This is a genomic window from Flavobacteriales bacterium (assembly GCA_020635855.1).
GTDB lineage: Bacteria > Bacteroidota > Bacteroidia > JACJYZ01 > JACJYZ01 > JACJYZ01.
In genome coordinates, this window is sequence record JACJYZ010000004.1 from 519,045 (window position 1) to 576,715 (window position 57,671).

A 57,671-nucleotide genomic window follows, 5' to 3' on the forward strand; every position below is an offset into this window, starting at 1 on the left:
GAGGACAAAACCCACGAAAACAGTTTGGAGCAACAGCATACGGTTCAGTGCCGTAGGCTTCCTTGCTCCAAATTGTAACTGGCCTTGCAAGCCGGCTCGTCACTAAAATGACCCACCGGGTCATTTCTCAACGCTCCGCCCTCCCTGTTGCTGTATGCCCACACTGTATGCTCCTCCCCTCACCCCTTCAACACCCCCATCATCTTCTCCACGCTATGTTTCACACCGCGTGACAACGAATCCATGTATTCTTTCGCTGTAAGCAACTCTACTTCGTGTATGAGCTCAGGGTATTGCAGCGCCACCTTGTAGATGAAACGAAAGGCCGTATACCTCACCGCCGGCACTTTGGACGCCGTTTTCCAGAGCTTCACACATACACCCAGCAACCGACCTTCGTGATCCTCGTCCAGGTTCATCCTCACCAATATCTTGAGCAATTCCCGCATGTGGCCGTCGTCTTTCTTTTCCAGCATATCCATGATCTTCCCGACATAAGGCCGCACCCGCTTGTCGTTTTCCTCCACCACATTCGTGAGCAACCACGCCGCCCGCCAGGCATACGGCTGCCGGTCGGATATAGCCAAATCCAGGGCCTCCTTCACACTTTCCGGATGATCGTGAACGAACCGTACCATGTCGTCCTTCATGGTAGAAACCAAGACGTTTTCCAATTCGGTACGGGGTTCGGGATGGGGTGTTTTCATGTAGAGGGGTGTTTAAAATGCCCATCAAGTTATGGACAATTCCAATCTTTTGAAGTAGCTGTATGCTGTTGCTGTATGCTCCTGCTCAATTTCTCTCTATCTTGCGTCAAATCATCCCTCTATGTTTCGCAGCAAGTTGTTCGGACTCCTGGCACTGTCGGTGTTCGTTGTCAACCCCGCACATGCCCGTGCACAAACGGTTTACCATGAAGAACATTTCGATACACCTGTGGAATGGATCGGCATCAAGGAAGATGTCAAATGCAAGAACGGCAAGATGGTGATCACCGCCCGTTTCCAAACACCTTCTTCCTATGAACCCCATGACCCCAAAGCGTCCAGCGAATATCAGGGCTTCAGCGTGAACTCCACCTACTGCTCAGGGGAAGTCACCGCCCAATGGGTGAAGAACACAGAGAAACAATTGATCGACGGCGGGTTCGGAATGAAGTACTTCCCGTACCGGTTTGAGATCAAACAAGACGGCTCGTACCGCATCTTCCGATATGATACCAACACCAAGAAAGACAATGTCGTTTACTCCTCCAACGGAGCACCCGTGCCGGGTATCAACACCGGCACTGCAGAAAACAAGATCAAAGTGGTACGCCTGGGCGAAACCATGCGCCTGTTTGTGAACGACAACCTCATCAAGGAGTTCCCCATCAACTACCAGGCGAAGTATATCTACAGCAGCTTTCCGTTGTTCGCATCCGGCACCAACCAGGTGTTGTTTGATGATTATTATGTGAAGTCGGTGCCGGAGGAAGATGATCCGAAAAAGCAGGCCGCCGCCGCTTGTGACGAGGACGACCGCAACCTCAACGAGGCCCTGTACGACCTGGGCACCATGAAGGATGAAGACATCCAGGCGCTTTCACCCGCCGAACAACTGCTCGACCACTTCGGCATGTACGGCCTCTGCATGAAAATCAACCCGCTATGGATCCGCGATCCGAAACGCATCATCGCCAGCACGATCTCTTTCGGATCGGATGAAATGAAATCCCTCAAGGCCACCTTTCCCGCTTTTGATCCGGCGCCCACGCAATTCTCCATCACCCTGGCCCTCAACCCCGGTGACTTGCAACGAAAGAAGGATGCCTACGACAACATGCTGGGAGACGGACTGGAAGATTACTACAAACTCCTCGGCAAAGAACTGACCGATGAAACCTGGCAGGCCGTGTACGGCAACTATTCCAAAACATACAACTTCACCACCAAGGCCGGCAAAACCGGCGCCATGATCACCTACAACGTACCCGACCTCACCCTGAACGACCCGACCCTGAAGTCGGTGTACCTGAAATCACGCTTCACGGTGGTGTTCATGTACGACCACGGCGACAGTAAGATTGTGCAGTGCACCGTAGATTTCCAGCGCTCCCAGGTCGTTCAGAAACCCCTGCCGGATGACTTCAACAGCCTCGCCATGTTCTCTCCGGCAGATGAAGAGAAGTGCCTGGATTTCCTGGAAAAGATCTTCGGATCAATCCGGGAGGCAAAGTAGCAAAGGGGAGAACGTACGGGTAAAATAGAGCGAACCGCCAGTGTTATTCTTATTAACTTGCGGGGCATGAAAAACATTCCTATCCTATACAAGATACTACTGATTCGTTCCCTCCTGCTTTGCATATTCTTTTTCTCATCCCCACCTTCTGGTCATGCCCAATTTTATAGGTCTCCAAACGCCAATTATACGGAAGACCAGTTGTGGTATCATCCCGCCTATTCAGGAGCCGAGGGTCGCCCGGTGATCCAAACTACGGTTCGGGCCATTGATGCCATCTTATTCCCCAACTGGGAAGCCAACTTCATGGGCATTTCACTTTCTGCAGATTTGCCTTTACCTACACATCCTGCAGCCGGCATCGGCGTTAATTATATCAATTATGTATCCGTCTTTGGCAGTTTAGGGGAACAAAAGCTGAGTTTACCACTTTCCTACAGGATCTATAAGCAAGATTCCCTTACCTGGCTTCGCCTCGGGATACAACCAACATGCTTTTATGAAATGGGCATCTATGACTTCACTCCGGACCCTTTTCACCCACTACCCCCAATTGTAAATCCGGGTAAATCCACCCATCATGCCATTGCACTGGGCTGGGATCTCGGCGCATGGTTTGAATTGAAAGGTGCATGGTTTACCGGCCTTACGTTCCATAACGTAAGGCGCCCCAAACTGAGATACAAATATATAACCGATCATATTGAACAACAGTGGTGCTTTGTCACCGGGGGCAGATTTAAGCTGAACAACAAGTTCACCCTTTCACCTACTTTTCGCTATGACCTCGTCAAAGAAGGGACTCCTTATCGTATAAATTGGGTGGCGGATGCGGACTGGCGGCTGGGATTGTCATTATATGGCACCCGTGGCAATTACTATACGCTCATTTCCGCATTGTCCGGAGATGAAATCATTTTTGCTTCCGGCATCGCCTGCAGCAATCACGTGGTGCTGATGATCAACCTGGATTATTTTGCCGATTCTTTTTACTACATTATTTCAAAAAATGGAAACCTGGACGTCGAAGCAGGCGTGAAGTTGCGTTTGGGCAAGAAATAGCACAACACATATATCTCCAGGGGCATTGCTTCTTTCCGAAAATTTGCCTTAGTTGCAATGTGGAATGAACAGAATGCTTCCGTGTACTGTTCGTGTGTGCATCTTTCAACTTCCATCTTTCCAACCTTTGCGTCATGAGAAGATTTCTTCCATTTCTTGCTTTGCCATTGCTCCCGTTCCTCTGCATCGCCCAATCGCCCGAGCCTGCCCTGGTGGGCTACTGGCAGAACTGGAACGATGCGAACTGTCCATACGTGAGCCTGCCCCAGGTGAACAACAAATACAACGTGATTGAGATCGCGTTTGCCATCCCGAAACAGGGCACCACGTACGACATGGAGTTCACACCCGACGGCACCACCCAGGGTGCGCTGGTGACCGACATCCAGGCCCTGCAGGGCGCAGGCAAAAAGGTGCTGATCTCCATCGGCGGCGCCACGGCTACAGTGGCGCTGAACGACACCAACGAACGCAACACGTTCGTAACCTCCATGGAGAACATCATCCAAACCTATGGCCTCGATGGGTTCGACATCGACCTGGAAGGCAGCTCCGTGTCCATCAGCGGCGGTTCGGTCACGCAGATCGTGGATGCGAAAATCACCCACCTGGTGGAAGGCATCCGCCGCATCATGGCCTGGTACCGGCAAACATACGGGCGCAAACTGTTCCTCTCCTTCGCACCCGAGACGGCGTATGTGCAGGGCGGCATGTCATCGTTCGGCGGCATCTGGGGTGCCTACCTCCCCATCCTGGATGCGTTGCGCGATTCCATTGAGATCCTGCAGGTGCAGCTCTACAACAGCGGCAGCATGTATGGCATCGACCAGGGCATTTACACGCAGGGCACCGCCGACTTCATCGTGTCACAAACCGAAGCGGTGCTGCAGGGCTTCAACACATCCGGCGGGGCGTTCGCCGGCTTCCGGCAAGACCAGGTGGCGATCGGACTTCCCGCCTGCCCCAGCGCAGCCGGTGGCGGTTATGTAACGCCCGCCGTGCTGAAATCGGCCGTGCGTTACCTGCAAGGCGTGGGACCCAAACCGGGCAGCTACACGCGGGTGTCCACCTACCCCAACCTGCGCGGACTCATGACCTGGTCCATCAACTGGGACATGACGGCCAGCTGCGGCACGGCGAATGAATATTCAGACACATGGGACACGCTGTTCGGCGGCATCACAACAGCCGTTGTTGAACAGCCCGTTCAGGCGCAAGACCTCGTCCTCTTCCCCAACCCGGCACGGGCCGGACAAACGCTCCGCATCACCCACTCCGATCACATCCGTGAAGCCCGCCTCTACAGCGTGACCGGAAGGCTGGTGGTTGCATACGATGCAGGTAGTGGGGTTTGGGTGCTGCCTTCGGATTTGTCGTCGGGGATGTATATGGTGGAGGTAAGAGGAAGGGAAGTGCGTAGGATGAAGTTGGTGGTGGAGTAAAATCAGCAACTGCATACAGCAAGAGCATACAGTATACGTGCCATACAAAGCTGCCCGACATAGAAAGCTCTGGCAGGATACCGGTATTTAAGCTACCTTGTATTACTGCTTTTTCCAACCAGTAATACCATTGTAATGAGTAAAACTGCTACTGCCAAGGCTGCTCTGCCAGACGCTGAATCCGACCAAGTTCAAAACCCATTGGAGATTGGATATGGCCAGGTTTTGGATAGATTCCGAAACCATATTGCCCAGAAACACAACCGGCACATTTTTTTCTCTGCGAAATATGGTGTTGGAAAATCCACCTTTCTTGAACAGTTTTTTAAAATCAACAAGGACGAATACTACGCCATCACCCTAAAGCCTGTTAACTATGTGGTAAGTTCCAATGAAAGCATTTTTGAACTCATCAAAGTGGACATTATTAAACACTTGTATAATGATGATCATATTGATTTCGAAGAAAAGCTCAAAGTTGACACGATTTCGGCTGGCATTAGTTATATAAAAAACAGGCCCCTTGAGTTTGTAAAACACTTGCTCAGCATGCTCGCCAAACTGGATCCTATTATGGAAGTTATGGATGGAGGAGCTACCGCTGTTTATAAATTGATTCAAGACTTCTCCCAATTTGAGGAAAGGCTAAACAAGAAGTTAAAAACGGACGGGCAGCAACTGGCAGATAAGGCATATGAGCAGCATTTCACACCAGGTACGTATTACGAGTTTGACCTCATTTCAAGAATTCTGAAAGAAACCATCACTTCCATAAAAGACAAGCAAACGGTATTGGTGATTGATGACCTGGACAGATTGGATCCTGACCACATCTTTCGCATCCTGAATATCTTCTCTGCTCACAACAACCATCGGGAAGAAGAACACAAGTTCGGGTTTAAAAAGGTTATTCTCGTTGGAGATATTGATAACATCAGATGCCTATTTCAACATCGCTATGGCTCAAAGGCAGATTTTGGCGGATATATGGATAAGTTTTACTCCGATGAAATTTTTTCGTTTTCAAACGCCGACATCATTCGTCTGTTTGTGACACAGGAGCTAGAAACCAAACAGCTCAACAAATCTGCACTGGTTGTTCTGAGAGTTATTTTAGAGAACCTGGTCAAAGCCAATCTGATTACAGTAAGGCAAATAATGAAATACAGAAACTTTTCTAAGCCTGATGAATTCTCAGTAAATCGGGTTAGCCTTGATTTTTTAAAGACGAATACGTCGATATTAATTGATTCGTCAGCTGCTCAAACCGCTTGGTTATCTTCTGATGACATGCAGATTCTTTATATCATATCCTTCTTTTCTTCAATGTTTGGAAGCTTAGATGCATTTCAACAAGCGCTCAATACATTTACCCATAGCCAAAAACTATTGGAAGATGAACATAAAGAATGTTTTGTTGAGGTTTTTGCCCTTATGCATCGCATCTCTCAAGAACTTGAAGATAATGGCGATTGTAATATTTATTTTGACTTCAAAAAGGATAGAAATCAGAAGCTAATAGAAATCAATAAATATCCAACTGGCACATGCTTTAAGCTTCCATATAGACTTCAATTAATTTGGAACAAAGGAAATCGCTATACAGGGAATACGAGCTATTTTAAGGATTTTAAAGTAATCCCACTTAACCTTGGTGAAATAACTAAAATCAAAATACCTTTTTCAGATGTTTGCACCTATCTAAAACACTGCATCCAATACATCAATCAACAAGGTTTTGCTACGTCTTTGAACATCTCAAGCTAGCGTCTGGATTATAGTCTACTACCCACACCAACAGCCCAAGCTACTACACTGCCCCTGTATGCTCTTGCTGTATGCTGCATGCTCTACTTAACTCCCCCCGCTGGCGCGGACTTGTAGTCCGTGCTCCCAAACACTTTTCTTCCTCACTTAATCACCGTCACCCTGCCAATTCGCTGAATCAACCTTCCGTCGCAGTCTTCCGCTTTCACCAACCACACATACACATCTTCCTGCACCATGTCGGCGCCTTCGTTTGCGGTGCCGTCCCATCCGGCCAGGGATGTGGTCTCGTAAATGAGGTTGCCCCACCGGTCAAAGATGTACATCTCAAAGGTGCACACACCGTACTGTACGGGCTTGAAGGTTTCGTTGATGCCGTCGCCGTTGGGTGAGAACGCATCAGGCATGTAGAAGGTGAAGATGTCTTTCACGCATACGGTTTGCGACAAGGTATCCACACAGCCGTACTGGTTGATCAGTGCAAGGGTCACGTTGTAGCAGCCTGTGTCTTTGTACACGTGTGTGGGGTTCTGCGATGTGTCGGTGCTGTTGTCGCCGAAGTTCCACGACCATGCCGTGGCGTTGATGCTCTTGTCGAGGAAGCTCACCGTGGGCGACAGGATGGTGGTGTTCCACGGGTCGGCATCAAAGCTGGCGGTCGGAAGCGGATGTGCTGATATATAGCAGCTCTTGCTGAGCGACGCCGAGCATCCCTTGGCGGTGGTCACGGTGAGGGTGATGTCATAACATCCCGCATCTGCGAACATGTGTGAAGGGTTCACCTGGTCGGAAGTGGATCCGTCTCCGAACTCCCAGAAGTACGTGTCCCCTCCCGTGGAGCAGTTGACGAAGCCCACGTTGAGAGGAACACATCCTTCCGTTGAATCGCTGAAGCAAACGACCGGCTTATCCTCCATCACCACCACAACGGAGTCGGTTCGTGTGCAGCCCGCCGCATCGGTGACCGTCACGGTATAGGTGCCTTCACACAAACCTGTGGCGGTGGCGGAAGTCTGGTTTCCTGCGCCTGCATCCCATAGATAACTGAGGGCCGGTGTGCCGCCGGAAGCGGTCACAGTGCCGGTGCCATTGCACTGGGTGCAGGAAGTTTTTGTGGAGGATGCGGAGGATGTAATGACGGTCGGTTCGGTGATATCGGCACACAACGTGGCGGTACAACCGTTGGCATCGGTCACGGTTACGCAGTAGGTGCCGGCTCCAAGGCCGGAAAGATCCTGGGTGGTAGCAGGCAGATCCCAGCTATAGCTGTATGGGTTTACGCCTCCGGTGGATGTCAGGTCGATGCTGCCATCGCTGCCGCCGTTGCAGGATACATCGGTATGCGTTTCGGATATCACCAGGGCTGTGGGCTCAGTGATGGTAACGGTTTTGGATCCGGAACATCCGTTGGCATCGGTTGCTGTAACGCTGTAGGTACCCGGACAAAGACCTGTGGCGGTTTGCGTGGTCTGACCTCCCGGACTCCATAGGTAGGTATGGGGCGTCACACCTCCTGTGGGTGTAACGGTGGCTGTACCGTTGCAGGCGCCGTTGCAGGTCACATCGGTGTTGGTGACATTCGCGGCGAAGCCGCCCGCCTCATTCACGGAAATGGTAATGGAGGTCGTACAACCCTGGCTGTCGGTGACAGTGACGGTATAGACACCCAATGGCAGTCCTGTAGCCGTGGCAGAGGTCTGAGATGAAGGATCATCCCAGAGATAGGTGTATCCGGGCGTTCCGCCGGAAGCGGTTACAGAGGCCGTGCCGTTGGATGCACTGCAGTCGGCCTCCGTGGAATCAGGAGCAAGTGTGATGAGCGTGGGTTCGGCAAGTGTCACGGATGTCGTGGATGTGCACCCGTTCACGTCGGTGACGGTCACCTGGTAGGTTCCGCTGCAAAGTCCGGAAGCGGTGGCGGAAGTTTGGGAAGAAGGATCATCCCATGTGTATGTATACCCGGGCGTACCCCCTGAAGCCGTAACAGTAGCGGTACCGTTGCAAGACCCGTTGCAGGATGGATCAACGCCGGTGGCCGATGAAGTAACCGGCGTAGGTTCGGTTAATGTAACGGAAATGGTATCGGCACAGCCGTTTGGTGTACTGACGGTTACGTGGTAGGTGCCTGCACACAGTCCGGTGATGGTGGCAGAGGTTTGAGAACCCGCATCATCCCACACATAGGTGTAGGGTGTGATTCCACCGGTAGCGGTTACCGTGGCCGTGCCGTCACAATCGCCGTTGCAGGTGATGGGTGTGGATGTAATGGATAACGTGGGCGCAGGGGTGACTGTCACCAGCACGGAAGCTGTATCGGTGTTGCCGTCGTTGTCGGTGACCGTTGCGTGATAGCGGGTGGTGGTGGCCGGACATACGTGGATGGGACCTTCCGTGGTGGATGTAATGCCATTGTCCCACGCATACGTATAGGGTGTTGCGCCTTCGGTGGTGTTGGCCAGCAGGTCGGTGCATTCACCCATGCAAATAGTGTCCGGAGTGGCGGTGATGTTGAGGATGGGACCACACGGAACGTACACGCCTTTCACAATAACGGTATCGATCCATTGCAGCGCATTGGCACACACATCCTGGTTGGCATCTGTAACGGTTACATAATAGGTACCGGGCGTGAGACCGGTGATGGTTTGTGTGGTATCTCCCGTACTCCAGATGTAGTGAAACGGCGGCGTGGCGCTCGGATCGTTCACGGTAACCGTTCCTGTTCCCAGCACGCAGCCCTGGACGGGTGTGCTGGCGGTATCAATGCAAGTGGGGCATGTGATCGGGGCCAGTTTCTGCACAAACCCTTTTCCAGTTACATACAGGGTATCATCGCTCAGGGGATCGAACTTGAGGTCGTATACATCGTTGGTCACGGGGAAAGACACATCGAAAACGAGGTCGGATGTATAGCGTTTCACCACGCCGTTCACACCCACATACACGCGGCAGCAGCTGTCCACATCAAGGCCTCCGTACTTGTCGAAGCCACCCCCCACGGTAATTTGTTTCACGATGTTGCCCGATGCGGGATCGTAGGCGCGCAGGTTGTTGCCGTCATAGGTGTAGATACGGTCGTTGCAAACCACCATGTTGTTCACACCTGTGGACCAGCCCCTGGCAAAGGGTGATGCGCCCGGGTTGATGAACGAGCCCTGGCCGAGTTCCATCATCAGGCTCGGTTCGTTGACGCGCCACACAGCAGTTCCGGGAGTGGCGGTGGAGGATTTGCAGAACTTCGGCGCCGTGGTGGAACTGTTCGGACTGGTATTGGTGGCGTTGGTGATGTACACGAACGAGCTGGTGCGGTCGGTGGTCAGGTAACAGATGTCTTCGGTATTGCCGGCGGTACCCCAGGGGCAATAGATGGTTCCGGTGGTCAGGCTGGTGTCGGTTTTCACAAGATGAGCGCCGTTGTTGCTGCCACCCCCGGCCCACAACACACCGTTGTTTGTAACGGTGTTGTAGAAGAGCCGCCAGCCGAATTCACTCACGTTCGGCACGTTCCGCGTGGTGATGGCGCCATTGGTGGTGGCCAGGATGTAACCGGTGCTGCCAGCGCCGATGCCCATGCCCACAATGGCCTTTCCGCCCTTAAGCACAACCATGTCGCCATAGGCCCCAAGGTTGGTGGAAGCCAGTCCGGTGGCTGTCCACTGCGCCACACCGGAGGAGTTGAACTTCTTCACCTGGTAATTGTAAGAAGGCGTGAAGCCGCCGTTGGATACGCCACCGCCCATCACGTAGACGTTGTGGTGGTAATCCATACGGATGGTATAGCCGCCGTTGGTGCTGGTGAAACCGGGGGTAATGCTCCAGATGGAAGTGAAGGGATCGATCACCAGGGTCTGGGTTTTGTCATAGTCGGGCACCGCAAACGATACCACGTTTTCGTGAAGGATGAACCGCGCCGAGACGCGTCTGCCTTCGTGGCCGATGTAGGAAAGCGACGGTGCATGGTCGGTGATGTTGCCTTCGGGAACCGCAAGCACAACGTTGCCGTCATCATCCTTGGAAACAGCCTGCATGCCACTGTACCGCATCTTCACCTGCGAAATGTCTCCGCCGGGATGCACGATGATGCTGTACTTTACGCCGAGGGTGGAGCCGACGTTTTCCGGGAACATATACTCCACATCAATGTGAGGGTAGATGTTTTTGTAAATGAGTTTTCGGTAGGCTTTGGCGATGATGGACCGGCCTTCCATCGGGGGATTTTTTCCAAGGTATGAGTAGGTATCGTGCACCTGATCTTCGACCACCATCTCCGCATTCGGGTTTGCGCCCAGCCATTGCATGTGAACATACGCCGATTGGTCGTTGAAGAACCGACTCAGGCGCTCATCGGGTTTGCGGCCGTCGCGGTTGTATTCTTCCACTTCCTCCAGAATTCTTTCCCTGCCCTCTTCCCGGTTGTAACGGGATTTTAGCTTCAGGTTGATCATGTGGTAGCTGAGTCCTTCAGGTGTGAAGTACACCTTCATCTCACCGTTGTTGATGCCGTATTTGACATCCTTCAAAGGTTGACCGTCAGGCAGGTCAAACTGACCGTTGTTTTCGATGAAGACTTCGGCTTTGAACGGATTGTCCACCTTCCATCCGTCCGGACCGATGACCTGACAGAACCCTCCAGTAGAGGCGGTTTGGGCGCACAACCGGGTTGTCGCCACAGACAGAACCATTAAAGCCAGGGTGATGCAGGTGGTTCGCAGGAACGCACAACAGCATACCCTCCGGGGGAGATGCTTTAACATACCAAGAAAGATTAAATCGGACAGGCGCCATTGGAAATCTGCGCCAAACACTACACTACGGGAACAAAGGAAGGAAATTAAAACCGAACGTACAAAATAATATCATTCGGTTTTTTGGCTTGAAAAAAGCCAATTGCATGTTAACCATCTTGTTTTAAGTACTTTATTGTTTTGCAAAAGATGAAATTAACCAAATTTATTACCTGTAGGTTATGGACAAATCGTAGCTTATTTGTAGGAATTTGACTTTTGTGCAAGGGCAAGGGGTGTAGGCATCCGTAAACCGAATGAACAGCTAAGCTTACCTCACGCCGACAGTTCCGGCAATTACACTGCAACTGTATGCTGTTGCTGTATGCTTGCCCGCCGTAGCCTTGGCGAAGGAGGGCTCTCTACTCATTCAGGTGTTCCCGGATCGCACGCACCATGGCTTTCACGTGATCCACATTCTCCTGTGTACCGGGGTCCTTGATCTTTCCGGCAAAGGCCGCGATACCGAGCCGACTCATCTCCATGCGAAGTTCCTTCAGTTTGGCAAGCAATGCCTTCGACACATCTTCTTTGGCAAAGTATGGAAGCAGCATGAAGATGTTGTCCAGGTATAGGTTTTGTTGCTGCCAGAGCATGTCGAGACCTCGGGTGCCTTTACGTGATGTTTCAAGGGATAGGTAGAGTCCTTCCACATAGCAACCGATCATCAACATAAGCCCCAGGTCTTCCTGGCCGTTCTGGTGAAAGTACTGTCCGGCATGGCTGTATGTTTCCAGAACAATAGAAAAGATGGAATCCGGATGGTTGGTGTTGTTTTGAAGCCTGTCGACCAGGGAACGGTCGGTGGGCAGGTGAATGTTCATTTGCCCCAGGATGGATTCAATTTGTTTCGCATAGGATATCGCCGACGGATAGTCACCGTACACCGCCGCATAACCCATGTCAATACAAAGCATACCGGTGCCTACTGATCTTTCGAACGGCGACCGGTACACCCTGGGTTTCCCCACAGGGATCAACAAGGCCGGTTCGTAGCTCAGGCCGGCCAATTTCAAGGTAGTAGACACCTGCAAAGGCGCCGGAAAGAGAAGCACCTTGGCTTCGTTATCGCCCAGGTTGAGGCCGGCGATGAGATCACCGGCCGATTCGGAGGGGGCGGGTTCTTCCTGCACCGTGCTTTCACCCGCACATCCATACACACACATCCACAACACAAGCCCCCCTATCAGTTTGCTGACAGGTAGGTGGTTCATTTCGTTATGATTTTCTTGGTATAAGTTTCTTTGGCTGATTTACCGGAAACAATGTATATGCCCGGCTTGAGGTTGTTATGCACATCCACCTGGAACGAAAAAGAGCCATCCGCTTCACGTACCGGCACCCGTGAATACACACGCTGCCCGGAGGCATCCAGCATTTCCACTTCCATTTCGGCGCTTTCTTCTTCACTGCATTCTGAGAGTTGCACCGTACATGTGCCCGGACATGGATTGGGATACACCTTCAACACACAACTGCCGCCCTCGGTGTTCTGGTAATCCACTGCCACGATGTGGAAGTATTCGAAATCACCGTTGAAGTCGGTTTGCTTCAGCCGGTAGTAACTGGTACCGGATATCGGATTCTCGTCCACAAAGGAATAACTGAGTGGTGTGTTGCTGGTACCATGGCCCGGCACGCGACCTACCTCTTCGAATGTGGCCCCGTTGCGACTGCGCTCAAGCGTAAAATATTCATTGTTGATTTCCGTACCGGTCTTCCACTCCAGGGATACCTTCCGGTTGTCGGTCAGGTGTGCATTGAATGAAAGCAGGTGAATGGGAAGCGGAACCGAGTACCCAACGGTCACATCCACAAAATCTACATTGGCGGCTCTGGCCGGGCCTCCTCCTCCTGTGTTCACCGCACGAATGCCAATGCCGAATGTGGGGTCATTCACGTCTGCCGCCGAAAGAGAAAGGCCCCAGCTGTCGTCTTCAGCACCGTAGGTTTCAACAGATCCGGATGATGTCCATCCGGTAATGGAGGCTTTGTCATCTCCCATGGGAACACCGCCGATGAACAGGCGCACTTCCTGGTCTTTAATAAAACCGGCACTTTTTGACTTTTCCACATTGATGCTGATACCATTGACAATAGAACCCTCCGGCAATGCGAAACCCAGGTCCCTGATGACCAGGTAATGGGAAGTTTCTCCGGGCAAAAGGTCAACGGTTGTGTTGCTGCCATCGTCACTGTAGACGGAGGTCAGGTCAGTCCAGGCCTGATCACCGGACGACACATCATCTTCGGCCAGAGAGGGCAACAAAGGGCCTTCAACTTGCCCATGGACCGACAGGGTTGCGAGTTGGAAACCGGTCCTGATAAGCACTGCGATACGGGTATGGTATGTTTTCATAGGCATCCGTATTGGTATTACAGGACTATACGGTCGAACGCACGGATAGGTTATTAGGTAGAAGTCCGCTCACTCTCCTGGTGTACCGCTCCTGCATAGGAACTGTATGCTCTTGCTGTTGTTCTTGCTACTCCCCCGTACTTTCCCTTAATTTCTGAAGAGAACATCCTACATTATTCAAGGCAAAGCCCTACCTTTGGCTGGCATCCCGGCCGTACACTCATACATCATACATGAGATTCACAGAATTTGATTTGAATGAACAGATTTTGGAAGCCATTTCCTACATGGGTTTTGAAGAAGCTACACCCATTCAGCAAAAGGCCATTCCGGAAATCCTGAAAAAGCGGGACCTGATTGCCTGTGCACAAACGGGCACGGGCAAAACAGCTGCATTTGTTCTTCCCGTGTTGCACGACCTGGCGGAAAATCCGACCAGCAACCTCCATACATTGATCATTGTTCCCACCCGTGAACTTGCCATCCAGATTGATCAGCAAATACAAGGCTTATCTTATTTCCTGGGTGTAAACTCTCTTGCCATCTATGGCGGGGGCGACGGCAGCGAATGGGATACACAAAAAAATGCACTCAGTGACGGTACCAATATCGTGGTGGCCACGCCCGGGAAACTGATCTCACATCTGAACCTGGGCAACGGCGACCTGAGCAAGGTTCGTCATTTTGTGCTCGACGAAGCGGACCGGATGCTGGACATGAATTTTTACGACGACATTTGCCGCGTAAAAAAGTTCCTGACCGGACTTGAACACATCTCCATGTTCAGCGCCACCATGTCTCCCAAGATCCGAAAACTTGCACAAGAAATCCTGAAAGATCCGGTGGAGATCAGTCTGGCCGTTTCCAAACCGGCAGAACGCGTGCAACAATCTTGTTACGCCGTTCATGAAAGTCAGAAGGCTCCGCTTGTGCTGGAATTGATCGCACAACGTCCGGACTTCTCCAAAATCCTGATTTTCTCATCCACCAAACGCAAGGTGAATACCATTGTGCAAGCCCTTCAGAAAGGTGGTTTTTCTGTGGAAGGGATTTCGTCTGATCTCGAACAAAAGGAACGCGAAGAGGTACTGCATCGCTTCCGTTCCGAGAAAACCCGTGTATTGGTAGCTACAGACGTATTAAGCCGTGGCATCGATATCAAAGACATCCAGCTCATCATCAACTTTGATGTACCGAATGAAGCGGAAGATTACGTGCACCGCATCGGTCGTACGGCCCGTGCACAAGGCCACGGTGAAGCAATTACATTGGTGACACCGGATGATTACAGGAAACTGCTACGGATCGAACGTATGATTGACGGCGAGGTACCCAAGGGGGAACTTCCCGCAGCGTTGGGTACATCACCCGAATTGAAGGATATGGGACCCGGTGATCGCAGACCGGGGAACGGACACCACCGCAACAACGGCGGTAACCGGAAATCTTTTCAGGGGAACAAAAGACGCAAGGGAAAACCCCGCTCAGATCAGGCTTCCGGCAACAAGAACCGGCCTACATCCTAACGCTGATCCATTGAAATGTAATCGCGGTTTCGCTCGCCCACGTATATCTGGCGCGGACGACCGATGGGTTCCTTGTTGGCAATCATCTCTTTCCATTGTGCAATCCACCCGGGTAAACGCCCGAGTGCGAACATCACCGTGAACATGTCGGTGGGAATGCCCAATGCGCGATAAATGATACCCGAATAGAAATCTACGTTCGGATACAACTTGCGTTCCACGAAGTACTCATCTTTCAATGCCACTTCTTCCAGTCCTTTCGCAATCTCCAGCACAGGATCGTTGATGCCGAGTTTATCGAGCACATCATCTGCAGCTTTTTTAATGATGCGTGCCCGGGGGTCGAAGTTTTTGTACACGCGGTGGCCGAAGCCCATGAGACGGAAGGGATCATTTTTGTCTTTGGCTTTGTCGATCCACTTGGCGGTACCACCTCCGTCTTCCTTGATCTTCTCCAGCATCTCGATAACGGCCTGGTTGGCGCCACCATGGAGCGGCCCCCACAATGCGATCACACCAGCTGAAATGGAAGAATAAAGGTTCGCTTGTGAAGATCCCACGATGCGAACGGTGGATGTGGAACAGTTCTGTTCGTGATCTGCGTGAAGGATCAATAACTTGTCGAGTGCACTTTCAACGATCGGATCTATTTCATAGGCTTCCGATGGCTTCTCAAACATCATGTTGAGGAAGTTGGCGCAGTAACTCAGGCTGTTTTTCGGGTACACCACCGGATGACCGATCGAGTTCTTGTAAGCCCATGCCGCAATGGTAGGAAGCTTGGCAATCAAACGACAGATGGTCAGATCCACCGCTGTAGAATTGCGGTTCGGATCAAGGGAACCCGGATAGAAAGACGATAGTGAACACAGCAGGCTGGCCACCACACCCATCGGATGCGCCTTTGGCGGATATGCCTCATAAAAGCGTTTCATATCCTCGTGGATGAGGGTATGCCGGGTGATGTTGTTGACGAAATTGTGAAGCTGTTCTTTTTTGGGAAGGTCCCCGTATATCAGCAGGTAGGCAACTTCCAGGAAGGTGGATTTTTCAGCAAGTTGCTCGATGGGATAACCGCGGTACCTCAGGATACCCTGTTCGCCATCAAGAAAAGTAATGGCACTTGTAGTTGCTCCTGTATTCTTAAATCCGGAATCTAGTGTGATAAGGCCGGAAGAATCGCGCAGCGCGCGGATATCAACCGCTAATTCGTTCTCGGTTCCTTCAATGACATCCAGATTGTACGATTTATCCTGGTATTGAAGGACCGCGGTATTTTTTTCCATGGAAATTGAAATTAAATTGAATCACAAATCTATTATAACTTCTTTATTTCTCGTCGTCTGAACAGAATGCCCAGTGAAATTTCGTGTGTACCATAATTGAAAACCTGGATGTCAGTCATGGAAATTTCATACGAATACCGGATGTTCATTGAACCTACCATGAAGCTCAGGAAGAAGGCGGCTCTCTCTTCAGGACGATAGGAAGCACCCACCCACAGGCTGTCGTTCCAGGTGATTTTTCCATTGATATCAACCACGGTGTTTTCAGGTGCCTCGGGGTCATCCAGCATGGCAATGACTGACGGCTCAAATGCGAGTTTCCCTCCCAACCGGAATCGGTTTCCGGCCATGGCACAAAATGTTCTTTTCTGGGTATGCGCTTCCACCTGGTTATCGAACCAGGGCAATTTCTTTTCGGTATCCAGCATGTTCAGCACAGATACACCCAGGAAATATTTGTGCAGGTTGTATTTTGTGCTGTAGAGATACAGTCCGGCATTCGCATCCGGAAGGTAGGAGCGACGAAAACCTTTTTGAATCAATTGGTCATTTGGATCATCGAAATCCAGCAACCGATAATCGATGACATACTGAGCCAACATCCCAGAAACCCCGAAGGCAAACATCGAATTGAGTGAATAGGGCACACGGTAACTCCAGGAGTAATTGATGGAGTTAAGGCTGGCAGGGCCCGCACTTTGATTCATCAGGCCAATGCCCATGCCCACACGATACTGAAACAGCAACCCATCGAAGGATACGGTATGCTGCGCAGGTGCATGCTCTATACCCATCCATTGCCTTCTCACCGTTGCACGCATGGGATTATGGTCTTTGCTGCCTGCCGTGGCCGGGTTGTAGAAGTAATCGTTCATCAGCAGGTTCGGGTACTGGATCTCGAATTGAGCCATGGCTGTCTGGCCCGTTAGCAGGAAAAGGAGGGCAAGACCCAATATGTTCTTTCGCGTCATGTATCTACCTGATTATCTCAATATGGTAATCGGACCGGTGATCTTGGATTCATTGTTGTGCAAATCCAGGATGTAGTAATATGTACCCGCAGGCATGTCATTACCTTCTGATCTGCCGTCCCACGGAAGCGGTCGTTCATTCGTATCAAAAACCAACTTCCCTTTCAGGTCGAATATCTGCAATTCCGCACCGGGGAATTTCTCAATGTTACGAACCGTCCATGTATCATTGGTTCCATCGGCATTTGGGGTAAAACCACTGGGTGCGGTTACGCATGTGGCCTCAATCAATTCCAGGTGCAGTGTATCGGTTGCGGCGCATCCGCGTGCATCCGATACGGTGATGAGATAATCTCCGGGAATGACCTCTTCGATTTCTCCCCCGGTAGAACCATCAGACCACAAGAATTTATGCGGGAGTGTACCTCCGGATGCCACGATTTTAACGCTGTACTCGGTGCGATCACATGAAGGCGGATCTGATACGGTGTATACTTTCAGGATGGTAGGCTCGATCACGATGGCTTCATTTGTAGACGGGCAACCATTGGCGTCCAGAGCAATTACCGTATAGCGACCGGCGTCCAAGCCTTTGATGGTATCCGAAGTTTCACCGGTGGTCCACAGATAAGAATAAGGTGGTGTTCCACCATCCCCCTTTACCACACCCATCCCGTCGACCAGTCCGTTGCAACTGATGTTTATGCCTTTGGCCGCAGCATTGAACTTGTCAGGCTGGGAGACAGTGACCGATACCGTGTCCGGACAACCGTTGCCGTCGCTCAGACTCAGTATATATGTTCCTGCAGGCAGATTAGACAGATCTTCTGATGTAGCACCATTGCTCCAGCTATAAGTGTACGGTGTGGTACCGCCTGTAACAGTCACGTCGATCGAGGCTGTGGCCTGGCCATTGCATTTGATTTCCGTATTGGTATAGGTGGGTTCCATTCCTGAAGCGGGTTCAGTCAACGTGGTAGACTCATTCGCCACACATCCCCTCACATCCGAAACAACCACTGCATAAGAACCGGCCGAAAGCCCGGAAATGTCTTGGGTGGTAGAGCCTTGCGTCCATACATAAGTAAAAGGAGGGCTTCCACCTTCAATTTCCACATCAATCGCCCCGGTCTGATTTCCCAGACAACTGATGTTGGTGGTTGTAAAATTAATCCTCAACGTATCGGGGTCATGGATGGTGTCATTCTTTCCGCACGCCAGGTTCCATCCCCCCGTGCCATCCGAGAGGTAAACTTCGGTTTCATAGGCCGCGGCTCCCAGACCGGTGAAGGAATAAGTGCCCTTGGATGTGGCCTCCTGAAGCAGGCTCGCATTTTTTAACAACCGGTACTTCTTATCTGTGGTGTTATCACCGGAATAAATCACCGTGAGAGAAGCATCCTGTTTCCCGGGACAGGAAGGCTTCACAATGGAGGTAATGCACTGCGAGTTGCCTTTCAATGCAGGCAACATCAACAGGATCATATACATGATTTTGTATCGGGAAAACCAGGACAAGGGTGCAAACTTCATTCTAAAATCCATGCCTTTCATACACATCCGGATGTCATCACTACAATAATACCAGAAAAACCAATGCTCGGGGACCAACGGCTGGATGGAGTTGTGCCGCGTGTCCGAAAACCTGCCAACCTTTCTGAAGGAAGGGAAACTAAGATAGGAAAAAACTCCTGAACAGACCAAGCTCCACTGAAAATTTTCTATATTTGATAAGGAGGATTCGTAACCAGAGGTGTGCTTATCCCCGCTCTAGTTTTGTGAAGTGAAGAAAAAACCGGTCATCTTATTGGGTGTGTTCCTGAACGTGTCGCTGCTGGTGATGCTGCTTTCAGGTACGTTTCACTTGTGGGCGCACGACATGCACCCCAACTGTGTCCACGAAGACGGCCCTGCCTTCGTTACACACCACCACCACTGTGAACTCTGCAGTGCCCCCATACCTGCCTTTGCATTGGTGTCTCCTCCAAATGAGATCTCACCTACAACATATTGCGATTTTACACAACCCACCCGAACTGAACTTTCTTTCTTTGCTACTGTTATCTGCCCTCCTCTGAGGGGACCTCCCTCACTGCTTGGATAAACAATGAATTTTCTTGTCCTCATCCTCTCATAGTCGGATGCCAGGACCTTGTTTGACCAATCATTTTATATCATGAAAAAAATATGTCTGGCCATATTGGCCATGGCCGTTTTGCTGCCCGCATTAAATGTGCATGCCCAATCGGCTTTATCAGGAAAAATAACAGAAACCGAAGGCGATTCCCCTGTTTACATGGCTGCCATTTACATTCCCGACCTGCAGAGGGGTTGCCTGTCGGATTCAACCGGACACTATAGCCTGACCAAAATACCCAACGGTACTTATAAGGTTCAATATTCATACCTGGGTTATCAAACAGAAATCAGAAGTATCGTCTTCGATGGCTCCACCCGGGAAATGAACGTTGAAATGCAGCCCAGCGTGGTGGAAACCCACGAGATCGTAGTTACCGCCGGATACGCATCCCACCAGGATGAGAACCCTATTAAAGTAGATCAGTTGTCTTCGAGAGAACTGCAACGCGCCGGTGGGTCTAACCTAGCTGCTTCGCTTACCAAAACACCTGGGATCAGCTCTGTCTCCACAGGTTCCGGGATAGGTAAACCGGTCATCCGCGGACTGAGTGGAAACCGCGTGGTTGTTTTCAGCCAGGGCATTCGCATTGAAAACCAACAATGGGGAGATGAACACGGCCTTGGAATAAGTGACGACGGAGTAGAAAAAGTGGAGATTATCAAGGGACCCGCATCCCTTTTGTATGGCCCCGATGCCATGGGAGGTGTGATCAACATCATGGATGAAAAACCTGCCGAGATCCATACGGTAAAAGGTGATTTTTCCACCAAGCTTTCTTCTGCAACCATGGGACACCAAACCGGCGTCGGGCTGAAAGGAAGCGGTGATGTGTTCCGTTTCAATGTCCGTGGCAGCTATGCGAACCATGCCGACTACCGCATGGGTGACGGCGTGAAAGTAACCGATTCCCGCTTTAACGAACGTGGTGTCAAAGCTTCCGTCGGTATGCACAAGGGCATCATGGCAAGCGACCTGCACTACACCCTGGTGAATACCCACCTCGGACTTCCGGAAGAAATCGGGGATCAATCCAACAGCCGTACCCCCATGCTGCCCTACCAAACCGTTACCACCCACATTCTCTCATCAGTCAACACCTTGTACCTGGAGAAAACCCGCATCAAGTGTAATGTGGGATATCTCGCCAATGACCGGAGGGAATTCGAAGATGGCACCACACCGGGCCTCCACATGAACCTCCATACACTCACATGGGACGGCCGACTCTATATGAATCCCAAACAGGACAAATATGAGCTTATCGTAGGACTGCAAGGCATGTCGCAAACCAACCACAACTCCGGAGAAGAATGGCTTATCCCTGACGCGGCCACAAACGACGTGGGCGTGCTGGGTCTGGGTAAATGGAATTTCGATCATGCCAACATCCAGGCCGGATTGCGTTTCGACAACCGCAACATCCGCACCATGCACATGAGCGACGGAGATCCGCCCGGAGGTCTGGTGAACAACAACTACCGCAGTGCAAACGGATCCATCGGCATTTCCTGGCACCCGGGAGAAGTATGGGTTCTGCGTACCAATCTGGCCACCGGGTTCCGTGCGCCCAACCTGGCGGAACTCACATCCGATGGTGTGCACGAAGGAACCAACCGGTATGAAGTGGGAAACCGCAACCTGATGAGTGAACAAAATCTGCAATGGGACGCCAGCGTGCACCTGCATGGCAAGCACGTTACCTTTGACCTTGCAGGGTTCTACAATCACATCAACCATTACATCTATATCCAACCCACCGCCATGTGGGATACCGCCAATGCAGTGTACATCTTCCAGTATGTACAATCCAACGCCAACTTGTTCGGCGGTGAATTCATGGTTGATATTCACCCACATCCGTTCGACTGGCTGCACATCGAAAATGCCCTCCAACTGGTGTCGGGAGAACGCAGCGACAAGGAGGCATTGCCCCTGATCCCCGCGCCTGAAATCCGGTCATCATTGGTGTGCAACCTGAAGGCCCTCGGAAAACTCAAAGAACCGTATGTGTCTTTCGAAGTGGTGAACACCCTGGAACAATCCCACGTGAATCGGCTGCTTGAAACCACATCTCCGGGGTACAGCCTGTTCAATGTTTCCCTGGGCGCTTCCTTTAAAGCAGGAAAACAAACGCTGGACGTGGACATCGGTGTGGATAACCTGACCGATAAAACCTATATTCCCCATTTGTCAAGGTTAAAATCCGAAGGCATTTTCAATCCGGGAAGAAACTTCCGGGTCGCTGTGAAAATCCCCTTTGCCATCAAGCGTGCCTGAGCCTCAAAAGCAAACAACATGAAAACACCGCATATCATTTCAACCATACCCGTGATGCTGCTTGCAGGCATGTTCCTGTGCGGATGTAAGCGCGACAAAGATGTCGACTGCCCCGAAGGCTACATCCAGGTGGGGGACCATTGCGAGGAAGAACAGGAGATCATCACCAGCGTGATCCTGCACCTTACCCTTGATACCACACACATCTCCTACTCCTATAAGGATGTGGATGGAATTGGCGGGAACCCACCCGTTATAGATACGATCAAACTTCTGCCCGACACCACGTACACGGTTGAACTGGAAATCCTGGACGAATCAAAGAACCCGGTGGATGATATCACCGCTGAAATCAGGAGCAGAAAAGAAGAACACCAATTCTTCTACAACACGGATGGCAGCCTGCAACTCAACGTGACCTACAACGACCAGGATGACAACGGGTATCCGGTCGGGCTCTCTACATCGTTTGTATGCTCAACTGCCAGCAACGGAAACCTGGAGGTGGTGCTGAAACACCAACCTGGCACCAAAGACGGCAACCAAACCACCGGAGCAACGGATGTGGATGCAACATTCCCGGTGGTGATCAAGAAATGGTAATGATGGATGTCATTGTGATTCGGCAGCGACTTTTGTACTTTTATGATGCTTCCCCTTTAAACTCCATGCGATGAAACCGATGAAACGGCTGTGGCTGGCATTTCTTTTTACCATACCATGCGTAATTGTGTCAGCCCAGAACTCCGGAGGCAATCTCCCACCCCACCCCGCCCCCAATGTATCATTCGGGGTAACCGGACTTTGCCTCGGGGATTCAACATACTTCACCAACTTCACCTCCCAAAGCCCTTACGAATACAATTGGTACATCCTGAATTCAGACTCGGATACGATTTTCAAATCGATGGACATCAACCCCGTCTACCTCTTCCCACAGACAGGAACCTATACGGTCGGGTTAATTGCCAACAACGGTCACATCACAAGCCTTAGTTATGAGCTCGAGATCGGGAATACACCCAAAGCCAAGTTCGACGTCCAGTACTGCACCAAAGGAGGCATGCGGTTCGTGAGTCTTTCCAGCTGCGCCGACAGCTACAAATGGATTTTTGAAGATGGCACGACGGAGGATCAACCTTTTATTGAACACAGGTTCGACAGCCTTGGCACCCACCTGGTAACCCTGATCGCATCCAATGGTGCGGTAAGTGATACGGTGACCGACTCCATCACCATTTATTCACTCGGCTTTCCACTCGGTACTTACACCTTCACCCAACAAAAAGACGTGGCGTTTTTCACCCCCGACGACATCGACTGCTCTTTTTATTCATGGGATTTTGGTGACGGCGTGGTTGTAGATACGGTAAGCCCCGTCACCATCAAGCATGTGTTTGATCCGGACGACGATATAGACATCTATAATGTCATCCTGTTCGTGATCAACCCCTGTGGCTACGGGAATTCCGAACAATTGATCGACACGCGGCAAACCACCGGTTTGGATGACGTTGGTCCCATGGCCAACCTTCGCCTCTTTCCGAACCCCGGTCACGAGGCACTCACCCTGACAGGTATTCCCGCCGGATCCGATCACCATTTGAACATCTATTCTTCAGAAGGAAGGCTGATGCTTTCCAAAGATCTGCCACCCGACACCAAAGACATTTCGGTAGGTCTCCGGGTGCCGCCGGGTGTTTACGTGGTGGATGTGGTCGGCCATGAAGGGAGCCGCCACCTCATGTGGGTAGCACAATAGCAACGCATCAGGAAGCCTGCGGGTGCTTTCTTTTTCCCGTCAGCATTTCAAAGGGTAGCTTCAGGCGAATGGCCACGTTGCGACCGACTTCATCCGAGTAATACCGCAAGCGGTTTAGGTATGAACGATACCGCACATCAAATAAATTGGTGACCTCAATACCGGCCGATAGCACCTGCCCTCCCACTTTGTAATCCACACCGGTTTCAATGGATGTGAGCGCATACGGGCCCGGCGCTTCAACCGGTTCGCTGTTTTCAGGAACACGGGTTTGCCTTTCCACGAACATCACTTTCCATTTCAGGTGTGCCGATAGTTTTTCATCTTTCCGTTTCCAATGCATGCCCAGGTGATATCCCCCCTGATCCGGAGGCATCAGTGCCAGGTAGTCGTCGATGCTTTTGTTGAACCCCCTTACCACCGAGTACTGGCCACCTACTTCGAAGTATTTCCAGATATCGAACGTACCCCGGATATCGGCTCCGTGCATGCGAACTTCAGCTTGCTCATAAGCCAGTGTAGGGAAGATACCACGGATGGTAAGGGTTGGTGACCTTTGCGGAGCGAGGAAGATGTAATCATGAAATGATTTGAAGAAGGCACTGCCATACACGTGTGCCCACTTGCGATCGAAAGTAGCTCCGGAGGTCAGGCTGAACATGGTTTCGGATTTCAGCCTGGAATTCCCTTTGATGAAAGATGCTTCTCCGTGGTTGATGCCGTTGCTGAAAAGCTCGGCCACACTGGGAGGTCGGTAGGCTGTACCTGCGTTCAACTTCCATGTCAGGTATTCGTTCAGCAACCTGGAAGCGCCCACGCTGAAAGCGTAGTTGTTATACTCAAGCTGTTCCGGCAGCGTATCATTTTCCATACGTGGCCGGATCTTGTTGCTTTCATAATCCCACCGTAGGCCGGTTTCCAACATCCATACACCTTTCTGATAACGTTCAATCCCGTACACACCGAAAGTCATGTCATCATGCTTGGGAAGATAAAATGCATTGGTGATGGTGTTGCGCAAAAAGCCCAGGTCAATGCCGGCCTCGGTATGCAGCGGTTTGGTGTGTGTCCGCTGCCAGGAAAGGCTGACCAGGTTGGTGGTGATCTTATAACTTAGCTGAGGCGCCAGGCTCTCGTCCAGAATGTCGTAACCATGGTACACGTCGTACTCCTCCCGTCTGTTGAACTGCCGCGACCACGTCAGGCTCCAATTTGTTTTTCCTTCACCCGGGTGGAAAACGGTGTTCACCTTGAACAACTCATGTGCGGCCGCCTGTTTCGGGCGGAACAGGTCGTAACTGAACTTGGCCGTATCCGGGATGTTCCCCTCAAAGGTGTTCACAAGGTCACGCAGGGTATGGATATGTGATCCGCGGTATACGCCTATTTCCGCATTGTATTGGCTATAAAAAACCGACGCCTCCCAGTGTTCCCGTTTGTAGCCCGCTGCATACGAAAAGTTGTTTTCCTTAAACCCGGTGTTCGACAACAGGTAGTCAGGCGCACGTGCCGTACCGGCCCTGACCAATGTTCCCTGCAGGCGCCAGCTGAAATGTTTTAGCTTGGGGAAGTAGCCTCCGATCTGGGCGGAGGCTACACCCTCCTTGTTGTTGGTGAAGCCCACCAGGTTGAGTTCACCTTCGATGCCAGGCATATAGCGCAACGGCGGCGCATCCACCAGGATCACACCCCCCATTGCATCCGACCCGTATTTGACACTGGCAGCACCCTCGATCACGGTGATCTTCGATGCCACAAACGGGTCGATCTCCGGCGCGAAATCCATGCTCCATTGCTGACCTTCCTGGCGTACACCATTGTTCAATATCAACACCCGGTTGCTATGAAGACCATGGATCACTGGTTTGGCAACACCATTCCCTTTTTCAATCATGGTAACGCCGGCTACTTCGCCCAGCGTCTGACCCAGTGACAAGCCCCGTTTGGCAGCCAGTTGTTCTGATTTCACTTCCACCGATTGCTGGCTCACCACATCTGCTTTTTGGGCAACCACAGATACATCTCCCAACTCCACCACACCGGACTTCATGGTAACCACAACCGGCTTACCTCCGGTTTGCACGGTGGTATCCAGCCGTTCATATCCGATGCTTGAAAAAATCAGGTGATACTTTCCTTTGCATAGATGTTCGATGGAGAAGGACCCGTCATCACCGGTGGTACTCCCCAATTGCGTGGAATCGATGACAACCGATACAAATGACAACGGTTTGCCGTCTGAGACTACTTTACCTGCAATCCGTTCCCTGCATGGTTTCTGTTGTGCATGGATCCCGCTTGTCAGACAGCAGGCCACGATGCCAACAATCCAAAACAACCGGGTATGCAAGGGTCTCAATGTTGCACCAGGATTTTTCTTGCCAGCCGGTAGGGGCCCGCTTCAAGCACCAGGATGTAGGAACCGTTCACCAAACCATGCATGTCCAGATAGCCGGTGTTCAATCCTGCAGAACATCCCCCCATCGCCATCTCGAGGCACGACCTTCCGCTCATATCCAGCACATGCCAGTTAACCGTTGCCGGGAGTTTCAGCGAGAAATCATATCCAAGTTCATCCCCGGACACAACCGATGCGCCTCGCCATTTCACGAACCCGTCGGCAGGTGCAAGTTCATATGTACCGGTTCCGAGGTATTCTACCACAGGGTAAAGGGCGAAATGTAGTTTGTATTGTTGGTCCATTTCGGTGTACACATCATTCCAACCGGGCGTTTCTGACGATTGGTGAAAGCGCACCATGTTGCGGCCGTAGTTGGACAGATCGGCAGCATCTCGTGTACCGTCTTCGGAGGTGAGTAACACCAATGTATCGTTTCCAAGTACGGAAGGTGTGTGCAGGTAGTCGGGCACTTCAAATGTGACAAAGAATTTGCCCTTGAATTTGATGGGGGTTGAAAAGGCCACGTAGGTGGGCGTGCCATCCTGGTGGAGCTTATCATGTGTAACGGATTGACCGGTCAACTCGATCAGGGGTTTGGGTTGGGTGCCAACGGGCCGGTACAAATGGTACGAAACTTCCTTGGTTGTGCTGGTGGAGGTACCGTAATGATGGGCAACCACACCGACAATGCGAACGCTGTCGGTGACCTCATAGAACTCGGCCCATCCGAGATCTGCATAGATATTGTGTCCGGAAAAGTATCCCCATTTTTTGATGCCGAAATCTTCGCCGGTGTACCGGTACTTGACCAGCGTCTGACCGGGAAAGATGTGCCGAAGGGTATCGGTTTGCGCCATTGACGTGGCAGGCAAACCAAAGAGCGCACCCGCGAGAACCAGTAATGTAACAGCGTATCTCAATGTAGCAGAGGTGTAAAAGGGAGGCGTCAGTCTCAGGTTCGAAAGTTAGCCTATCTTTGAGAGAAGTTCAAGTGATGCCCCGATTTTCCCAATTCATAGATCTGCTGTCTGAGAGCCTGTCGCAACCGCTTCCGGGTGAAGATGCGCAATATCATATGGCGCCGTTCGAACGGAAGTTGCGTGCATCGCAAATGATGGGGAACGTAGAACCCAGACCCAGTGCGGTTCTTATACTGATGTATCCCAAAAACGAACAGGTACACACGGTGCTCATCCTGCGCCCCGCTTACGAAGGCGTACATAGCGCCCAGGTAGGTTTCCCGGGAGGAAAGCAGGAAGACTCAGACCCCACCCTGCAGGATACGGCACTGAGAGAATCGGTGGAAGAGATCGGTATCATGGAAGATGACGTGGAGGTGCTCGGGCAACTGACGCCCTTGTTCATTGCACCAAGTGGCTTCATGGTGTATCCGTATGTGGGTGTTTGTAACCATCACCCCTCATTTATTCCGGACCCTGTGGAGGTTGCACGCATCCTGGAAGTTCCCCTGACCGACCTGGTCTCCGATCTCACGGTGAAAGAAAAACCGATTCTGCTGAAAAGCATCCAAAGGGAAATAATGGTTCCCTACTTCGACCTCTCAGGTGAAGTGGTGTGGGGTGCCACCGCCATGATGATCAGTGAGCTGAAGGTGATCCTGAAAGGGATGCCGGAAGATGCATGGCAACTATAAACCTTCGATGACCTGCTGCCGGAAATATGGATGTTTCTCATGCCTGAGCAACCATTCCTTTCTCCACACTCCTCCTGCATATCCTGTTAAAGAACCATCGCTGCCAATGACCCGGTGACAGGGAACAAGGATGGCCACAGGATTTTGCCCATTCGCAGCGGCAACAGCACGGATGGCCTTTTCGTCACCCAGTTTGCGTGCTTCTTCCAGGTATGACAGGGATTGTCCGAACGGAATTTCCAACAAACAATTCCATACCCTTAACTGGAATTCGGTACCCTGCATGTCAAGCGGTAAGTTGAAAGTTTGAGAACTTCCTGAGAAGTACGCTGCCAATTGTTTTGCACATGCTTCCAGAATTGGATGCGAAGACGAAATGTGCACAGGTTCATCTGTAAACAGAACCGAAACGACCCCCTTGTCTGAAGCAGTTACCGCCAAGGGGCCAATTGGTGAAGGAAAGATGGAGTGGGCATGTTCCATGGCATCAAAAAAAATCCCGCGCTGGGCGGGATTTTCTAGAGGTCGCGAGCGGATTCGAACCGCTGTACGAGGTTTTGCAGACCTCTGCCTAACCACTCGGCCACACGACCCTGGAATAAGATGCAAAGCTAATAAAAAGATATATGGCTAACAACGGCTTCTCAACTTAGGCCTGCAATACAACCGATACCCGTTCCAATTGTCCGTTCACAGGCGGGTGCATTTTGGTGAGGCTCAGTTCCCAGTTATGGGCTTGCGGGAACGTTGTTACCAGTGCGTCAAGCATGCGTTTCGCCAGGTGTTCCACCAGTTTTGATGGTTGTTGACTTTCTGCCTTGAGGATGTCATACACGACCTTATAGTCTACCGTGTCTGACAATTCATCGGTTTGCTCCGCCACGGACGTATCGGTATCAAAAGCCACGTCTACCAGCAGGTGGTTGCCCACCCGATGCTCTACTTCAAGGTGTCCGATTTTCGCAAAGAGCTTTACGTTCTGCAGGATGATTCGTGCCATCGTTTACTCCTTCCCTGCCATCTTGCCCCATGTATCCTTCAGGGTCACGGTGCGGTTGAACACGGGCCGACCGGGTTGACTGTGCTTTGTATCCACACAGAAATACCCCAGTCGTTCGAACTGGAAACGCGCTCCCGGTTGTGCATCCGCCAGGCTTCTCTCCAGCACAGCATCCTTCAATACCTGTACACTTTCCGGATTCAGGCATTGGATAAAGTCTTCCTGCACATTGGGATTTTCATCTTTGAACAGCCGATCATACAACCGCACTTCACACTTCGCATGATCCTTGGCGCTCACCCAGTGAATGGTGCCTTTTACCTTTCTTCCATCCGGTGAATTACCGCCCTTGCTCGCAGGGTCATACGTACAGCGCAGTTCGATGATCTCTCCCTTGTCATTCTTAATCGCTTCCTGGCAGGTAATGAAGTATGCATAACGCAACCGCACTTCTGTGCCGGGCGAGAGCCGGAAATATTTCTTGGGCGGATCTTCCATGAAGTCGTCCCGTTCGATGTACAACTCTTTTGTGAAAGGCAGCTTACGACTTCCCATGCCAGGATCTTCCGGGTTGTTCACCGCATCCACTTCCTCCACCTGGTCCTCCGGGTAATTGGTGATGACCACTTTCAGCGGGTTCAACACGGCCATTACACGCGGTGCAATTTTGTTGAGATGTTCCCGGATGCTGAATTCCAGTAACGCCACATCAATCACATGTTCTCGTCGGGCCACACCCACACGGTCGCAGAACTCACGGATGGATTCGGGTGTGTAACCGCGCCGGCGCAATCCGCGGATGGTGGGCATGCGCGGGTCATCCCATCCTTCCACATATTTTTCCTTCACCAGGCGCAGCAGCTTGCGTTTGCTCATCACCGTATAATTCAGGTTCAGCCTCGCGAATTCAATTTGTTTCGGGCGGGGGTTGAGTTCAAGGTGGGTCACGAACCAATCATACAGGGGACGATGCACTTCAAACTCGAGTGTACAGATGGAATGTGTGATTTGTTCGATGGCATCGGATTGCCCATGCGCCCAGTCGTACATCGGGTAGATGCACCACTTGTCGCCGGTGCGATGATGCGGTACTTTTCGAATGCGATACAGTGCCGGATCCCGCAGGTGCATGTTGGGTGAGGCCATATCAATGCGTGCGCGGAGCGTTTTGGCGCCATCGGGAAACTCCCCGTTTTTCATTCGCATGAACAGGTCGAGGTTCTCTTCTTTGGTGCGTTTCCTTCCAGGACTTTCCTGTCCGGGAACGGTGGGTGTTCCACGTGTGGCCCCTACCTCTTCCGCACTCATATCACACACGTATGCCAACCCTTTTTCAATCAGTATCACCGCCCAGTCGAACAACCGGTCAAAGTAGTCGGAGGTGAAATACTCGCGGTCTTCCCAATCGAAACCAAGCCATTTGATGTCGTCCTCGATGGACTGCACGTACTCTGTTTCTTCGGTGAGCGGATTGGTATCATCGAACCTCAGGTTGCATTTTCCGCCGTACTTTTTGGCAAGGCCGAAGTTCAGGCAGATGGACTTGGCATGCCCGATGTGGAGGTAGCCATTGGGTTCCGGTGGGAACCGGGTGTGAATATGTGTGTAGCCGTTTTTGGCGAGGTCTTCTTCAATGATCTGCTCCAGAAAATGGAGGGATCGTTTGGTTTCTGTTTCACTCATTGGTGCGATTGTAATTAGGACGATCCGGCAAAGGTAATGTTAGTGTTGCTTTAATAAATTCAGTACCCCTATTGATTCGTTCAACCACTTCTTCCCTTCCCAGTAAGGCCATTGTATGGAATAGCGACGGTCCTCCTCCCTTACCTGTGACAGTCAATCGCAAGCCAATCATACCTGTTCCAAAAGGATAGCCTCCTTCTTCCATAAATGCCTTGAAAGCTTCTTCAAGGGGTTGGGGAGAGAAGTCAGGCAGGTTTTGTAGTACTGACGCAAAACCTTTGAGGATCTGTTCCGTCTCTGGCTTCCATTTTTTTCGAACTGTTTCTTCATCGTACGCATCAGGTGCTAGGAGGAAGAACCGGCTTTCATTGATCAGTTGATCAACCGACGCCACCCGTTCCCGCATCAGTTCTATGACCGCATGCAGCTTGTCTTCGGAAATGGCAGCCCATTCCTCAGATGTTTGCCGAACTTCGGTTGCAAGGATTTGGATGGATTGTGAGCGGAAATGTTGTTCCTGGAACCACTTCACCTTATCCATATCAAAGCGGGCGCCCGACTTTCCGACACGGTCGAGCGAGAACGACTGGATGAGTTCCGGCAATTGGAAGATCTCCTGTTCGGTTCCGGGGTTCCATCCCAGCATGGCCAGCATGTTCACAAAGGCGGACGGCAGGTAACCCTGTTCCTTATATCCGGCAGAAAACTCGCCGGTTTGCGGATCTTTCCAACCCACAGCGAAGACCGGAACGCCGAGCTTGTCGCAATCGCGTTTGCTGAGTTTGCCTTTCCCATCGGGTTTCAGGATAAGGGGCAGGTGAGCGAATGCGGGACGTTTGTCTTCCCAGCCCAGATATTTATAGAGAAAATAATGCAAAGGTGCAGATGGCAGCCATTCTTCCCCGCGGATCACATGGGTGATGCCCATGAGGTAATCATCCACCACATTGGCCAGGTGGTAGGTGGGCATGCCATCCGATTTGAACAATACTTTATCATCCAGGGTGGCCACATCCACTTCCACATCACCGCGGATCAGGTCTTTCATATACAGGCGACCTTCCCCCGGCAATTGAATGCGGATCACATAAGGCGTACCCGCATTGATCAATGAATTAACTTCTGCATTGGGTAAAGTGAGGCTGTTGCGCATTTGCATGCGTGTATTTGCGTCGTACTGGCGGGATGAAGATTTCTCCTGTTCCAGTCGCTTTCGCATCGTTTCCAGTTCTTCCGGAGTATCGAATGCATAGTATGCGTTGCCTTCATTGATCAGCCGCATTGCATGTTCACGGTACTTTTCTTTCCGCTCGGATTGCCGATAGGGGGCGCATGTTCCTCCGTTTCTGGGGCCTTCATCCGGTATGATTCCACACCATTCAAGGGATGCATATATGTGTTCTTCCGCTCCTTCCACCCATCGCCCCTGGTCGGTATCCTCAATGCGAAGGATAAAATCCCCTCCGTTTTTCTTTGCAAGCAAATAGTTATAGAGCGCCGTTCGAACCCCACCCATGTGAAGGGGACCTGTCGGGCTGGGTGCAAACCTCAATCGCATTTTGTTCATGTTTGTAAAATCACGATAGAAAATGAAACCGTAAAGATAACAGATATTCCAGGGCAGGCTTCATGTTAGGAAATGATCCCAGAATCACGCGATTCATTTTTTATCGCCGGGATCCACACCGCATAAACCATAAAGAAAACCGTATTGGACTTGAAAAAATGCCCGTTCAAAATCAGGCAAAATGCTTGACAAAGCAAACAAAATGGGCTAGTTTGCGTTCAGATTTGTGGTGAATTCTGTGGTGTGCCCACCCGATTGGAATTACTCATAGTTTATATCAGTTCGAATTCTTCGGGCAGGTTCTCCGTGGTTCTGCATGTACTGCAATGGGAGCAAACGATTACGACATACTGTTAGGCAAACTGAATGCCTTTGTAAGAAAGTATTATAAAAACCAGGTCATCCGGGGAGGCCTTTATGCGGTCGCCGTTTCACTTGGGTTTTATATACTGTTTACGATATCCGAGTATTTCGGACACTTCAACACAGGCACGCGAACGGCCATTTTCTGGTTGTATGTAGGAGGTATCCTGTTCGTACTCTCCCGATTTATCTTTATTCCGCTTGCACGGATATATCGCATCGGCAAAGTGCTTTCACATGAACAGGCCGCATCGATCATCGGCCGTCATTTCCCTGATGTGAAGGACAAATTATTGAATGCCCTTCAACTTAAAAAAATGGCTTCGGAATCTGCCGGAAACATGGATCTGATCCATGCTTCCATCCTTCAAAAAACCGAAGAACTTCGTCCAATACCATTTGCTCACGCCGTCAATTTTGCCGAGAACAAAAAATACCTGAAATATGCCATTCCTCCGCTGGCTGTCCTGCTGGTCATGCTTTTTGCTGCACCTTCGGTCTTAAGGGATGGAACAAAACGTCTGCTGGAACATCGCACTTATTTTGAGCGACTGGCGCCTTTTCGTTTTCAACTTGAGAATGATAAAATGGAAGCTATTCAGCATGATGACTTTACCTTGAAAGTTGTGATGCAGGGGTCTGAACTGCCGGAACATGTATCCCTTGAAACGGATGGCAATGTTGTAATGCTATCGAAGGATCAGACCAATCGCTTTCACTATGTATTCCGCAACTTGCAGGATGATGTTCATTTCCGGCTATCCGGAAACGGATTCTCATCAGAGGAATATGTGCTGAAAGTCATCCCCAATCCAATCGTACTGAATTTTGAGGTATCTCTGGATTATCCGGCTTATACCGGACGCACCGACGAGACCCTGCGTAACATCGGCGATCTGGACATTCCGGCAGGCACCAATGTGAAATGGAAATTCACCACCCAGAACACCCGTGGCATTACAATGAGGTTTCATGAACAGGCTTTTGAAGGAGCACAGCAAGGTGAAAATATCTTTGCGATGAACCATCGTTTCCTGGAAAGCGATCAGTATACCTTACGCAGCTACAATGACCTGATCCAAAGCCAGGATTCAGTCACATATGCAGTTCAGGTAACACCCGATCAGTATCCGAGTATTGAAGTGGCCCAACGCATGGACTCAACCATGCTTCAAAAATGGTTTTTTGCAGGAATGATACGTGACGATTATGGGTTCAAAAACCTGTACTTCCACTACCAGTTTCTGCATTCAAAAGACCCTGAAAAATCTGGTTTGAAATCAGAAGCGTTGCATGTAGAACCGGGTAGCACCCAATCCAGGTTCTATTATGAGTGGGATGCAAGTCAACTGGACGTGCAACCGGGTGAAGAGATCAGTTACTACTTTGAGGTATGGGACAATGATGGTGTTCATGGCAGTAAATCTTCCCGAACCGAAAAGATGGTTTTCAAAGCCCCTTCCCTTACAGAATTGGAGAAGAAAAATGATGAAGCCAACAAACAGGTAAAAAATGACCTGGAATCTTCCATTAAGGCCGCACGGCAATTGCAACGGGACATGAACAACCTGAACAGGCAAATCCTTGAGAAGAAAGAGTTGGGGTGGGAAGAAACCAAAAAGATGAAAGATCTCATCGAGCAACAAAAGGAGTTGGAAAAGAAAGTAAATGACATCCGTGACCAGAACCTGAAGAACCGTAACGAACAAGAAAAATACAAAAGTCTGGATCCCGAACTTCTTGACAAACAGCGGCAACTGAACGAGCTATTCGACAAGTTGATGACCGACGAAATGAAAGACCTGTTTAAGGAAATGGAAAAGCTCCTGAATGATATGAACAGGGAACAAATGCAGGAAATGCTGGAAAAGATGAAAGTGGGTGAAAAAGACCTGGAGAAGGAATTGGATCGGAGCCTGGAAATCTTCAAACAACTGGAATTTGAGCAAAAACTCAATGAAGTGAAAGAGAATATGGAGAAGCTTGCTGAACAGCAAGACAAACTTGCAGACCAAACCGAAGAAAAAGCAGCCCCGAAGGAAGAACTTTTAAAGAAGCAGGAGGATATAAAGAAGGATTTTGAGGAGGCGGAAAAGAAATTGGATCAATTGGACAAGTTGAACCAGGAATTGGAAAAACCCCATTCCATGGAAAACATGGATGAGGAAAAACAGAATGCAACTGATCAGATGCAGCAGGGTTCGGAACAGCTGGAACAAAGCAAACAGCAGAAAGCAAGTAAAAGCCAGAAGAACGCCAGCCAAAGCATGAAACAAATAGCCAGCAAACTAGGAGACATGCAGGCACAAATGGGTGGGGAGGCCATGACGGAAGACCTTCAGGCTTTGCGTGCACTGCTCGAGAACCTGGTACAGCTTTCTTTTGACCAGGAAAACCTGATGGACCGGCTCGTGAAAGTGGATCGCAACAGTCCTAGTTATGTAGCCATTAACCAAGAACAAAAAAAGCTGAAGGATGATGCAAAAATGATTGAGGATTCACTGTTCGCGCTTAGTAAACGGGTTATGCAAATCGAGCCAATTGTTAACCGGGAAATAAGCGCGGTTAATATGAATATGGAAAAAGCCATGGAATACCTTTCCGAAGCCCACATGGGTAGAAACTACGAAAGCATGGCTGCTGAACGTCAGCAATATGTAATGACTTCCGTGAACAACCTGGCCCTGCTTTTGGATGAGATTGCCCAGCAAATGCAAAGCCAAATGCAGAATCAAAAAGGCACCCCGGGTACAGGCAGTTGCAACAAACCGGGGGGCATGGGACAAAAACCCGGAATGGCCAATATGAAGCAATTGCAGGAGCAACTGAACAAACAAATAGAGCAGTTGAAAAAAGAAGGTCAAAAACCTGGAGGCATGGGAGGAAAAGGGTCGATGAGTGAGCAACTGGCCAAACTAGCCGCACAGCAAGAAGCGATTAGAAACGAACTACAGAAACTCAATCAGGAATTAAATAAGGATGGTAAAAAGTCGTTGGGCGACATGGAAGGCCTGATGAAGCAGATGGAGGAAACAGAAAAAGATCTGGTCAACAAACGCCTGACCCAGGAAATGTTCAATCGCCAACAACAGATCATGACGCGTTTGCTGGAATCTGAGAAAGCCGAAAGGGAACGGGAGTTGGACGAAAAAAGAGAGTCAAAGGAGGGAAAAAATAAGGAAAACAGTAACCCTGAAGATTATTTAAAGTATAAGACCATGAAATTGCGGGATGTGGAGTTGCTTAAGACGGTCCCACCTACGCTGAGCCCCTATTACAAAAGGAAAATTAACGATTACTTTAACCAGTACAATAAAGGGTAATAATGATTTTAGAACAGGAGCACAAAGTGAACAGGAAGATTAATTTTGAATCAAAACCAGAAAACCTGACGCTGGTAGAAAACCTGATTGACGAGATTTGCAAGACGCAGGACGTTACTGAAGACAATTACGGTAACATCCTGATCGCACTTACAGAAGCTGTCAACAACGCCATCCTCCACGGGAACAAATGCAATCCAACCAAACTGGTTAACGTCAATATAGAAACCAGCCAGGGAGCCATGTCCGTTACAGTGGAAGATGAGGGTGAAGGTTTTGACTTCAATAGTGTACCTGATCCAACTGCACCGGAGAATTTGGAGAAACCCACCGGCCGTGGCATATTTCTTATGCGCAATTTGGCTGATGAGGTTGAGTTTTCTGCAGATGGACGTAGGGTGGAACTTACCTTCCGCCTTGCAGGCAACTAATGATCTACCTGTTGATTTGAAGGGGAAGGCATATGGCAGATCCCATTCAATTCTTTTCCGAGATTGATTTCAAGCCAAATCAGATAGCCAGGCGACGTGCATGGTTGCATGGCGTAATAGAGGGTTTCCAGCGACGTGCTGGAAATCTTTGTTTTATATTCCTGGATGATGCAAGCCTGCTGTCCATGAACCAATCCTATCTTCACCACAATACCTATACGGATATCATCACTTTTGATCTTTCCGTAGAACCTCCGGACCTCAGTGGTGATATTTACATAAGCATTGAGCGTGTGAAAGAAAATGCCATTCAATGGAACCAATCCTTTAATGATGAACTAGATCGGGTGCTTGTCCATGGCGTACTCCATCTCGTTGGTTTACAAGATAAGTCGACAGCACAAAAGAAACGGATGAGAGAGCAAGAGGATTATTGGCTAAATTTGCGCTCGCATTGAACCGGAAACCGCGTCCGGTTGTTTTCTCGAACTAAAAGCAGTTAAATGTTTCACGTGGAACTTTCCTGATCATGATAGGTGACTACGATGTGATTGTAGTGGGTGCCGGACATGCTGGTTGTGAAGCTGCCTATGCAGCGGCCAACCTCGGTTCTCGTGTGCTTTTGGTAACCATGAATATGGGTACCATCGCACAGATGTCCTGCAATCCTGCAATGGGTGGCATTGCCAAAGGGCAAATTGTGCGTGAGATTGATGCCATGGGCGGTGGATCCGGCATTGTAACAGATCGCACCATGATCCAGTTTCGAATGCTGAACCGCTCAAAAGGTCCAGCCATGTGGAGTCCACGTGCGCAAAGTGACAGATTGTTATTTGCCCAGGAATGGCGGTGGCTGCTGGAAGCCAACCCCCTTGTTGATTTCTGGCAGGACATGGTCAACGGACTCATTGTTGAAAAGAATCAAGTGATGGGTGTTGAAACCAGCATGGGGCAAAAATTTCGGGCAAAAGCGGTTGTACTGACCAATGGAACCTTCCTGAATGGTCTCATTCATTTGGGCGAAAAACAATACGGAGGCGGCCGAGCCGGAGAAAAAGCAGCAACAGGCATCACGGAGCAATTGGTGAGGATGGGATTTACGCATGGAAGAATGAAAACCGGCACACCACCTCGGGTAGATGGTAGAAGTCTGAATTACGATAAGATGGCCGAGCAACCGGGAGATGAGGAAATAACAGGATTTTCATTCACCCACATTCCCAAACCTGCTTCCCAACGTAGCTGCTACATTACCTATACCAACACAGAAGTTCACGATATCCTAAGAACTGGGTTTGATCAATCTCCCATGTTCTCTGGCAGAATACAAGGATTGGGGCCCAGATACTGTCCTTCTATCGAAGATAAAATTGAGCGATTTTCCGGCAAAGATCAACATCAGATCTTCGTAGAACCCGAAGGTTGGAATACAGTTGAGATTTACGTGAACGGATTCTCAACATCTCTACCAGAGGATGTTCAATACAAGGCACTAAAAAAGATTCCAGGCTTTGAACAGGTGAAAATGTTCAGACCCGGTTATGCCATCGAATACGACTTCTTTCCACCCACCCAACTACACCATACCTTGGAAACCAAACTTATTTCCGGGCTATATTTTGCCGGGCAAATCAATGGAACCACAGGGTACGAAGAAGCGGGGTGTCAAGGACTCATGGCTGGGATAAATGCCCATCAAAAAGTCCGTGGTTTGGATCCGGTGGTATTAAACCGCGATGAAGCATATATTGGTGTTTTAATCGACGACCTCGTAACCAAAGGGACCAATGAACCCTACCGCATGTTTACCTCCAGGGCAGAATATCGACTTATGCTTAGACAAGACAACGCTGATCAGCGGTTAACCCCCTTGGCCCATCGCATTGGTCTTGCCTCTGACGCGCGCATGCAGCATACTCAGAATAAAATCAAAGCAAAACACGAATTGTTGGAGTTTTTAAAAAAGGAGAACATAGAGCCTGCAGATATAAATCCAATCCTCAATGAAATTGACAGTGCCCCAATCAAACAAAAACTTAAACTAATTCAATTGCTGGCTCGACCCAATGTTACCTGCGCAGCATTGGCAAAATGTTCTCCATCCCTAACCAACTTCCTGGGAACCTTGAAAAATTTGAAAGAAGACACCATGCTTCAGTGCGAAATACAGATCAAATACGAGGGATATATGGAAAGGGAAAGGGAACTTGCAGATAAGGTAAACAGACTGGAGGGCATTCACCTTCACGATGAACTGGACTATCACAGATTAACTTCCTTATCCTCGGAAGCCAGAGAAAAATTAACCCAGATTCGACCTAAAACCGTCGGACAAGCAGCACGCATCAGTGGTGTGAGTCCCTCTGATATTTCGGTTCTAATGATCTATTTAGGAAGATGAAGTTCCACGTGGAACATAATGAACAAGTTTTGAGTTGTCCTATTTGCGGTTCATCTCAATTCACAGTTCTAGTCAAGTGTGAAGACCACACCGTGAGTCACATCGACTTTCTTATCCAGCTTTGCAACAATTGTGATCTGGGTATAACAAGCCCAAGACCCCCTATTGCCGATCTTGGAAAATTTTACGAAAGCGAAGCATACATATCTCATTCCAATACGAACAAAGGAATTATTTCGAAACTGTACCACCTGGTTCGCGAGGTGGCCGTTAAACAAAAATGCCGTCTGGTCGAAAAATACAGTCCACACGGTAAACTTTTGGATATAGGCTGTGGAACCGGGCAATTTCTTTCTGCATGTAAAGACCGTGGGTGGCAGGTCATGGGGCTTGAACCTAATGAAAAGGCACGAGCATATGCGAAAGAGGTGCTACGAGTTCCCGTGGAAGATATCTCTGAACTCCCTAAGCTACCTATCGGAGATTTTCAGGCCATTACCATGTGGCACGTATTGGAACACATTCCGGATTTAAACCATCACCTGGATACCATTCATACCCTTCTTGCCGATGATGGAACATTGTTCATTGCCGTACCAAACAAAAATGCAGCCGACGCAAAGTATTATGGCTCTCATTGGGCTGCATATGATGTACCCAGACATCTTTGGCACTTTTCTCCCCATGCCATGAATTTGCTACTTAATAAACATGGCTTTGCCCTCAGTCATATTCTTCCCATGTTGTTTGATTCATATTATGTAAGCCTGTTGAGTGAGAAATACAAGGGCAGTTCTCAGCTCACCCAATTGATCACCGGTTTTTTGAACGGCTGGCGCTCAAACCGACATGGAAAAAAGGATGGGAACTATTCCAGTCTCATTTACATCGCCAAAAAATTAAAACAATAGGCTGCAAACCCTTTACTGGCAAACCTCTCCAGCCATACCTCCGTATATTTAATTTCCGGCACTTTCATTCCCTCGCCTAACATCGGGTACCAAAAACGCATTCCATCGCTTAAATCGCACGCTTACAAGCCACTTCTAGTAAGCTGCCACGACCCCATTTCTGTTAATATGCTATATATCAACAATTTATGTGATTTTCCGCCGAATTTGTATCTTTTTGTTGGTCCTCAGTTATGATCATAAAGCTTGTCCATGAAACACATCATTCTTTTTTTCGCTCTCATGTTATCGGTGATCTCATCCCAGGCACAACCTTTTGCTCATCTTGTCAACGGTAGTTTTAATGATAATGAAATCATGACCTATACACCCAAGAATGCAAAATGGTATCGCGAAAAAAAGATCAAAGGGGTCAATGAGTTTCGCATACGAGCCACCAATGGTCGGATCATTAACAAACGACTTGCCCTCACCCAGATATTTGATTCACGTGGATTAAATACCGGCATTGATATATATTCCGACAAAGGCATTCTTATCAATCATTACGATTATGCTTACAACGATAGCCTACGCCTGACTCTTTCATCCCTTCACAAGAAAGGTTCTCCAAAATGGCGAAGAGAATATGATTACGAGAATCAAACCCGGCTAACCTCCAGCCACAGTCTTGCTGGAAAGAAGAACAAGCTGCAAAATACATGGCAGTACACCTACCTTCCTGATGGTGAAAAAGCGGAGGCAAGCCTATATAATCGTCATGGGAAACTAGTAACTGCCTACTCATTTCTATGCGATACCAAAGGAAAAAAAGAAGATTTAAAAGACACCGTTCAGCTTTGCCGGGAGGAATCCTATACGCCTGATGGCCTGAGGTTGGTGGTGCATATGCAAACCTTCAGTAAAAATAAAAGCATTCGCCAATTGTACTATTACCGCCCTGACCAAGTGCTTGTGAAATATGAATCCTATGGAAATGAAGGCGAACTCATAGCCAGGGCTGACTATACCTATGCCGATGATGACCAACTCATCAAGATTCTTCGTTACACTGCTCGCCACAAAATAACCACTACAACCCTTATTACCACAGCAAGTACAGCAGATGGGAAAGTAACACAACAAGACATTTCAAACGACAGAAATAACAAAACACAGACCTATATCAGCCGGTACAATGCCCAGGGATTGATAGTTGAATCACAGTATCTCGCCAACGGAAAATCACGTAGGCACCGACAATTGGAATATACCTTTTATGAATAGCAAGGCGGTTATCTTAGCGTCGAATTCCGATCGAATGTCCACCACATCCAGATACCATGTCAGCGATGTACGTATCTCCGAGGAGCTTGCGTGGATTGAAGCTGCAAAGAAGGATCCGGCCGCATTCGAACCGCTGTATAACAGGTATCATGAACCTATATTCAGATACATCCTGCAGCGGGTTACGGATAAGGATGCCGCATTCGATGCCACTGCCGATGTATTCCTAAAAGCACTCCTCAATCTTTATCGTTTTGAGTTTCGCGGGGTGCCTTTTTCTTCCTGGCTTTACCGCATAGCTGCAAACGTATTGAACGATCTTTTCAAGTCCCGAAAAGTTAGGCGAGCCATTCACATTGATACCGCAGGTCTTCAACTCATGGCAGAAGAAGCCCGCTGGGAAGACATCGAACACATGGAATTCACCTTGAAAATGTTGGGGGTGGCGCTATCGGAACTTAAGGATGAAGAAGTTCAATTGATTGAAATGAGATTTTTTGAAAAACGCCCCTTCAAGGAAATTGCCGAAATCATGGGCCTTACAGAAAACAACACCAAAGTCAAACTCTACAGGTTGCTGGACAAGATCAAGCAACGTCTTCAGCATAAGCATCCGTAACCATGAAACCAAAAATTATACATGAACAGCCATCCGCAGGAGCTGATGAAATACAGGCCCGGCGCGATTTTCAGTCTGTTCTTAAACGCTATCACGTGCACGCACCCACAGCGAGCCACAAATCCTGGTTAAAGTGGGGAGCAGGATTTGTTGCAACGGCCGGGCTTATAGCCATGTACGCTGTTCTTGGTAATAAGCAACCGGAAACCACAACCACCTTGCCACCTCAAGTGCAGATTGAAAAGGTTGACCAGGAACTTCATCCTATGCTTCAGCCCAGGTTACCGGAGCACTGCCTCCCCTTTGCTACCTATCGCATCAATGCAGCCCGGGGTGGCAAGTTCACCCATAGTACCGGAACACATGTGGAAGTACCTGCCATGTCCCTGGTTGATTCCACCGGAAAATCAGTCACCGGAGATGTGGAGATACGCTACCGGGAGTTTCACAACCCAGCCGAGTTCTTTGCATCCGGTATTCCCATGACATATGATACACTGGGAGAGATCCATCACTTCGAATCTGCAGGCATGGTTGAAATTCGTGCTTTTCAGAATGGACAACAAGTATATCTGGCACCTGATAAGGGCATTCATGTAGAACTAACCAGTGAATATGATGGTACCCAATACAATCTGTATACTTTGAATGAACCGGATAACACCTGGAAGCCCATCGGAAAAGATAAGGTGATTCATGTGGATAATTCCAATACCCCCGGAGCATCAGGTTCATCCGGTGGGGAAGTCTATGCGTCAGTCAGCCTGGTACAGGAAGAAATCCGGCAGACCGAACAATCCCTACAAAGCTGTCAAGCCCGTCTTGCCGATTTGAAAAAAACCAATCCGGTTCAACCCAAAAAGGTAACGCCAGGTGCATTTAAGTTCAACATCGATGTGAACCTATCGTCCTTCCCGGAGATGGAAGCTTTCTCCACTACCGTTTTCCAGGTTTCCCAGGAGAATATACATTTCAACCCGGAAGAAGCCCAGCTGGTATGGCAGTCCGTAGAACTCAAGCCCACCTCCAAGAGCGGATTATACAAAGTGGTCTTTCAACGCCCGGATAAACGCATGGAAGTTTTGGCTGAACCCGTGGTTTCAGAAAAAGATTATCCTTTCGCCATCAAACGCTACGACGAAGCCGTCCGGGTATTTTCAGACAAGCTGGAAGCCAGGTTAAAGGAAGAAGAAGCGTTGAAAAAACAATTGGTTGCCAAATCGGAAGCATTGGCAAAAGCCTTTGAAGCAGAAAGAAAAAAGCGTGAAGAAACCCTCCAACAGGGGATAGCGCTTGGTGGTGAGGTCAAACGGATTTTCACCGTTAATGACTTCGGAATTTACAATTGCGACAACCCCACACATTTACCCAAAGGCAATACCCTGCAAGCTTCCTTTGTGGATGAGAATGGAAATAAAATGCTCCTGGCTGAGGTCTGCCTTGTGGATAAGAAAAGAAACGCCATCTTTCCCTTTTCCGGCAGCCAACAAAATGAATTGTCCTACAATCCATCCTCTAAAAACCTCCTGTGGGCCGTCACCCGCGATGGGAAAATCGCCTATTTTGACTCGGAAGATTTCACCAAGGTCCCGAACAAGAAACAAGCCTACACGTTTAAAATGAAGATCATGGAGGGCTCGGAGATGCATTCCTTGTTGGCCATGCTGGAAGATTGATTACATGCTGAAATACACCCGGCTTACCCTGCTTTCTTTTATGCTTTTAGGCTTGCAGACCTCTGTGGCCCAAGACAACCATACCCTAACGTTTACAGTGCGGGAACCTACGGTTTTGACAGGCTTGTTCCGGGCTACGGACCTATCTGAGGATGGAGGATCTCAAAGGTATCTTCGATTATTTGAGAACGCGGATGTAATCTATTTCACTTCTTTCGAAAACCCCATTGTTCTGGAAGCCGCCATCATCAAAGACTACAAAAGTGCCAACGTTTACAGGGGCATGTATGTGATCGAAGGCGACTCAATGCATTGTACATTGGAAAAATCGCAGTTCGATCTTCCCATCTCATTTCACGGCAAAATAGACGGCGATACCCTTAACATGAGGGAGGTGTATATCAAAGAAGGCAGCCATGTTTACGACCGTTCATATTTTGATATTGTTCAGGATGGGATAAGGGTGAAAAAATCCGTCTTTATCAGGGTATACATGGATGCTGAACTGGATGAAACTGACTCGCGTAAGTGACACCCTTTTCCCTTCTAATCCTCGTAATTTGCAGGTTTATCTTTTCGCTCCACCTGTCGCTGACGAGGCACGGGCTCTGCCGCATATTTGTCCACAATGGGACCGAAGAAAACGGCATTCACAAATAATTTCTGTGTACCGTACCAGAAGCCTCGAAAGTTCGGATCGTCTGCCATACAAATGATTCGCCCTTTTCCAGACACGTGCACGCTGACCGCAGCCGAGCCCTTCACGAGGTCACGCATCTGTTGGGACGCATATCCACTCAATAGAGGTTGTTCGGAATAAATTACCGGTGTGGCATACCTGTTACGAGGAGGCAGATAAAACACGGTATCCCTTCTAAAAACAGGCAGAATCTCTCCCGAAATACCATAACACAGGGGGTGGGTTAGATCTACCTTGGTTTCGAAAATGGCACCTCCGATCGCCTGTGAACCACGATCTCTATCCAGATAAGCATAGTCACGGTTCGGTCCCAATAAGCTGTCACGTTTCAGTTTGTGTTCCTTGACGACCAGGTTGATCAGTTGCCTTTCCCTGCACCACTGAATCGCGCTTCTTGTTGCTATCAAGGTGCCACCGTCTTCTACCCATTCCTGCAGTTTATCAGAGGTTTTCACGGTCAATTCGCTATATATCCCATCCACCATTACCACGGTGTTAAACGACTCCAGTTCCATGGTATTGAACAAACTTTTTTCCACCATCACCACATCCATTCCCACCTGCTTATCCAACAACTGCCATACCTCTCCGGCATCGTACGGATTCACACCATCCCCCACAACCAGCAAGACCTTCGGTCGACGGATGGTAACGAAACCCGGGCTGCCAATATCGATACCTTTGAGGGTTAGGCTTGTGGTGAGACTGAATATATCGATGCCTTCTTTTGCAGCGAGTTCTTTCAACAAGCTGTAAATCTCCTTTTCCCCTAAAGCACCCTGCCGCTGGGCTGGCACCAAAACAGTTCCGTAACCGAAATCCCGGCTACCTGCAGCGGTGAACGATGTGAAAGGTTTGGTTGCTGTTTTAACCACCAGATTTCTTCTCAACAACGCACTTACCAAACGGGGGGCCTGACATGCATCCCACTGAAACACATAACCATAGTCACTCTTCTCTCCGTATACCTTACCTACAGGATGTGATAGAGGTCCTACTTCTGCACCCACCATATCATTTCGGAAGTGCTTTCGATCCAGGGCTACATACCTCACGTTAAATGCCAACGGGAGGGTCCAGCTGGATACATCATAAAAGAGACTGTCCTGAAAAGAACGAGGCGATTCAAACAAAGCCTTAATCAGGCGGTATTGGGGCTGTTGTAAAGGTATTATCAGCGACTTTCCCGCATCAAAAGACTGATCGGTCTCTGCCACGGATTTGTTGAGACTGTACATGCGAATCCGATGATGTTCCAATATTTCCTGCATGTAAAAAAATCGGACAGGGTCTTCCGGGCAGCTTACCACATAAGCCCGAATCGGGTCTTTCTTTGCATCCATCAATGCAGACTGATAAAAGTCTCTCTGGAAGTTCAACAAGGGAAGTCTCAGATCCAATGCGGCATCCATGGTTGAGAGTGAAGTTGTGAACTGGTTGCGGATGGTGAATGCGAAGGTTAGTTCTCCATGAATACTTTGTTGCTTGTGCCCCCGGGAACTTGCCTGTTCAAACAAGATACCCACCCCCCCGTTGATATCAGGATAAGTGGAACCTTTGCCATAATAGTAATCGTCGAACGATTCCTTGGTATAATACAAGGATCCGATTTTATCCAGGGCACGCGCGTGATAATGCCCGATTCTTTCGGTCAGATTAAAGTTTTCCTCTGGTGTCAGGGGGTTGGTACGGGATGGGACACCTGGTTGAAAGAAGAAGGTCGAATTGGTACCCATCTCGTGATGATCAGTCAATACGTTGGGCTTCCACCTATGGTACACCTCAATGCGGTCTTTACTTTCTATTTGCTGCAAGGGGAGCCAATCCCGATTCAGATCAAACCAGTAGTGATTGGTTCTTCCCTTTGGCCATGCTTCATTGAATTCCCTGCTGTTGGGGTTGGTGGCAAGCGTTTGACTCTTGTGTGCATTGACCCATGACGCGAACCGTTGGCTTCCATCGGGATTCATACAGGGGTCGATCAGAATCACTTCATTTTGTAGCACCGAATCTACATGTGCATCCTGTACTGCAGCCAGGTAGTACGCTACCAGCATGGAAGCATTCATGCCGCTGGCTTCATTTCCATGGATACTGTAACCCATGTACACCACCACCGGCATGTGATCTATGTTGCTTTCCTTACTGACCGATGGATCTGCCAACTCAAGGTGATGCTTCCGGATTTCCTCTAAATGTTGAAGATTGGAAGGTGAAGAGATGGTTGCAATCAACAGGGGCCGGTCCTCTTCAGACTTTCCATATGTTTCCAGGTTCATCCTATCGGACATTCCGGAGAGCATTTGCATATATCCCACCAGTTGATCATGGCTCACGTGCCATTTACCTAGGGGCCATCCGAGGTACTGCTCAGGTGAAGGTATGTTCGGGTTAAGATGAACCCCATCAGGCAAGTAATACGAGGTAGGTTCCTGCGCCCTGGCAAACAGGAAAAAGAAGAAGAGTAACGCGAAAGTATTGCGCTTGAGATGCATTGGCCTGATAAATACCCCCTATGAAGATACAAAAAAGACCGATAGGTCACACATCATCTAATAGGTTTGACCCGGATTGATCACCTTTTTCTTGCGCAATTTGCCACTCTCATAATATTCGAGCGTGTAGGGTGTAAGCAGCCATGGGCCATCTTTTTTCCCATTTTTATACAAGCCACTCATCTTGAGACTTCCGTCTGAACGATAGTACCACCATTTCCCAATTTTGTCGCCTTCATCATCGTAATTTCCGATGGCGCTAACAGTGCCGTTATCAAAGCGATCGATGATTTTATAGGATATGCTGTCGATCAGTGTATCCTGCAACGTTTCCGGTCTCCAACCATCATCGCACATTCCTTTACTTGAAACACCAAGCAAAAGGAAAAACATGAATGCATATTTTGCCATAAGCTATGATTTTTCTATTCACCTCTTTTCTTTCAACGGGCAGAACGAAAAAAGGTTAATCTTAAATCATTTCTTACGTAATTCCATGTATGTGGTCAGTCCAGATTGAATCTGATGCCCTGCGCCAAAGGAAGCTCCGTGCTGCAATTGATGGTATTGGTTTGACGGCGCATATATACCTTCCAGGCATCCGATCCCGATTCACGACCACCACCTGTTTCTTTCTCTCCACCAAATGCACCGCCTATTTCCGCACCGGAAGTACCAATATTGACATTGGCAATTCCACAGTCGGATCCTTCGGCAGACAGGAAACGCTCCATCTCCCGCATATTAGTGGTCATTATGGCGGATGATAGACCTTGCGGAACTCCATTCTGTAAAGCGATTGCTTCATTCAGATCGCGATAGGATATCAGATAGAGCAAGGGTGCAAATGTTTCGTGCTGGACAATTTCCATTTCGTTTCTTACCACCGCGATGGAGGGTGAAACGTAGCATCCGGAATGCATCCCATCTCCCTCCAGACGGTTTCCTTTCACGACAAACGACCCACCCTGGCTTTCTACTGATTCGAGTGCAGACAGATAATGCTTCACGGCATCCGCATCTATCAGCGGTCCCACGTGATTTTTTTCATCCAGAGGATTTCCAATACGCAACTGACCATAGGCCCTTCGTAGTTTTTCCTTCACATCATCAAAAATACTTTCATGTATGATCAATCGCCGGGTACTTGTACATCTCTGTCCACAAGTGCCTACAGCGCCAAATACGATGGCAGGCAGGCATGATTTGAGATCTGCCTCAGGTGTTATGATAATGGCATTGTTACCGCCCAATTCCAGCAAAGAACGACCCAGTCTCGCACCTACCGCTTCGCCCACCTTCTTGCCCATTCGGATGGATCCTGTTGCTGATATCAGTGGTATACGGGTATCATGTGACAACCATTCACCTACAGCTGCGCCACCATTCACCATGCACGAGATCCCTTCCGGAACCTTATTCCTTTTCAATACATCTACAATGATATGCTGACAGGCAACTGCACACAATGGTGTTTTTTCAGATGGCTTCCAGATCACTGCATCACCGCAAATGAATGCAAGCATGGCATTCCATGCCCACACCGCCACAGGAAAATTAAACGCAGTAATCACTCCCACAACTCCCAGGGGATGGTACTGTTCATACATTCGATGCTGCGGGCGTTCTGAATGCATGGTTAGGCCATATAATTGTCTTGATAAGCCGACTGCAAAATCACAGATATCAATCATCTCTTGCACTTCTCCCAAGCCCTCCTGATAACTTTTACCCATTTCATAAGATACCAGTTTGCCCAGTTCCGCCTTGTTTACACGCAGTGCTTCACCCATCTGACGAACCACCTCTCCACGAACAGGTGCGGGTACAGTTCGCCATTTCCTGAATGCCGTTTCCGCCAATTCCACCACCTGCTCATACTGCTCCCTTGAAGCGGCATTTACCTGACCTATTTCGCTGCCGTCAACGGGCGAAATGGAAACAATGGGATCACCTTTGCCGTTCTCGTGGTTCACTCCGGTTGAAATACCTGGATTAACTTGTTGCAGGCCGAGAGCGCTCAATGTCGCTGCGATGCCTGAATGATCATGTGTTGCCACATTTGTCATGACCGGTCAAATTTTAATGATACGTAATGGGATATCTACCTTGTAAAGGTAGCAAGATTCGCTAAAGAAAGGTGCTGTACCCGTATTCCTGATCAATCCTGATCTTCCTCATCATCGTGCGGAATACCATTGTCTAGTCCGCCGGTTCGGAGAAAGAAATCCGTCAATGCCTTTCGTTGCTCCGTATTCAAAGCAGCTTCGGCATGCACCCAAACATAGGATGAAAGGGGCATTTCTCCTTCAGACACCAACTCATAACACTCTTCCATTTTGTGGCTGGCCTTTTTGGCATTGTAGTCGCCCCATAGAGAAAAATTCAGGTGTTTCCGGCCTTCATTGATGTGCCTTTTAATCCACCAGGAAACCGGCGCTATGTTCGTATACCAAGGATATGTGGTCAGATCAGAATGACAATCATAGCAGGCAGTTTTCAGGAGAGATGCCACACCCGGAGGAGGGTTGGTCATGGCTATGAAGTCTTTCTCGGGGGCCGCATTGGGATTGGATTTATCTATCCGAAACACCTGGATCAACAACAACAATGCGATCACAACTCCGAACACACGCTTTTTTTTCATGCTTTAATATAGCCTGGATTGTTGTCGTTCCTGTTTCTTCTGAAATTTCATGATCATTTTATTGTGGGCTTCCTTTTTTTCCTCCACTGTCTCATGGGGTTGAGGAATGGTCTTGGCAATGTAATCCGTGATCAACGGGTAGTTGTTTGACGTGATCTCACCCACGTCGTTGGAGTTGGATGGAAACACTGTTACCGCAACATCTCCACGAACAGGTTTGCCTTCCTTGTCAAAAATGGTGAAATGCACCCTTATCTCCCGTTCATATTGTTTCCTCGCAAGATCCAGGCAACTGACATAGTTGGTTTTGATTTCGATTTCGTTGATCACGACAAAGAGATCGGTTTGGTACTTCTGTGCCAGATAAGGCAGGATCTCATCGTTGTTGAAATGCGAAGCCAGGTATTCCTGATCCTTTTCCGGGTACTTGGCGTATGCATCGGAAGCAATCCCATCGGTATTCACTACATCCGGCTGCGTTTCCTCTTTTTTTGTAATCGAAGTGAGTTTGGCCAGCAACGGATGCTGATGTGCTTCCCGGGCCTCCTCATTCAAATAGGAGGGATTGGTCTTTTCCATCTTATAGTCCAGAGAGGCGTAAATCTTTTGTAGATCTTCTTCCTCATCCTCAAAATCCTCGAACATCAGATCTTTCAGCGGGTAGATCTTTTTCAATCCCTGATTCAGGGAAGCATTCAATTCCGTCCGGAAAATGGCATGTACTTTTTTCAGCGGTAATCCCGAGTATTCAACGATATCCACATCGGCATCAGAAAGGTGCATGATGGGGTTGTAAGGTATCAGTAACACCTTATGAAATCGTTGACCGTCATTGGGTGGAATGTACCCTTTGACTTCGTCTTTTGGTGGAGCTTGGGTGGGTTCCAGTACACTTTCGTCCTGTGCCAATACAGGAACCGTGAACAACAAGAACAAACCCATGTTTAGGATGCGTTGCATGGATGAAAAGCGGTTGTTGCGGTTAGGAGGCTTCTCAAAAATACTGCATCCTTAAATCCTCCCGGGCGAGGAAATTAACAAGTTATCAACAGCTATTGTTTGATAGGAAGGCCGCGGTAGACAACTATTTTAGTCGAAAACCAGGCGCCAAACATCATTCCCAATGATCAGCACCATCAGAGTCAGAAGAACAACCGCACCGAAGACCTGGGCTCTTTCAAGGAAACGTTCACTCAACGGCTTGCCCTTGATCATCTCAACCAATGTGAACAGTACGTGTCCACCATCCAATGCAGGAATGGGTAACAGGTTCATAAAGGCCAGCACCAGGGATAACAATCCGGTGATGGTCCAGAAGCGCTCCCATCTCCATACCGTACCGTAAATTTTCATGATACCGATCGGACCTTGTACAGATTTGGAGGCATCCACTTTTCCGGTCAACACCTTTCCGAAACCACGTGCATTGTCTGCTATGGTAGACCATGCCCTCGTCATGCCCTTTCGGAAAGCGCCGAAGAAACTGAATTTCTGTGTGGCCATCTGGAAATCGCTATGGGGAAGGAATCCCAGCGTTCCCTCTTCGGTCACATCCGCTTTCAAACTCATTTCCTTTCCGTCTCTAAGTATCTTCAGGTTCACCGCATGTCCGGCATTGGCCGCCAAAGCTTCCTGGAATTCGTGAAAGTAGGGGACAGTTACATCATTAACCGCTGTTATCCTGTCGTTGGCTTGCAAGCCGGCCTCATCCGCATGGCTGTTTTTCGCAACCTCCTCCACGTAGAAGGTTTGTCTGGGTTCCAGGAACTTGTCTGCACCCACATCAGCGATTTTTCCCATGAAATCATCGGGTATGTATACATCCGTTTCTTTTCCATCGCGAAGAACGGTCACCCGCACATCACCCAACAGCACGTTCGGACTACGTATCTCATCAAAACGAACCAATGGTTCCCCGTTTACCGCAACCAGCTTATCACCCGTCGCAAAGCCAATTTCCTGAGCGATCGGGTACGCAAAGATTCCGTTTTTCACTTCGGAGTTAGGAAGATATGTCTCGCCATAAATGAATGCCAACATCCAAAAGATAAGTACCCCAAGAACTGCATTAACGATAATACCTCCCAGCATCACAATCAATCGTTGCCATGCCGGCTTGGTGCGGAATTCCCATGGCTGAGGCGGTTGCTTCATTTGTTCGGTATCCATTGACTCGTCAATCATACCGGCAATTTTCACATAGCCACCCAGGGGAAGCCAACCCACTCCGTATTCGGTATCACCTTTGCGAAACTTGAACAAACGTTTGTTCCATGCGTCAAAGAACAAATAAAACTTCTCCACTTTGATACCGAAATAGCGTGCGGCAACAAAGTGCCCCAATTCGTGGAGGATAACAAGGATGGAAAGACCCAGAATCAACTGGCCTACCATATTCAAAATCTCTATCATCTTGCTACAAAGTTAGTCATTCACCCTCCTGCCGGTTGTTAAAAAAGGCCAAAACACCTTGGCCATCCCACCGTATGTTCAGAAGGAAGAAGTGAACTGATTGATGAAACGGATGTCATTTTCAAAAAACAATCGGATGTCATTCACCCTGTGTTTGAGGATGGCGATCCGTTCTATGCCCATGCCGAACGCATAACCTGTATACTTCTCACTGTCGATTCCACAATTGTTCAACACGGCAGGGTCAACCATCCCACAACCCAGGATTTCGACCCACCCTGAATGTTTGCAAATGTTGCATCCTTCTCCTCCGCAGATGTTACATGATATGTCCATCTCCGCAGATGGTTCCGTAAAGGGGAAGAATGAAGGGCGCAGGCGTATTTTTGTTTTGGCACCGAACATTTCTGTTGCAAAGAATTCAAGCACCTGCTTAAGATCTGCAAAGCTTGCATGCTCATCTATGCACAATCCTTCCACCTGGTGAAACAGGCAGTGTGCCCGGGCTGAAATGGCTTCATTTCGGTAAACACGACCCGGAGAAATCGTTCGAATGGGGGGGTGTTGATTGTTCATAACCCTGACCTGCACGGATGATGTATGGGTTCTGAGCACCACGTCGGGATCCTTGTGCATGAAAAAGGTGTCCTGCATGTCCCGCGCCGGATGATCCTCAGGCATGTTCAGTGCTGAGAAATTGTTCCAGTCACTTTCGATCTCAGGACCATCCGATACAACAAACCCGATGCGGTTGAAAATATCTATAATCTCATTTCTAACCAATGACAAGGGATGTCTGCTGCCCAGCATGATGCCCTCACCAGGCAACGTGAGGTCCATGGAAAATTCCGAAGCGCCGCCGGATTGCGTGAGACGGCCCGCCGCCTCATCGAATTTTTCCTGGGCCAACTGCTTGAGCTGGTTCAATTCCTGCCCCAGCTGGCGCTTGATATCCGATGGTGCCTCTCTGAATCTGGCAAACAACGACTGTACCTTGCCCTTCCTGCTCAACCATTCCAAGCGGAAAGATTCCAAAGCTTCCGTTGTGGATACCTGGACACTTTCTATCTCTTTGACAAATTTTTTTACTTCTTCCAACATAACTTTGCCTGGCTCTTAGGGACAAAAATTGGGAAAAATGTTTTACTTTGTTAACAACTTAAGTTAACTTTGGTGGTTAAGTGGGTGTTGATGTTGTGGCACCCTGCCATCGCCCAAAATTAGTAAATGTTTTAAGATGAGCCGCCTGTTGAAGATGATGGCCATAGTGGCCTGTATGCCAGTCTTAACACTGGTTTCCTGCTATAAGGAAAAAAATACGGTTGCAGAAGTCGTTGTTCAGGACATACAGGGAAAGCCCGTTGAAGGTGCATCGGTCCGTTTGTTCTGCAAGGTCACCAATTGTACGGTGGATCTTACGCAAACGACCGAATCAAACGGCAGTGCGACATTCAAATTCAAACCCGGAACGGAAGCTTTGCTCTGGATCGAGGCGAAAAAAGGATCATCCACCAATGGCCCTAACGACTATGGTAATTTTGAGCAACGCAAGACAACAACGGTCACAGTAACCATCACACCCTAATCAATCTCCTATGCATCCGAATTCCAGGGGTCAATTCATGCCTTCACAGATCAAGACATTCGCAGGGATCTTTGCTTTGACATTTGTGGTGATCAGCGTGAGTTTGCTGACCGGATGTTACCGTGAAAAACCCACCAAAGCCGAAATTACGGTTCAGGATGCAACAGGCAAGCCGGTTAACGAGGCCACAGTTCGCCTGTACTGCACACAAACCAATTGCATCATTGACGATACCCAAACCACCGGTTCCGATGGACGTTCCGAACACAAATTCAAAGCCGGAACCGAGTATATCCTTTTCATTGAAGCCACCAAGGGAGCCCTAAAGAATGGCCCCAATGACTACATCATCCTGGAACAACGGAAAGTGAATACGGCTACAGTTACGATTCAGTAAGCGGTATCTCAAAAAAACGCAGCACCAGGTTTCGCAACCATTGTTCCTGCGCCTCTACGTCCAAGCTGGGTAATTCCTGTACCTGTATCCACACCGGCCATCCATCAGCATCTCTTCCTTCCTCTTTGTAGTATGATTCCAGGCTCATCAACCTGCACATCGCTATGTGAACCAGTTCCATTTTTTGCGTTTTTGAAAAATTCCGGTATCCGGCCCCAAGCTCATTGACACCGATCAGAAAAAGCACCCCCTCCAACGATAAGGGTTCACCGTCGTTGAAGCGATCACCCAACTTCTTGCAAAGCTCTGCCCATGCCTGCTGGTCTTCGATTGTCATCTTCATTCTTTTTTTGCAAAAGAACCAAAAATCCGCATGTGACCGGAATGAAGTTCTTGTTACGTGATTCGGATCTCCAGGGAATTTCACCGTTCATGGTTGAAAAATCTACATATCCCGGGAATCAAACAAACCTGGTACCCATTAATTTTATTTCATGAACTGGCTCGATCTCGTGTTGATCATACCCCTTCTTTGGGCAGGATATCGTGGTTTTACCAAGGGATTACTGATCTCCTTAGCCACATTTATGGCACTTTTTTTAGGTATCGTAGCCGCGATCCGTCTCTCAGATTTTGTTGCAGGTTATCTCACGGAATGGTGGGACATCAAACCGGATTGGCTGAACCTGATAGCCTTCTCCTGCACTTTCCTGCTGGTGGTGATCGGGGTTCACCTGTTCGCCCGCCTGCTTGAAAAAATGGTGAAATGGACCGGCCTCGGGTGGGCCAATAAACTGACCGGTGCCCTGTTCGGCCTGATGAAAATGGGATTTATTCTGAGCTTATTGCTGATGTGTTTTCAAACCGTCAACTCTGCAACAAAACTGCTGGATGAAGATCTGCAGTCACAATCGTTGTTGTTTAAACCCGTGCGGGCCATCGCACCCATCATCCTCCCCAAAATAGAAGACAACCGGATCAGTGACATGATCCACTGGGACGTGAACGAATCAAAGGGTTGGCTCAAGCAACGCTTTCACACCTGGTAATTCCTTCCCTTCAATGTATTCCAGCAAAGCACCTCCACCGGTGGATACGTAACTCACCTGGTCGGTCATTTGGAATTTGTTGACAGCAGCCACTGAGTCTCCGCCACCTACCAGCGAAAAAGCGCCCTTGCGGGTTGCTTCCACAATGGCATCAGCTATTTTTCGGGTGCCTGTTTCAAAACTAGACATTTCAAAAACGCCCATCGGACCGTTCCACAAAATGGTCTTTGCAGCGAGGATCGCATCCTTATAGAGGGCACAGGTTTCAGGACCTATATCCAATCCCATCCATCCATCCTTTATCTCACCTGCCTTCACCACACTGCTTTCCGCATTGTTGGAAAATGTATCGGCCATTACACAATCAACCGGGATCAGAAATTGCACACCACGCGCTTTGGCATCATCCATTACCTGGCGAGCAAATTCCAACAGGTCATCTTCCACCAGGGAATTTCCGATATGCCCCCCCTGTGCCTTGATGAAAGTAAACGCCATGCCACCACCGATGATCAGGGTATCGATCTTCTCCAACAAACGGGTGATCACCTCCATCTTGCCGGAAACCTTGGCACCACCTATGATGGCAGCTACCGGCCTTTGCGGGTTTCGCAACACTTTTTCTATGTTGCTGACCTCATCCGCCAGCAGGTATCCGAAAAATTTCGCCTGGGGAAAGAACCTGGCAATAACCGCCGTGGAAGCATGCGCCCGGTGCGCCGTACCGAATGCATCATTCACATATACGTCTCCGAGTGACGCCAGTTTTCCGGAGAAGGCCTCGTCACCTTTTTCTTCTTCTTTGTGAAACCTCAGATTCTCAAGCAGCAATACCTCACCACCCTTCAACCCTGCAGCAGCCTGCTCGGCTTTGGGCCCGATACAATCTTCTGCGAAATGAACAGGAACCTTTAGTGAGTCCTTCAGCACAGGCAAAAGATGCTTCAGTGAAAACTTGTCTTCCGGTCCGCTCTTGGGTCTGCCCAGATGGGACATCAGGATCACGCTTCCGCCATCATTCAGGATCTTACGAATGGTAGGTAGCGCCATGCGGATACGGGTATCGTCCGTTACCCTGCACTCAAAATCCAACGGCACGTTGAAATCAACACGCACCAGCGCTTTCTTGTTCGCAAAGTCAAAATCATCAATGGTTTTCATACGGCTCAGTTTTTTTGACGGCGCAAAATTAGAAAAAAACCCGGCGGACAGGACAGGAATGCAACATCCCCGTCTGACAGCCCTATATTTTGGTATCTTTGGATACGGTTGAAGACATGCTTTTCAAAGACATCATCGGACAGGCAAGCATCAAATCCTCCCTCATCAAAACGGTGCAGGAAGGGCGGATCAGTCATGCCCAATTGTTCCTCGGACCGGAAGGATCAGGCAACCTTGCCATGGCCATGGCCTATGCCACTTACATTTCCTGTCCTAACCGCAACGATACGGATGCCTGCGGAACATGTCCTTCCTGCCAGAAGTTTGCCAAGCAGATCCACCCGGACCTGCACATCATCTATCCCATTGCAGCCACCAAAGACACACCTACCAGTACGTCCTATATTGAAACCTGGAGAAAGGAATTCGCTGCCAACCCTTACCTGTCGCTGGCAGCCTGGAACCGCGCCATGGATGTGGAGAACAAGCAAACGCTGATTGCAGTCAAAGAAAGCGAAGAAATTACCCGGAAGGTGAGCATGATGGCTTATGAGGCACCTTTCAATTTCATCATCATCTGGATGCCCGGAAAAATGAATGCGGAAGCTGCCAACAAGATGTTGAAGGTATTGGAAGAACCGCCCGGCAAATCCCTCTTCCTCCTGGTAGAACACAACGACGAAGATCTTCTTGCAACAGTTGCCTCCCGGCTGTTAACCATTCGTATCCCGAGGTTGGCGGACCAGGAGATCAGCCAAGCACTTATCGACAGGTTCAATTGTGATCCCAATGAAGCGTTGCGCATCGCTTACCTGGCCGACGGAAACTATAGCAGGGCACAGGAACTGGCATCTGATCGTGACGAAGAAAACCTGCTGAGTGATCGCTTTATTCAATGGTCGCGCATCTGCTTTGCCAACCAAGTGGCGGAAATGGTGGACTGGGTGGAGGATGCATCCGGCTGGGGACGGGAACGACAAAAGAATTTCATTCAATATGCTATCCACCTGATCAGGGAAAATTTGTTCCTGAGCCTGGGGATGGAAAGGTTGGTTCGACTTGAAGATGCGGAAAGAAGTTTTTCCGACCGCTTCCACGCATACATTTCGCCGGCCAATGCACAGGGCTTGCTCGACATTTTCAGCAAGGCCCAAAGGGACATCGAAAGAAATGCCAACCCGAGGATCCTTTTCTTAGATTTGTCCTTTGAATACGGCACATTGCTCAAAGGCAAGGCCGAAGTAAAACCAGGGCATGTGCGAAAGCCCTGATGATCATATAGGAGTTTTTAATCAGGTTTCTCAAGTTGCAGCAGATGACCTTCTGCAACTTCGACCATCAATACAATAGAAATGGGATGTGCAGGATGTAGCAACGGAAGGGGTACCACACCCGCAGGGTGCGGCAACAAAGGGCATTGCGCCACCGGAAGTTGTGCAAAACTGAATGTATACGACTGGCTGGGAGGGATTCCCGCTCCGGTCAGCAACGAACCACCCCTGGTGGAAGTCAGGTTCAAGAACAGCCGGAAGGAATTTTTCAGGGATGAAAACATGCTGGGTCTGAAACGCGGAGATGTGGTTGCGGTGGAAGCCCAATCCGGCCATGACATCGGTATCGTTTCCCTCACAGGCCCCCTGGTGAAAATCCAGATGAAACGGAAAAAAGTAGCCGAGGGGCAGATCCGCAAAGTCTACAGGCTCGCCAAACCAATCGATATTGACAAGTGGGCCAAATGTCTTGAACTTGAGGATACCGCCATGCTGAACGCCAGAAAACTCAGCAAGGAATTCAACCTGGACATGAAGATCAATGACGTGGAATACCAGGGAGACCGTACCAAGGCCATCTTCTATTATTCAGCCGACGACCGGGTGGATTTTCGTGAACTCATTAAGAAACTGGCTGCCGAATTCCGGGTGCGCGTTGAGATGAAACAGATCGGTATCCGTCAGGAAGCAGGACGCCTGGGTGGCATCGGTTCATGCGGGCGCGAATTGTGCTGCTCCACATGGCTGACCGATTTCCAAACCGTTTCCACAGGAGCCGCCAGGTACCAACAGCTGGCCATCAACCCACAGAAACTTGCGGGTCAGTGCGGCAAATTGAAATGCTGCCTGAACTTTGAACTGGACGCATATATGGAAGCCGTCAAAGAGTTCCCAAGAACAGACGTCAACCTGGAAACCGAAAGAGGCATCGCCTTTCATCAGAAAACAGATATCTTCAGAAGGCTCATGTGGTTCAGCTACCGGGATGAACCCAACCAATTCTATTGCGTGCCATTGGCACGGGTGAAGGAAATCATCGCCATGAACAAGGAGCAGAAGAAAC

General features: G+C 49.3%; 46 protein-coding genes and 1 tRNA gene (1 of these 47 only partly in view). 24 read left to right on the forward strand and 23 right to left on the reverse strand.

Annotated elements, in window-relative coordinates; genetic code table 11:
- Positions 1-179: 179 nt before the first annotated feature.
- Positions 180-707 carry a hypothetical protein gene (locus tag H6585_14280; GenBank protein ID MCB9449497.1) on the reverse strand — a complete coding sequence of 176 codons (528 nt, stop codon included), beginning with the start codon at positions 705-707 and terminating at the stop codon, positions 180-182.
- Positions 708-828: 121 nt separating this feature from the next.
- On the opposite strand from H6585_14280, the gene H6585_14285 reads away from it, so the two are divergent.
- The 4 genes from H6585_14285 (at position 829) to H6585_14300 (ending at position 6,491) form a co-directional block, all read left to right on the forward strand.
- Positions 829-2,220 carry a hypothetical protein gene (locus H6585_14285; GenBank protein ID MCB9449498.1) on the forward strand — a complete coding sequence of 464 codons (1,392 nt, stop codon included), beginning with the start codon at positions 829-831 and terminating at the stop codon, positions 2,218-2,220.
- A gap of 66 nt (positions 2,221-2,286) precedes the next feature.
- Positions 2,287-3,282 (forward strand): type IX secretion system membrane protein PorP/SprF, encoded by a 996-nt coding sequence (locus H6585_14290; protein MCB9449499.1) that lies wholly within the window; start codon positions 2,287-2,289, stop codon positions 3,280-3,282.
- A 134-nt stretch (positions 3,283-3,416) separates the two neighbouring features.
- A complete protein-coding gene (locus tag H6585_14295; GenBank protein MCB9449500.1) occupies positions 3,417-4,724 on the forward strand; it encodes a T9SS type A sorting domain-containing protein in 1,308 nt (435 codons plus the stop codon).
- Between the two features lie 135 nt (positions 4,725-4,859).
- Positions 4,860-6,491, forward strand: coding sequence for a hypothetical protein (locus H6585_14300; GenBank protein ID MCB9449501.1), 1,632 nt, complete (start codon positions 4,860-4,862; stop codon positions 6,489-6,491).
- 143 nt (positions 6,492-6,634) lie between these two features.
- Here H6585_14300 and H6585_14305 read toward each other — a convergent pair whose 3' ends face one another.
- The 3 genes from H6585_14305 to H6585_14315 all read right to left on the reverse strand — a co-directional run bounded on the left by H6585_14305 (position 6,635) and on the right by H6585_14315 (position 13,634).
- Positions 6,635-11,245: a gliding motility-associated C-terminal domain-containing protein gene (locus H6585_14305; protein MCB9449502.1), complete on the reverse strand. Its 4,611-nt coding sequence runs from the start codon at positions 11,243-11,245 to the stop codon at positions 6,635-6,637.
- Between the two features lie 392 nt (positions 11,246-11,637).
- Positions 11,638-12,489 (reverse strand): hypothetical protein, encoded by an 852-nt coding sequence (locus tag H6585_14310; protein MCB9449503.1) that lies wholly within the window; start codon positions 12,487-12,489, stop codon positions 11,638-11,640.
- Entirely contained in the window at positions 12,486-13,634 is a 1,149-nt protein-coding gene (locus H6585_14315; GenBank protein MCB9449504.1) for a T9SS type A sorting domain-containing protein, read from the reverse strand. The genes H6585_14310 and H6585_14315 overlap by 4 nt, the downstream gene beginning before the upstream one ends.
- A gap of 233 nt (positions 13,635-13,867) precedes the next feature.
- On the opposite strand from H6585_14315, the gene H6585_14320 reads away from it, so the two are divergent.
- On the forward strand, positions 13,868-15,160 hold the full coding sequence (locus H6585_14320; protein ID MCB9449505.1) for a DEAD/DEAH box helicase: 1,293 nt from the start codon (positions 13,868-13,870) through the stop codon (positions 15,158-15,160).
- Here the strand turns inward: H6585_14320 and H6585_14325 are convergent.
- Genes H6585_14325 through H6585_14335 form a run of 3 tightly spaced genes read right to left on the reverse strand, consistent with a single transcriptional unit; the run spans position 15,157 to position 18,902 of the window.
- Entirely contained in the window at positions 15,157-16,446 is a 1,290-nt protein-coding gene (locus tag H6585_14325; GenBank protein MCB9449506.1) for a citrate synthase, read from the reverse strand. The genes H6585_14320 and H6585_14325 overlap by 4 nt on opposite strands.
- Before the next feature lie 32 nt (positions 16,447-16,478).
- Positions 16,479-17,417, reverse strand: coding sequence for a PorP/SprF family type IX secretion system membrane protein (locus H6585_14330; protein MCB9449507.1), 939 nt, complete (start codon positions 17,415-17,417; stop codon positions 16,479-16,481).
- A 12-nt stretch (positions 17,418-17,429) separates the two neighbouring features.
- Entirely contained in the window at positions 17,430-18,902 is a 1,473-nt protein-coding gene (locus tag H6585_14335; protein ID MCB9449508.1) for a gliding motility-associated C-terminal domain-containing protein, read from the reverse strand.
- 298 nt (positions 18,903-19,200) lie between these two features.
- Here H6585_14335 and H6585_14340 point away from each other — a divergent pair, with 298 nt between their 5' ends.
- The 4 genes from H6585_14340 (at position 19,201) to H6585_14355 (ending at position 23,596) form a co-directional block, all read left to right on the forward strand.
- Positions 19,201-19,521, forward strand: a complete 321-nt coding sequence (locus tag H6585_14340) for a hypothetical protein (GenBank protein ID MCB9449509.1) — start codon at positions 19,201-19,203, stop codon at positions 19,519-19,521.
- Positions 19,522-19,593: 72 nt separating this feature from the next.
- Positions 19,594-21,834: a TonB-dependent receptor gene (locus H6585_14345; GenBank protein ID MCB9449510.1), complete on the forward strand. Its 2,241-nt coding sequence runs from the start codon at positions 19,594-19,596 to the stop codon at positions 21,832-21,834.
- A gap of 18 nt (positions 21,835-21,852) precedes the next feature.
- The gene (locus tag H6585_14350) at positions 21,853-22,437 is read left to right on the forward strand and encodes a hypothetical protein (GenBank protein MCB9449511.1); all 585 of its coding nucleotides are present in this window, start codon (positions 21,853-21,855) and stop codon (positions 22,435-22,437) included.
- A 79-nt stretch (positions 22,438-22,516) separates the two neighbouring features.
- Positions 22,517-23,596 carry a hypothetical protein gene (locus H6585_14355; GenBank protein ID MCB9449512.1) on the forward strand — a complete coding sequence of 360 codons (1,080 nt, stop codon included), beginning with the start codon at positions 22,517-22,519 and terminating at the stop codon, positions 23,594-23,596.
- 7 nt (positions 23,597-23,603) lie between these two features.
- Here H6585_14355 and H6585_14360 read toward each other — a convergent pair whose 3' ends face one another.
- Together H6585_14360 and H6585_14365 are read right to left on the reverse strand one after the other, a co-directional pair.
- Entirely contained in the window at positions 23,604-25,955 is a 2,352-nt protein-coding gene (locus tag H6585_14360; protein ID MCB9449513.1) for a TonB-dependent receptor, read from the reverse strand.
- Complete coding sequence (locus H6585_14365; GenBank protein ID MCB9449514.1) at positions 25,952-26,917, reverse strand: hypothetical protein; 966 nt, start codon at positions 26,915-26,917, stop codon at positions 25,952-25,954. The genes H6585_14360 and H6585_14365 overlap by 4 nt, the downstream gene beginning before the upstream one ends.
- A 74-nt stretch (positions 26,918-26,991) precedes the next feature.
- On the opposite strand from H6585_14365, the gene H6585_14370 reads away from it, so the two are divergent.
- Complete coding sequence (locus H6585_14370) at positions 26,992-27,651, forward strand: CoA pyrophosphatase (GenBank protein MCB9449515.1); 660 nt, start codon at positions 26,992-26,994, stop codon at positions 27,649-27,651.
- On the opposite strand, the gene H6585_14375 is transcribed toward H6585_14370, so the two are convergent.
- The 5 genes from H6585_14375 to H6585_14395 all read right to left on the reverse strand — a co-directional run bounded on the left by H6585_14375 (position 27,646) and on the right by H6585_14395 (position 31,901).
- Entirely contained in the window at positions 27,646-28,134 is a 489-nt protein-coding gene (locus H6585_14375; protein MCB9449516.1) for a methylated-DNA--[protein]-cysteine S-methyltransferase, read from the reverse strand. The genes H6585_14370 and H6585_14375 overlap by 6 nt on opposite strands.
- A gap of 39 nt (positions 28,135-28,173) precedes the next feature.
- Positions 28,174-28,244: transfer RNA gene (locus tag H6585_14380), tRNA-Cys, on the reverse strand.
- A gap of 56 nt (positions 28,245-28,300) precedes the next feature.
- Entirely contained in the window at positions 28,301-28,651 is a 351-nt protein-coding gene (gene folB, locus H6585_14385) for a dihydroneopterin aldolase (GenBank protein ID MCB9449517.1), read from the reverse strand.
- Positions 28,652-28,654: 3 nt separating this feature from the next.
- The gene (locus H6585_14390; GenBank protein MCB9449518.1) at positions 28,655-30,334 is read right to left on the reverse strand and encodes a glutamine--tRNA ligase/YqeY domain fusion protein; all 1,680 of its coding nucleotides are present in this window, start codon (positions 30,332-30,334) and stop codon (positions 28,655-28,657) included.
- A complete protein-coding gene (locus tag H6585_14395; GenBank protein MCB9449519.1) occupies positions 30,327-31,901 on the reverse strand; it encodes a glutamate--tRNA ligase in 1,575 nt (524 codons plus the stop codon). The genes H6585_14390 and H6585_14395 overlap by 8 nt, the downstream gene beginning before the upstream one ends.
- A gap of 326 nt (positions 31,902-32,227) precedes the next feature.
- Here H6585_14395 and H6585_14400 point away from each other — a divergent pair, with 326 nt between their 5' ends.
- The 9 genes from H6585_14400 (at position 32,228) to H6585_14440 (ending at position 43,423) form a co-directional block, all read left to right on the forward strand.
- Positions 32,228-35,587, forward strand: a complete 3,360-nt coding sequence (locus H6585_14400; protein ID MCB9449520.1) for a DUF4175 domain-containing protein — start codon at positions 32,228-32,230, stop codon at positions 35,585-35,587.
- Positions 35,588-35,589: 2 nt separating this feature from the next.
- Positions 35,590-36,018 (forward strand): ATP-binding protein, encoded by a 429-nt coding sequence (locus tag H6585_14405; protein MCB9449521.1) that lies wholly within the window; start codon positions 35,590-35,592, stop codon positions 36,016-36,018.
- 32 nt (positions 36,019-36,050) lie between these two features.
- Positions 36,051-36,476 carry an rRNA maturation RNase YbeY gene (gene ybeY, locus H6585_14410; protein ID MCB9449522.1) on the forward strand — a complete coding sequence of 142 codons (426 nt, stop codon included), beginning with the start codon at positions 36,051-36,053 and terminating at the stop codon, positions 36,474-36,476.
- Between the two features lie 71 nt (positions 36,477-36,547).
- Entirely contained in the window at positions 36,548-38,419 is a 1,872-nt protein-coding gene (gene mnmG, locus H6585_14415) for a tRNA uridine-5-carboxymethylaminomethyl(34) synthesis enzyme MnmG (GenBank protein ID MCB9449523.1), read from the forward strand.
- A gap of 92 nt (positions 38,420-38,511) precedes the next feature.
- Positions 38,512-39,330 (forward strand): class I SAM-dependent methyltransferase, encoded by an 819-nt coding sequence (locus tag H6585_14420; protein ID MCB9449524.1) that lies wholly within the window; start codon positions 38,512-38,514, stop codon positions 39,328-39,330.
- Between the two features lie 252 nt (positions 39,331-39,582).
- Positions 39,583-40,596: a hypothetical protein gene (locus H6585_14425; protein MCB9449525.1), complete on the forward strand. Its 1,014-nt coding sequence runs from the start codon at positions 39,583-39,585 to the stop codon at positions 40,594-40,596.
- A gap of 34 nt (positions 40,597-40,630) precedes the next feature.
- Positions 40,631-41,215, forward strand: a complete 585-nt coding sequence (locus H6585_14430; GenBank protein MCB9449526.1) for a sigma-70 family RNA polymerase sigma factor — start codon at positions 40,631-40,633, stop codon at positions 41,213-41,215.
- Positions 41,216-41,217: 2 nt separating this feature from the next.
- Positions 41,218-42,891 carry a hypothetical protein gene (locus H6585_14435; GenBank protein ID MCB9449527.1) on the forward strand — a complete coding sequence of 558 codons (1,674 nt, stop codon included), beginning with the start codon at positions 41,218-41,220 and terminating at the stop codon, positions 42,889-42,891.
- Between the two features lie 4 nt (positions 42,892-42,895).
- Positions 42,896-43,423, forward strand: coding sequence for a hypothetical protein (locus H6585_14440; GenBank protein MCB9449528.1), 528 nt, complete (start codon positions 42,896-42,898; stop codon positions 43,421-43,423).
- A gap of 14 nt (positions 43,424-43,437) precedes the next feature.
- Here the strand turns inward: H6585_14440 and H6585_14445 are convergent, their stop codons facing one another.
- The 7 genes from H6585_14445 to pheS all read right to left on the reverse strand — a co-directional run bounded on the left by H6585_14445 (position 43,438) and on the right by pheS (position 52,246).
- Positions 43,438-46,086 (reverse strand): zinc carboxypeptidase, encoded by a 2,649-nt coding sequence (locus H6585_14445; GenBank protein MCB9449529.1) that lies wholly within the window; start codon positions 46,084-46,086, stop codon positions 43,438-43,440.
- Positions 46,087-46,143: 57 nt separating this feature from the next.
- Positions 46,144-46,497, reverse strand: coding sequence for a hypothetical protein (locus H6585_14450; protein MCB9449530.1), 354 nt, complete (start codon positions 46,495-46,497; stop codon positions 46,144-46,146).
- 95 nt (positions 46,498-46,592) lie between these two features.
- Positions 46,593-48,155: an aldehyde dehydrogenase family protein gene (locus tag H6585_14455; GenBank protein MCB9449531.1), complete on the reverse strand. Its 1,563-nt coding sequence runs from the start codon at positions 48,153-48,155 to the stop codon at positions 46,593-46,595.
- 92 nt (positions 48,156-48,247) lie between these two features.
- A complete protein-coding gene (locus H6585_14460; GenBank protein MCB9449532.1) occupies positions 48,248-48,733 on the reverse strand; it encodes a heme-binding domain-containing protein in 486 nt (161 codons plus the stop codon).
- Positions 48,734-48,736: 3 nt separating this feature from the next.
- Positions 48,737-49,693 (reverse strand): hypothetical protein, encoded by a 957-nt coding sequence (locus H6585_14465; protein MCB9449533.1) that lies wholly within the window; start codon positions 49,691-49,693, stop codon positions 48,737-48,739.
- A 129-nt stretch (positions 49,694-49,822) separates the two neighbouring features.
- Positions 49,823-51,142, reverse strand: a complete 1,320-nt coding sequence (rseP, locus tag H6585_14470; GenBank protein MCB9449534.1) for an RIP metalloprotease RseP — start codon at positions 51,140-51,142, stop codon at positions 49,823-49,825.
- A gap of 81 nt (positions 51,143-51,223) precedes the next feature.
- Complete coding sequence (gene pheS / locus H6585_14475) at positions 51,224-52,246, reverse strand: phenylalanine--tRNA ligase subunit alpha (protein MCB9449535.1); 1,023 nt, start codon at positions 52,244-52,246, stop codon at positions 51,224-51,226.
- A 136-nt stretch (positions 52,247-52,382) separates the two neighbouring features.
- Here pheS and H6585_14480 point away from each other — a divergent pair, with 136 nt between their 5' ends.
- On the forward strand, positions 52,383-52,730 hold the full coding sequence (locus tag H6585_14480) for a hypothetical protein (GenBank protein ID MCB9449536.1): 348 nt from the start codon (positions 52,383-52,385) through the stop codon (positions 52,728-52,730).
- A gap of 37 nt (positions 52,731-52,767) precedes the next feature.
- Positions 52,768-53,127: a hypothetical protein gene (locus H6585_14485; protein ID MCB9449537.1), complete on the forward strand. Its 360-nt coding sequence runs from the start codon at positions 52,768-52,770 to the stop codon at positions 53,125-53,127.
- On the opposite strand, the gene H6585_14490 is transcribed toward H6585_14485, so the two are convergent.
- Positions 53,114-53,470 (reverse strand): hypothetical protein, encoded by a 357-nt coding sequence (locus H6585_14490; protein MCB9449538.1) that lies wholly within the window; start codon positions 53,468-53,470, stop codon positions 53,114-53,116. The two genes, H6585_14485 and H6585_14490, sit on opposite strands and share 14 nt — an antisense overlap.
- A 151-nt stretch (positions 53,471-53,621) precedes the next feature.
- Between H6585_14490 and H6585_14495 the strand changes: the two genes are divergently transcribed.
- Positions 53,622-54,176 carry a CvpA family protein gene (locus H6585_14495; GenBank protein ID MCB9449539.1) on the forward strand — a complete coding sequence of 185 codons (555 nt, stop codon included), beginning with the start codon at positions 53,622-53,624 and terminating at the stop codon, positions 54,174-54,176.
- On the opposite strand, the gene H6585_14500 is transcribed toward H6585_14495, so the two are convergent.
- Positions 54,138-55,337 (reverse strand): phosphoglycerate kinase, encoded by a 1,200-nt coding sequence (locus tag H6585_14500; protein MCB9449540.1) that lies wholly within the window; start codon positions 55,335-55,337, stop codon positions 54,138-54,140. The two genes, H6585_14495 and H6585_14500, sit on opposite strands and share 39 nt — an antisense overlap.
- Before the next feature lie 98 nt (positions 55,338-55,435).
- On the opposite strand from H6585_14500, the gene H6585_14505 reads away from it, so the two are divergent.
- Positions 55,436-56,608 (forward strand): hypothetical protein, encoded by a 1,173-nt coding sequence (locus H6585_14505; GenBank protein MCB9449541.1) that lies wholly within the window; start codon positions 55,436-55,438, stop codon positions 56,606-56,608.
- 81 nt (positions 56,609-56,689) lie between these two features.
- On the forward strand, positions 56,690-57,671 hold the 5' portion of the coding sequence (locus H6585_14510) for a hypothetical protein (protein MCB9449542.1). The gene runs 200 nt beyond the window's last position; only the first 982 of its 1,182 coding nucleotides appear in the window; the start codon lies at positions 56,690-56,692; its stop codon lies beyond the right edge, outside the window.

Excerpts from the sequence above, each read along its gene's own strand:
- H6585_14280 (MCB9449497.1), bottom strand. The coding sequence starts at position 707 with ATGAAAACACCCCATCCCGAACCCCGTACCGAATTGGAAAACGTCTTG.
- H6585_14285 (MCB9449498.1), top strand. The coding sequence starts at position 829 with ATGTTTCGCAGCAAGTTGTTCGGACTCCTGGCACTGTCGGTGTTCGTT.
- H6585_14290 (MCB9449499.1), top strand. The coding sequence starts at position 2,287 with ATGAAAAACATTCCTATCCTATACAAGATACTACTGATTCGTTCCCTC.
- H6585_14295 (MCB9449500.1), top strand. The coding sequence starts at position 3,417 with ATGAGAAGATTTCTTCCATTTCTTGCTTTGCCATTGCTCCCGTTCCTC.
- H6585_14300 (MCB9449501.1), top strand. The coding sequence starts at position 4,860 with ATGAGTAAAACTGCTACTGCCAAGGCTGCTCTGCCAGACGCTGAATCC.
- H6585_14305 (MCB9449502.1), bottom strand. The coding sequence starts at position 11,245 with ATGTTAAAGCATCTCCCCCGGAGGGTATGCTGTTGTGCGTTCCTGCGA.
- H6585_14310 (MCB9449503.1), bottom strand. The coding sequence starts at position 12,489 with ATGAACCACCTACCTGTCAGCAAACTGATAGGGGGGCTTGTGTTGTGG.
- H6585_14315 (MCB9449504.1), bottom strand. The coding sequence starts at position 13,634 with ATGAAAACATACCATACCCGTATCGCAGTGCTTATCAGGACCGGTTTC.
- H6585_14320 (MCB9449505.1), top strand. The coding sequence starts at position 13,868 with ATGAGATTCACAGAATTTGATTTGAATGAACAGATTTTGGAAGCCATT.
- H6585_14325 (MCB9449506.1), bottom strand. The coding sequence starts at position 16,446 with ATGGAAAAAAATACCGCGGTCCTTCAATACCAGGATAAATCGTACAAT.
- H6585_14330 (MCB9449507.1), bottom strand. The coding sequence starts at position 17,417 with ATGACGCGAAAGAACATATTGGGTCTTGCCCTCCTTTTCCTGCTAACG.
- H6585_14335 (MCB9449508.1), bottom strand. The coding sequence starts at position 18,902 with ATGATCCTGTTGATGTTGCCTGCATTGAAAGGCAACTCGCAGTGCATT.
- H6585_14345 (MCB9449510.1), top strand. The coding sequence starts at position 19,594 with ATGAAAAAAATATGTCTGGCCATATTGGCCATGGCCGTTTTGCTGCCC.
- H6585_14350 (MCB9449511.1), top strand. The coding sequence starts at position 21,853 with ATGAAAACACCGCATATCATTTCAACCATACCCGTGATGCTGCTTGCA.
- H6585_14355 (MCB9449512.1), top strand. The coding sequence starts at position 22,517 with ATGAAACGGCTGTGGCTGGCATTTCTTTTTACCATACCATGCGTAATT.
- H6585_14370 (MCB9449515.1), top strand. The coding sequence starts at position 26,992 with ATGCCCCGATTTTCCCAATTCATAGATCTGCTGTCTGAGAGCCTGTCG.
- H6585_14375 (MCB9449516.1), bottom strand. The coding sequence starts at position 28,134 with ATGGAACATGCCCACTCCATCTTTCCTTCACCAATTGGCCCCTTGGCG.
- folB (MCB9449517.1), bottom strand. The coding sequence starts at position 28,651 with ATGGCACGAATCATCCTGCAGAACGTAAAGCTCTTTGCGAAAATCGGA.
- H6585_14390 (MCB9449518.1), bottom strand. The coding sequence starts at position 30,334 with ATGAGTGAAACAGAAACCAAACGATCCCTCCATTTTCTGGAGCAGATC.
- H6585_14395 (MCB9449519.1), bottom strand. The coding sequence starts at position 31,901 with ATGAACAAAATGCGATTGAGGTTTGCACCCAGCCCGACAGGTCCCCTT.
- H6585_14400 (MCB9449520.1), top strand. The coding sequence starts at position 32,228 with ATGGGAGCAAACGATTACGACATACTGTTAGGCAAACTGAATGCCTTT.
- H6585_14405 (MCB9449521.1), top strand. The coding sequence starts at position 35,590 with ATGATTTTAGAACAGGAGCACAAAGTGAACAGGAAGATTAATTTTGAA.
- ybeY (MCB9449522.1), top strand. The coding sequence starts at position 36,051 with ATGGCAGATCCCATTCAATTCTTTTCCGAGATTGATTTCAAGCCAAAT.
- mnmG (MCB9449523.1), top strand. The coding sequence starts at position 36,548 with ATGATAGGTGACTACGATGTGATTGTAGTGGGTGCCGGACATGCTGGT.
- H6585_14425 (MCB9449525.1), top strand. The coding sequence starts at position 39,583 with ATGAAACACATCATTCTTTTTTTCGCTCTCATGTTATCGGTGATCTCA.
- H6585_14430 (MCB9449526.1), top strand. The coding sequence starts at position 40,631 with ATGTCCACCACATCCAGATACCATGTCAGCGATGTACGTATCTCCGAG.
- H6585_14435 (MCB9449527.1), top strand. The coding sequence starts at position 41,218 with ATGAAACCAAAAATTATACATGAACAGCCATCCGCAGGAGCTGATGAA.
- H6585_14440 (MCB9449528.1), top strand. The coding sequence starts at position 42,896 with ATGCTGAAATACACCCGGCTTACCCTGCTTTCTTTTATGCTTTTAGGC.
- H6585_14445 (MCB9449529.1), bottom strand. The coding sequence starts at position 46,086 with ATGCATCTCAAGCGCAATACTTTCGCGTTACTCTTCTTCTTTTTCCTG.
- H6585_14450 (MCB9449530.1), bottom strand. The coding sequence starts at position 46,497 with ATGGCAAAATATGCATTCATGTTTTTCCTTTTGCTTGGTGTTTCAAGT.
- H6585_14455 (MCB9449531.1), bottom strand. The coding sequence starts at position 48,155 with ATGACAAATGTGGCAACACATGATCATTCAGGCATCGCAGCGACATTG.
- H6585_14460 (MCB9449532.1), bottom strand. The coding sequence starts at position 48,733 with ATGAAAAAAAAGCGTGTGTTCGGAGTTGTGATCGCATTGTTGTTGTTG.
- H6585_14465 (MCB9449533.1), bottom strand. The coding sequence starts at position 49,693 with ATGCAACGCATCCTAAACATGGGTTTGTTCTTGTTGTTCACGGTTCCT.
- pheS (MCB9449535.1), bottom strand. The coding sequence starts at position 52,246 with ATGTTGGAAGAAGTAAAAAAATTTGTCAAAGAGATAGAAAGTGTCCAG.
- H6585_14480 (MCB9449536.1), top strand. The coding sequence starts at position 52,383 with ATGAGCCGCCTGTTGAAGATGATGGCCATAGTGGCCTGTATGCCAGTC.
- H6585_14485 (MCB9449537.1), top strand. The coding sequence starts at position 52,768 with ATGCCTTCACAGATCAAGACATTCGCAGGGATCTTTGCTTTGACATTT.
- H6585_14490 (MCB9449538.1), bottom strand. The coding sequence starts at position 53,470 with ATGAAGATGACAATCGAAGACCAGCAGGCATGGGCAGAGCTTTGCAAG.
- H6585_14495 (MCB9449539.1), top strand. The coding sequence starts at position 53,622 with ATGAACTGGCTCGATCTCGTGTTGATCATACCCCTTCTTTGGGCAGGA.
- H6585_14500 (MCB9449540.1), bottom strand. The coding sequence starts at position 55,337 with ATGAAAACCATTGATGATTTTGACTTTGCGAACAAGAAAGCGCTGGTG.